Origin of the sequence: Paenibacillus pinihumi DSM 23905 = JCM 16419 (assembly GCF_000422505.1) — a bacterium.
Classification (GTDB): domain Bacteria; phylum Bacillota; class Bacilli; order Paenibacillales; family Paenibacillaceae; genus Paenibacillus_D; species Paenibacillus_D pinihumi.
Genome location: NZ_KE383868.1, coordinates 72,202 through 129,872 on the forward strand (window position 1 = coordinate 72,202; position 57,671 = coordinate 129,872).

A 57,671-nucleotide genomic window follows, 5' to 3' on the forward strand; every position below is an offset into this window, starting at 1 on the left:
ACAGGTCCAACTGGCCCGACAGGAGCGACGGGAGCAACAGGTCCGACTGGCCCGACAGGAGCGACAGGTCCGACTGGCCCGGCAGGAGCGACGGGAGCAACAGGTCTAACTGGCCCGACAGGAGCGACGGGAGTAACAGGTCTAACTGGCCCGGCAGGAGCAACAGGAGTAACGGGCCCGACAGGTCCGACAGGTACTGTGGGGGCCACAGGAGTTACTGGCCCAACCGGTCCAACCGGAACTGCGGGAGCGACTGGTGCTACAGGTGTGACTGGGTCGACAGGAGCAACTGGGCGAACCGGGGCCACCGGAGCGACAGGCCCAACGGGTCCAACTGGCCCAACCGGCACACTGGGGTCAGCAGCCAATACGAGCGGGGCCACCATATTGCTTACTCTGCTGAATCCAACAGGAAATATTACGTTTCCGAATGCGCAAAATCTTCCGGCCGATATTACAGTGAATAATCCCACAGCCGATACGTTTACACTGAATACTGCTGGCAGATACTTGATCACTTATGTCGTATACCCGACACTGACCCTGCTTACCAACTTTCAACTTTTCCGCAACGGCGTTGCCGTTCCCGGCACACTCGTTGCGGCAGCACTCGGGATCGGCCTGGTGCATAACCAGGTTGTAGTGACCGTTAACGCAGGCGACACCTTTCGTGTCACCGTAACTACAGCACTTGCTGCAACCGTAACGCTTTCCGGTTCATCGACGTCAGCTACCATTTCCTTTGTCAGAGTTGGCTGATCAACTACAGCACCTGCTGCCTTCAGCCTTCATCTGCATAAGTCTTCTTCCAAACGAATACATTACTATACCTGCTTTGTCGAATTGAGAGCTTGTCGAACGGAGGAAGATGATCGCAGATTGGAGGCCGAACAGGTGAATTTGGCAGGATGCAAGGCATTGGTAACGGGAGCTGACGGATTCATCGGCTCGCATCTGGTTGAGGAATTGGTCAGAAATGGCTGTGAGGTAAAAGCGCTTGTCTACTATAATGCATTTGGCTACACTGGCTGGCTTTCCCGGCTTCCGGACGAGATAAAGTCCCAAATCGAGCTGATATCCGGAGATATTCGGGATGCCTCAGCTGTCAAGCAGGCGATGCGCGGCTGCGGGCTGGTCATGCATCTGGCTGCGCTAGTCGGTATTCCTTACTCCTACCAGGCGCCTGAGAGCTATATCGACACGAATGTAAAAGGCACGCTGAACATTCTTCAGGCAGCGAGGGAGATTGGAATTGCAAAGCTTGTTCATACCTCTACCAGTGAAGTATACGGGACGGCGAGATTTGTCCCGATTACAGAAGAGCATCCGCTGCTCGGGCAATCTCCCTATGCGGCATCAAAAATCGGAGCGGATCAGCTTGCGCTGTCCTTCTATCACTCCTACGATACGCCGGTATCCGTCATTCGGCCGTTCAATACGTACGGCCCGCGCCAGTCTCTTCGCGCCGTAATACCAACTGTTATCTCACAAATCGCCAGCGGCACAAGGCATATCCGGCTCGGATCGCTGCATCCGACCAGAGATTTCACCTTTGTCAAGGATACGGTACGCGGGTTTGCTGCTGTGGCTGCCTCTCCGGAATCAGCCGGGCAGGTCATTCAAATCGGCAGCGGTTATGAGATCTCAATCGGCCGGACGGCAGCGCTTATTGCTGAGGTGATGGGCGCCGAAATTGAAATTGAAGCGGATGAGGCCCGCTTCCGCCCGGCCAAAAGCGAGGTGGGGCGCTTATGGGCTGACACATCAAAAGCTCATACCCTGCTGGGCTGGCAGCCGGGTTATACAGGGGAAGAAGGGTTCAAAAGAGGTCTGGCTGAGACGGTCCGATGGTTTGCAGCAGATCAGTCCGCCAGGCACGCGAACCCACAAGCCTATACGATATGATCAATAGTCTTTTTGTCAGTGATGTACTCGAACGTTTGCGTAAGGTACTCCCCTCAGGAGATGGCTTGTATGCCCTGCATGCGCCTCATTTTTCAGGAAATGAGTGGCGGTATGTCAAGGAATGTCTCGATACCGGATGGGTATCGTCAGCGGGTTCATTTGTGAACCGGCTGGAGCAAGAGCTGGCTTCATACACAGGCATCAAACATGCCGTTGCAGTCGTCAATGGCTCTGCGGCGCTTCATGCAGCCCTCCTGTTGAGCGGAGTTGAAGCGGGCGACGAAGTGCTGATTCCGTCCTTGACGTTCATAGCGACTGCCAATGCGGTGTCCTATTGCGGGGCGGTTCCGCATCTGGCCGACAGCTCGGAGCATACGCTCGGCCTTGACCCCGTGAAACTGGAGCAGTATCTCAAGGAAACCGCCGATCTTCGCGGAGGCTTCTGCTACAACCGCAATACCGGCAAAAGAATAAAGGCGATTGTGCCGATGCACACGCTGGGTCACCCTGTTGATCTTGAGCCGCTGGCGGAGATTTGCGCGCATTACCGGCTGGAGATGATTGAAGATGCCGCCGAATCACTGGGTTCCTTGTATAAGGGACGCCATACCGGAAGCTGGGGAAGCTTGGCGGCAATCAGTCTGAACGGCAATAAAATTATTACTGCCGGAGGCGGCGGCGCAATCCTCACCAATAATGAAAAGCTGGCCCGGCAGGCCAGACATATCACGACGACGGCCAAGCTGCCGCATCGATGGAAATTTGTTCATGACCAGACGGGCTACAATTACCGGCTCCCTAACCTGAATGCGGCGCTGGCTGTAGCCCAGCTTGAACAGCTCCCTGAAATGCTGAACCGCAAGCGCGCTCTTGCGTCCGCTTATGAAGAAGCGTTCCGGCAGGCGAAGGGGATTCGTTTCTTTCACGAGCCATCCTTTGCCTCCAGCAATTACTGGCTGAATGCGCTTCTGCTGGACGAATCTCATGCCATACATTTGGAAGCGTTGCTGGAGCAGACGAATCAGACGGACATCATGACGCGTCCGCTATGGACTCCGCTGCACCAGTTGCCGATGCTGGAACACTGTCCGAGAATGGATTTGTCCACGGCTGAAAGCCTTGCGAGACGGATTATTAACATTCCAAGCAGCGCATTTTTGCTGGAGCCGGATGGGAGGGAAGCATGAACATACCGGACAAAAAGCACACGATTGCTGTCGTAACCGGAAGCCGCGCAGAGTATGATCTGCTCTATAGTGTCATGAAGCTTATTGAAGCATCGGATTCATTGGAGTTGCAGCTTATTGCGACTGGCATGCATTTGTCTCCCGAGTTTGGAATGACGGTCCAGGCGATTGAGAAGGACGGCTTTCGGATTGATGACCAGGTGGAAATGCTGCTGTCCAGCGATACGGCTGCCGGGGCGTCAAAGTCGGTCGGACTTGGAATTATCGGGTTCGCCGATGTCTTTCGGCGGCTCCAGCCGGATTGGGTTGTCGTGCTCGGAGACCGTTATGAAATATGGGCGGCGGCGCTGGCGGCATTTATGGCCCGTATTCCCATTGCCCATATCGGGGGAGGAGATGTAACGGAAGGAGCTTTGGACGAAGCAATCCGGCATGGCATTAGCAAGATGGCCCAGCTTCACTTTGTAACGAATGAACGCTCTGCATACCGGGTCAGGCAGCTTGGAGAAGCGCCCCATACGATATTTAACGTCGGGCATCCGGGAATTGACCGCATTAAACAGCTTTCACTGCTTTCCCGCGAGGAGCTGGAGCGCGAGCTAAGTTTTTCCTTTCGTACCCGCAATGTACTGGTGACATACCACCCGGTGACTTTGGGAAACAAGGATGCTGAAGCTGAGCTGGAGGAGCTGATGAATGCGCTTGAAGGACTTGGCGGGGATACAGGCATTTTATTTACCAAGCCGAATGCGGACCCCGGCGGACGGCTGTACGCCGAACGGATTGACCGCTTCATAGCGAGGAATTCCAATGCCGCAGCCTATACATCATTAGGCCAGCTCCGGTATTTCAGCGCAGCGAGTATTGCAGATGCTGTGGTCGGCAATTCCTCCAGCGGCATATGTGAGGTTCCGTCCCTGGGCAAACCCAGCATCGATGTTGGCATCCGCCAAAAAGGCCGCCTTCGCGGCCCGACTGTGCTGCACTGTGAGGCGCAGTCCATGGCTATTCAGGCGGCGATTCATCATGCGTATCGAATGGACTGCAAAGGACTGGAAAATCCGTACGGTACCGGAGACAGCGGCGAGCGCATTGTGACAGAGCTGATTCGTCAGGCCGGACAGGGGCACAGTGGCTCGAAGCCTTTCTATGGCTTGCAGGGGGAGAGATAATACATGCGTAAAGTCACCATTATTGCGGAGATCGGGGTCAATCATAACGGCTCCTTGGAGCTTGCGCGACGGCTAATTGATGCCGCTGCCCAAGCCGGGGCCGATGCGGTGAAGCTGCAAACGTTCCAGGCATCCAACCTTGTCAGCCGGCAGGCACCCAAGGCACACTATCAGCAACAGACAACGGATGCTGCGGAATCCCAGTACGATATGCTGCGCAGGCTGGAGCTCTCGCTTTCCGATCATGAGGAGCTGTTGAGACAATGCAAGCAATTGGACATTGAATTGCTCTCCACACCTTTTGATCCGGAAAGCTTGGATATGCTGGTGCAGCGGCTTGAGCTGGCCACACTAAAGGTATCGTCCGGTGACGCAACGAATGCTCCATTGCTTGTCAAGCTCGCCCGTTCCGGCAAGCCGGTCCTATTATCCACCGGCATGTGCACGCTGGCTGATATCGAGCAGGCGCTGGCCGCTCTTGCATTCGGCTATATACAACCGGCAGGCCAGCCGTCTCGGGAGGCATTTCGCAATGCGTATCTGTCCGTCGAGGGGCAGCAGGCGCTGGCCGGACGGGTGACGCTCCTGCATGCGACGACAGAATATCCTGCTCCATACGAATCTGTCAATCTGCAAGCTATGGATACGCTGGCTGCAGCTTTTGGGCTGCCTGTCGGGTTATCCGACCATACCAAGGGAATTGCCATAGCCATTGCGGCTGCCGCCAGAGGAGCATCTGTTATTGAGAAGCATTTGACGCTTGATTGCAACATGGAGGGGCCGGATCATAGAGCCTCACTTGCTCCGGGCCCGTTCTGCGAGCTGGTCCGGTCCGTACGCCAGGTTGAGGCGGCACTTGGCTCTGCCTTGAAAATTCCCGCGGTGCAGGAGGCGGACAATGCGAGGCTCGTCCGGCGAAGTCTGGTTGCTGCCAGAGATATTGAAGAAGGTGAGGTGCTGACTGAAGAACATCTCGCGGTCAAGCGGCCCGGAGGGGGATTATCTCCCTTTGCTTATTGGGACCTGCTGGGACAGCGGGCAAGGCGAGCATACAGGAAGGATGAGTTGATGGAATGAAGCTGGCGATTTTTGGCGCATCCGGGCTTGCCGGGGAGACAGCCGACCTCGCATGGGAGCTTGGATACAGAGAGCTGTTGTTCGTAGATAAAGAACCGTTACCGGCTGCTAATCAACAGCATCAAGGAGTTAATATTGTAGGCGAAGAGCGGGTAAATACGCTTCACGCAGGGGGCTTCGCTTTCGTCATTGCAATTGGGAATTCGGAGCTTCGGCGCAAGCTGTTCCGTCAATTCCCTTGGCTCAACTATGTCAACCTGATTCACCCGGCAACGACACTGGCTGCAAGAGAAGAACCTGATTTGCTGAGGAGAAAAGGGAATCTTGTTTTTGCAGGCAGCCGGATGACGACAGGCATCCAATGCGGGAATTTCGGGTTGTATAATTTAAATTGTACGATTGCCCATGATTGCCAAATTGAAGATTTTGTTACAGTCGGACCCGGTGCGAATATCTCCGGCAATGTTCATCTAAAGGAAGGGTGCAGCATCGGTACAGGGGCTGTGGTGCTCCAGGGACGTTCAACTGATGACAAGCTTGTCATCGGAAGCGATGCAGTTATTGGCGCCGGAGCGGTGGTGACGCGCCAGGTGGGGGACGGATTAACCGTCAAAGGCGTGCCTGCGCGATAGACATCCCTTCAATAAGGCAGCCCGCAACAGCGAAAAAGACAGCCGTCCTGCGCACACGTACTTACCATGCATGAAGGCCGCCATCTACATACAGGTTATGTCCGGTCACATAGCTGGAAGCATCTGATGCCAGATAAATAGCCGCCCCTACCAGTTCATCCGGCTGCCCCATCCGGCCCAGCGGCACACGGGCGCTGTACCGCTCAATGAACCGGCTGTTCTGACCGCTCTCAATACCTCCGGGAGTGAGTGTGTTAACCCGAATGCCGTAAGGAGCCCAACGGGCGGCCAAATGGCTGGTCAGTCCGACGACGGCTGCCTTGGAGGCGGAGTAAACAGCCGGGGTATTAATTGTGGTTCCCAAATAGCGGGAGCCTTCATAAATTCGCTCATCCGGCCCAAGAAGCCCGTAAATAGAAGAGGTCTGTATGATGGAGCCGCCGCGGTTTTGCTTCAGCATGTGGTTCCCGACAGCCTGTGCTACAAGGAACATGCCATCCACATTGACAGCCGTCACTTGTCTCCACTGCTCCAGCGAATAGGACTCGAACGGGGCAAAAAACTGCTCCAAATCGTCTGATTTGGAGGCTGCATTGTTGAGCAGGATATCGATTCCGCCGAGCCTCTGTGCAATTTTATCCGTCATACGCACAACAGAGTCCGGATCGGATACATCACAGCCTGCTCCCATACAGGCAGTGCCGTAATCTTGGTGGAGCTGTTCAGCAAAGGCCGCGGCTTTATGATCATCCAGATCTGCAACTGCAACTTGGGCGCCATGCGCAGCCAACCCTGCGCAAAATCTCCTTCCCAGAATGCCAAGCCCTCCGGTCACGACCGCTGTTTTTCCGCTTAAATCGAATAGTGCCGAATACCGTTCAGCACCGCTTCCAGTATTATTTTCCTTCATTCTCTGAACACCTCCTCCGCATAAGCTCCTCAACGAGCAGAAAATCCAACTCCGAATCAATGTCCGCCGAGTTCGCCGCATCCATCACGTAGAGCAGGGTCCGTCCCGTAAACAGCGGGGAATCCGCCCGCAGCGAATCCCGGCGCCATACATAGACCGATGCATTCATATCATACGTTTGGGGGGCGTCCTGCCGCCGCACGACAGGCATTTCAGGGGCTTTAACCAGCTTTACGCTCCCGTCGGAACGGTGCTCCACCATGTTGAAATAGGGAGAACGGCGGGAAGGATGGCCCGTAATGATATTGCGGGCATCCGAGGTTTCCAGCAGCTCTACAGCTCCAGCGATATCCGCTATGCTGCGCAGCGGGGAGGTGGCGTCCAAATCCGTTACGCTATCATATCTGACCCCTGTCAGCCGTTCTGCCTCATTGGCGCAGTGAGCGACGGCCGGGATTTTTGCGGCTTCATCGCCGGCAAGCTCAACGGGCCTTGCAATCAGCAAATCCGCCCCGTACACTGAGGCAATCTGTAAAATATCCTCCGAGTCACTGCTGACCGCAATCGTCACGAATAAACCGGATTTTTTGGCTTGAAGCAGCGTGTGAGCCAGAAGCGGCTTGCCAAGCAGGGGCCGGATGTTTTTACCCGGAACGCCCTTGGAGCCGCCACGCGCACATATCGTACATAGCCTCTTCATCGGCTGATCCACCTCCCAAGGCGGGCTGACTGTTCTGCCGCTTCAATGAGTTCCACTGAAGCCAGGCCCTCCTGTAGTGAACAAAGGCTGCCTGTATTGCCTTCAATCAGGGCTTGCAATTGGAGGCGATAGGTGTCGTCAGAAGAGCATTTGAAGCTCTCCAGCTGATCGCCATAAGCAAGCGTTCCCTGAATCAAATCTGCAGTATAGGTGCAATCCGTTGTATTTACAACCAGCTGGCGCCGGGCAGTGCGGTCCACATAATTGAGCTGAATGGTCATCACCGGGCATCGCTCATTAACCAGCAGCAGCGCAAACACATCATCACTGTCCAGTTCCAGATCACTGTACGTTCCCCCGGAGGCGGCGACCCGCTGCCACTGTCCGAACAGCCATCCTGCGTAGTCCAGCTCGTGGCTCAAGTCACGCAGAACGCCACCTCCCTCGGCGCGGGACACCGAATAGCACTCGCGGTAATCGCGAGAGCGCCATTGCGGGAGATATTGCCCGGCATAGATTTGGACAGACAATGCCGGACTTGTGCCCAGCAGCTCCTTCAGGCGGGTGAGCACCGGATGAAATCTAAGGTTATAGGCTGTAAATACGGAGAGCCTGTCATTGATCGCCGTCAGTCTTCTGTATGATTCCGGCATCCGGTGGAACAGCGGCTTCTCTATCAGCACTTGCCCGCCATACCCGCTGTCAAGCAATGCAGCCAGTGTTCCCATATGTTCATATGTCCGGTTGGCAATGATGATCTGCCGCGGCGATTCATGAAGCAGCGCTGCCTCCAGCGAGTCATATGCCCGCGCACCACCAGTCCTGGCTTCATCAACCCCGTGTCGGCTTACAACAGCCGTTTCATGATTCAACTCTTGAAGGACCCTTGCGTGGCGACGGCCGATAGACCCGTAACCCACAACAAGCGCGCTCAAGGGAACACCTCGCCATACTCCCGGTTGGCGCGCTCGTAATCGTCCATTCTGCCGATATCCAGCCAATATTCCTGTACCGGGAATACAGATACACGCTCGCCGCGGGAGGCAAGCTGCTCAAACAGGACGGTCATATTTGTAAATGTGGAGGGCGGGATAGCAGCGATCAGGCGCGACTCCAGCACGTAGATTCCGGCATTCACAAATGTCCGGTGGACCGGTTTCTCCCGGATTCCGCGAAATCGGTGCTGATCGGTATCGACTACGCCGTACGGAATCGAATACGCATACTCCCGGATACACATAGTAGCTGAGCTGCCGTGCTCCTCATGATACTGCAGCAGATGGGCGAAATTCAGGCTAGTCAGCAGATCGCCGTTAATGACGATCATCGGTTTGTCCGGGACAGGGGGCAGGAGGGATAGTGCTCCTGCTGTGCCGAGCGGCTCCTCCTCGCGCAAATAGCGGATACTTACGCCCCATTTGCTGCCGTTCCCGAAATAAGATTCGATCATGTCCGCCCTGTAATTGACTGAGAAGAAAAAGCTGCGGAATGAGCAGGAAATGAGCGATTCCAGAATGGTCTCCAAAATCGGCTTGCTGCCCACCTTCAGCAGCGGCTTTGGGCAATCCTTCGTGAGCGGCGCGAGGCGGGTTCCAAGCCCCCCCGCCATAATGACAACGGCGTTATCCCTTGGGGCAGGCTTGAGAAAATCCTCCAGCGCCTCCATGCCTGTAACCGTCCCGTCTGGAGATACGACAGGAATCCGCCGCAGCCCTTTGCCGAGCATAAGCTCATACGCGGATTTCCACGGTGTCCCCTGCAATACCGTACTGGGCTCAGGGTTCATAACCAGTTCTACCGGCTGATCCAATGACAGCCCGTCAAGCATGCCGCGCCGGACATCCCCGTCGGTCACAGTACCGAGCAGCCTGCCCGCAGGGTCCGCTACAAGCGCGATCTGGGCGGCTTCCTTCTCTATAACTGCAATGGCCTCGCGGATTGTCGCATACGGTCCGATCATCAGTCTGGCACATTCTCTCATTGCAGGTCCTCCTTGATTGCTGAAGCAAACTATGTACCCCCGCCCCAAGGCAGAGGCTTCAGGCGGGTACCCTTGCGGATTATACGGAAGGTCTGAAAAATTCGGTCATACACAAATCTGCTATCGCGCTAGCTACCGTCCCTGTGGCGCTAATGGAAGTAAAGCCGGAAACGGCGAAAGCTCTGGATTGTCCGGGAGCTACAGCCCCAATTGTCGCTACAACCCTTGATCCTCTGCGGAATGTAAATGTAATGGATGCGGAGTTGGATGAATTATTGCTAATAACGCCGGAGGCGGCTACAGGAGTCGGGTTGGGTCCGAAGATCAGGGAACCGAGTACGGAACCTGTTCCAATCAGATAATTCTGGTTAGCCAGACAGACGCTGACAATCGGCTGCTGACAGCAGTTTTGTGAAGATGAACAGCTCATTAAATGTTTCCTCCTTGAATGGCAGAGTTTAGAAGAAAGATGCAAGATATCATATGGTCGACTGCTATGATTGGTATAGGTGGATGACACTCTGGCTGCCCAAATATGCTTATAATTGTCTATTCAATCCGGTTCGCAGCGGTGCCAGGACGCGGTTTAACACGTGTGGCGGCCTGTTTAAGCTGCTGCGCAATGAGTGTGCAGGTTTGCCTGATCGCCTCCAGCATACGACTTTGCAGACTGTTCATCTGCCTGAGCAGATCGAGGGAATGAATTTCGCCCAGATCATTGATTTTTTTCTGATAGGCAAACAGCAGCGGCTGCATATAGGTGCTGATATCCGGGTCGGTATAATTATGGTAGATGTCGCTTTGCTCACGGATCAGCGCCTCAATGTAGGCAGGGATTTCTGTATCCGGATAGGATTGATGAAGCACACATGCCTTGTCAATAAGACGGCAGCTCCGTAAATCTTCATCAGTCCGTCCTGCAAACAAGAGGAATTTCCTCCGCAGCGCCTCGCAGCGCTGAAGCATCGTTTCCAGCCGCTCGTCAAGCCACAGCTCTTCCCCGGAGGCAGAAGGCGTACAGCGCAGCAGGTATTCGTGCAGGGTAATGTCCAGTGGTTCCGCACAGAAGGATGTTATGGCTTCCTCAAGCGTCATCAGCTTGGTGCCCTTAATATATGCGCCACCTTCCGTAGCATCAATAAAGCGGGTGGCCGGGTGAAGACTGATCTGCTGTTCGAACCAGGATTTGAACTCATACCATAACCGGGTCGTCTGTACCGTCCCGCCGTCTACACCCGGAACCTCGTAGGCTGGCTGGTTCTGCAGAGCACGAACCTGGTCCGAAAGACGTTCCTCAGAGTATATGGATTGTCTGCTGTGCGTCGTCTTGTCCCGGCCGAATGCCAGGTCCTGCCCGACAAATATAATCGGGTCCGCCCCTGTCCACAGTGCAAATTCAAATGCCAGGTGAGCAGAGGAGGAGCCGCCCTTGAGCGATTCACCGCTCTCCATGATGGCATGCTGGATCCAGCGTGCAGAATTCTCCAACCGGCGGAATACCGGAACCCAGGGGCCTTCTACAGATTCGGGAATCCGCGGGTCAATGAGCGTGAGCCCGATTAGGGCCAGGGATTTTGGCAGCTCCTGCCCCGAGAAGTGGTAATGGTACACATCTGGTGAACGCTCCGTAACACTCATCGCATCAGGCAGAATGCCCCGCTCCAGACAAGGGCGGAGAGCCGATTCCGCTGTAATGATCAACGCATTGCCGACGGCTTGCCGAAGGTGAACAATGTTATGGTCCAGCGATGGGCCGTTAGACACAATAAAAGCCGGCTTTCCCTTGAAGGCGCCCCGCAGGGAGGCAAGTCGGGGAGACTGGACAATTGCTTCGGCATTTTCCATCGTATTGTACAAGCCTGCAAGCGTATCATGAATGGAATTTCCGATACTGCCGATCATTAATTCCAATGTATTCAGGAACCATTCGTGGAGCCCCAAATATTTTTCCTTCTCATTGCGGTGTGCGAGCCATGTGAAATGGGCCGTGAGCCTGCTGCTCTGCATCAGGAAGTCTCCCGTCATTACATATTGAAGCTGGGATTGAATTTGGGGGATGGAGCCCACCAGAAACCGGCAGGTTCCGTCCTCAAGCAGCGGACGGATATCGACATGGCACAGCATCGTGTAAAATAGGCGGATGTCATGCTCAATAAAGAGAGTTTGGGTGTAGGGCTTTTTGCGCTTCACATATTCCAGGAGCGGGTAGCCGAAGCCTGAACCGTAGACAAGACTGATCCGTGTGTCCCTGTATTGGACGGAATCGGCCCAACGACTGGCTTCCGCTTGCGGATCAAGCAGACTATTGGTGTGGACGGCCCCGCTATCGGCTGCGAGTTTAGCAACCGGGGCACCATTTTTTGCCTTTACCACTTCAAGCGAATCACCCGCCTCTCCGGAAATGTAAGGCCCCAGAAGAACTTTTAGTTCATCTTGCAGATAATCCAGATTTTGCTCCAGCACCGAATGATCTACTGCCGTTCTATTCATTGCGCTCCGTCCTTTCTCCGGCAGAAGAATAACCGAGCAGGGGAAGCAGGCCTGCCTCCAGTCTGTCTGTAGCAAGCAAACTATCGCCTTGTTCCAGCAAGCTGACGGCTTGCCGCAGTTCGAAGGCAAGCTGCCTGTATTGCGATTCCATCAGCTCTTCGCCGTCAGGCGCTGCCTGATCCAGTTGATCCAGCCACAGCAGAGCTGCTTTCTGGAACCAGCCGAGTCCCTCGGCGTCATCTCCGCATCTCCAGGCAGCGCATCCCTGGGCGATACATACCGCAAAGTTCCGCTCATCATTGCTCATAAATATCGAAGTCTCCTTTCTCCAGACGTTCAAGCAGCAGCTTTGCACCATTCTGGACAAACCAATCATGCTTGACAAGAGCGCTCTCGCTGAGCCACTCCGAAGACTGGATGAAGCGGCTGACCGGCTCCGCCATCCTCGACATATCCGAGGGGTTGAACATTACGGAGGGGGAGGAGGACAACCATACATACCAATCTTCAATTGTCTTTATAAGTTCCTGCAGCTTGGGCGATAGCCCCGCCTGATCTTTATCAATCTCCAATACATCTCATCTCCTTGGAAAAATGGTTCGACCGGCTGCGGCCAATCCGTTTTCACTTGATATTTCAGCTTTCTGTGAGCGATTATTTGATTTCCCGCCGGATACGAATCGCGTAGCTGCCTTTGCAGATGCCGCCCTCGCCGGAGCCGATAATAGTTAACCTGCTGATAGCCGGGACATCAAAGCTTACCTGCTGTCCTTGCTCGATAACCCCTTCTACAGAGTCGCCCCGCTGCAGCTCGATGACCGCCCGCATTTTTCCTTTAGTATCATTTTCAATCAAGATCATACTGGAGGGAGCGCCATTGGCCGAAGTAAAATATACGCGTGGAATGCCGTCGCAGAGCTGAAAGATTTTTCCGTTCAGGCTATCGCAGGTGTATTGGCGGCTTGCTGGGGGAGGAGGAGTAACTGGAGGTTGGGGACTGCCAGGCGGACAGCTCCATGGCTTGGGAATTTTGCCGCCCCTGTACCGGTTTCCGCAAATGAATGGCCGCCGCCTGCGCTTTCGGATTTGTGTTCGCTTTTTTTTACCGCATCGGCGACAGTTTACATGCGGGCAATTTAATCGGACGACCGTAATTTGATTGTTGGCCTGAATGAACCTGGATTTTCTGATTCTCATGCTTCAGTGCCTCCTGTAAATTCGCCTCTTGTCTTAACATTTATATTGAACAGGCGGGCTAAATGCCCCGGGCATTCGTTTATTCCATGGCAAATAGGCCTTTGCCATGCGGTACAAACGCCTGTATTGACAACAAATAGACGAATATACGCGTTCAATTGTCCTGCCTGTTGATATACTAAACAGGAGAATGGGGAGGGATGAAGATGTCTGCGGATGGATGTTCAAGCTTTGATCTGCCTCAAGATCCAGTCGTAGGCCGCTGCGTGCAATGTCCGTGGTATGTCTATGACCTTGAATCGGCAGTGCTGTATACGACAAATGAAATCATCCGTGCTACAGGCACTATCAGCTCCAGCCCCGGTTCGTTCAAGCCTGTTCAGCTTCAATTTACGTACCGCAATATTGTGGTGGAAGCTATTACGCTTCCCGTTGGGCATACAACGGCTTTTACGATTGTAGGCTTTGACCAAATCAGGGTTCTGGGCACACAAGGGGGCAATGCAATGGGGGATTTAATTCTGAACACCGTTGAGGTAAATGCTTGATTTCTCTTTTTTTTACACTCTCATTTGCAGGCCAAGAAAAATCTATAAAAATTAAAAATAGCATATAGAGAATAAACCAATAAAATGATATAATACCAATTATTTGTATCGTTATATAAATTATTAAGAATGGGGAATGTCATAAAAAAATTTCGGATGTAAACTATCCGATTATTACCTCTTTCATGACACATGCGCCAGTTCTAGCTGTAATCTCACAGGATGACAAAAGCATCAATTGGGTGCTGAGCAATTATTTGCAGCTTTCTGTTACAAGCAGCGGAGGCGTCGACTTTTTTACCCCGAGCCCCCATTAAGTTATCCCTTCCTTAACCTTCAAGTGATTAACCGTGATTTCATGGCCAACTATAGTACAGACCCTATTGAATTAATTATGAATGCTATTATTGAGGTCGATCATGTCCAACAAGCGGGAGCGGGCTCCTGAAATCCAGGAACAGATACGGCAGTGGTTCGAAGATGAGAAGGAGCTGCTGCTTCAGGTTTTGCACCATTACAGCTGTGTTCCTCTTGGGGACAATCTCCCGTCCGCGCAATAGCTGCCAGCCAACGTCCATGCCATTTTTATTCTGGAAAGGGGGTGAGACTTATACAAAAGGTAGAGGTATATACGCAGGACGGCAACAAGGTAATTGCCCATGTCCAGAACTATGACGCTGAAGAGCTGAACCGAAGCATCAATGAGAAAAATTCCATTACGATCCGAATTGGAGATGTCATTGTGGACCCCCGCAATATATTAAAGATCGTCCCGGTCCGTGAAAGCTAATCGGCTGCGTGCAGATTCAAGCTTGCATGCAAGCTTGTAAAACCAGTTGCTGCCGTTGCCATGCAGGCTCCTGGACAAGCTGTACCCGGGACGTCCTGCAACGCGCTGCCGGACAATAAGCGTATTGGAGGTTAAATGGATAATGAACATCATCGGAATAAGCGGAGGGTTTGATTCCATTCTGGAAGGGAAGGCCGGCGCGTTCGATTTGACGGAGAACACCCGCAATGATTCGGCGGCCGTGCTGCTCCGGGATGGGGAAGTACTGTTTGCCGTTGAAGAAGAGCGTCTAAACCGTATTCCCCGTACGAATTACCGTCCGGTGCTTGCCATTGAGCGCTGTCTGCAGGCAGCGAACCTGTCTTTAAGAGAGATTGACAAGATCGTTGTCTACGGTGAGGAAAAGTTCTATAACTTCTTTCTCCAGCGTAATTACCTGGCCAATCCGAACCGCTATACTGTCTATGCGACCATCCGTGAATGGATACGCAACTATTTGAAGGAAACCTTCAATTATGCCTTCGATGCGAAAAGCATTGTTTTCGTCAAGCATCAATACGCCCATGCGATGAGCGCCTATGCATGTTCGGGCTTTGAGAGTGCTCTCGTGCTGTCGCTGGACAAGTCGGAGGACGGATTTTCCGGGCTTATTGCCAAGAGCAGCGGGCTGGATCTGGAAACGCTTCAATCCTTCCATGACACAGATTCGCTGGTCACCTTTTGCCGGGATATCGGGGAATGTCTGGAGCCGCCAATTTCGGATACAGGCCAATTATACCGGATTGCTGCTGCAGGCAACGCGGCTGTCTACCGTCCGTTTGTCGCTTCCTCCTACGAACTGCTGCCGGGTGGAGGCTACAAGCTGAAGTTTGACAGCGATGCACTGCGCGAGATATGGAGATTGGAAGGGATCGATGCAAGTCCGAAACAGCTTGCAAGACGCGCATCTGACCTTGCAGCTTCCTTGCAGGAAATGATAGAAGCCATCGTATTCCATATCGTCACTCATTACCGTCAAGCTACGGGAATGAAGCGTTTATGCTTTGCCGGGGAGCTTGCAGCCAATACGGTGTTGAACGGGAAATTGCTGCAAAGCGGCCTGTTCGATGAGGTGTTCGTTCAGCCGGTACATAGTGATGCGGGTGCCGCCCTTGGTGCCGCCATTAGTGTATTCCAGCGTGAAACGAAAAGACGCACCCCAGCTCCATGGCCTCACCTGTACTGGGGAAGCCCGATTGAATCGGAGTCCGAGGTGCTGGAGGCGATTGGACTATGGGATGGGATGATCAGCAGAGAGCCGGAGGATTACAATTTGTCCGATCTGCACAGCGCGGGTGAGAAAGCAGCGCGCCTGATTGCAGCAGGGGAGAAGGTAGCCTGGATACAAGGCCGCTCCGAATTCGGCCCGAATTCACTTGGCAACCGCTGTCTGCTGTCAGATCCAAGGGTGGCGCCGGGCAGCAGCTCTGGCAATGAAGCGGGAAGTGTCTGTATTTCAATTAAACAAAGCGCTGTCGCTCACTATTTTGACACCCCTTCAGGGGTTCAGCCGTCTCAATTCAGATTTGGCAACTATTCGCTGCGCTGGAAGGATGGGATCGAGCCGTCTGCTAAAGCAGGAATCGGGGGTGCATCCCCGGTTCAGGTGCATGCGGTAGCGGAATCAGATAATCCGGTGTTATGGGAGCTTCTGGATAAGTTCGAGAAGGAAACCGGGCTGCCTTATGTAGCGCAATCCAGCTTGAGCAGCCCGTTTGAGCCTTTGCCGGAAACTGCCCATGAAGCAATCGCGTCGATGATAACGGGTGATTTCAACTATATGGCAGTAGGCGGACTGCTTTTGTGCAAGCAGCACATCCTCCCTGGGGATATGTTGCGCCTGAAGCCGATGCTGCCGAAATACACGTATGTCCATCAGAAATGGACGTATAAGCTGCCGAATGAAAAGGCTCAAGCGACGGAACTGGCTTGTACCTACAGAAGCGGGCTGTCCGTTCCGCTCACTGAAGCGATGTACCGCGTGCTGATGAAAGCGGACGGTGAGCGGACGATTATGGAACTGCTATCGGAATCCGAAATTACTGCAGCTGAAGATGTAACGCAATGTTGCAATCAATTGATGGAGCTTTGGGCAAGACGGATGCTGCAGTTGCAGCCTGCCGGATGACCCGGACACAAGGAGGACAAGGGATGAACATTATAGGTATTAATGCAGGGCCGGATCTGGTATTCGAACAAGCCTCGGAATCCTCGCTCGCGTATTCCCATGATTCCGCAGCCGTCCTGGTACGGGATGGTGTCGTCGTTGCAGGCATGGAGGAAGAGCGGCTGAACCGGATCAAACATTCGCCGAAAGCGCCAATTGAGGCCATCCGCTTCTGCCTGGAGCAGGGAGGCATCGGCATCGAGGAAGTCGACTATTTCGCGTTCTATTTATCGTTCCACAAGGTGAAATTCGAGCTGGAGCTGACGAGAGCCGGGATTCAGCGCTATATTCGCCTGGCCTTCGGCTATGAGCTTCCGGCGGAGAAAATCCGTTTTGTACATCATCATATTGCTCATGCATTCAGCACCTACGCCATGTCCAGGTTCGACAAAAGCCTGATCTTTAGCGTCGACGGCAGCGGGGACGGCATTTCGGGCATGGTACTGACCGCCGAGAACCGGACGATGAAGCCCCTTCGCGATTTGACACGAAATGACTCGCTAGGCGATTTCTATGAGCGGATCATTCAGTTCCTCGGCTATCGGCGGTTTGATGAGTACAAGGTGATGGGGCTTGCTCCTTACGGGGACCCGTCCGTATACCGTTCGGTATTCAAGACTTTCTACAGCCTGCTGCCGAATGGAAACTACCGTACGCATATCAATATCCCGCTATTATTCGAGTTGTGCCCGCCCCGCAAGAAGGCCGAGCCGTTCACCCAGCAGCATAAGGATATTGCCGCAGCGCTCCAGGAGGCACTGGAGGATATCATCCTGCACATTGTGACGCATTTCAAAAAAGAAACGAATCACGACTACTTGTGTCTGGCAGGGGGGGTTGCCCATAACTGCACCATGAACGGCAAACTGCTGTACTCTGGACTGTTCAAAGATATTTTCATTCAGCCTGCCGCCCACGATGCGGGAGCAGCACTTGGAGCAGCACTGCATACGTACCACGAGGAAAATCCGGGCCAGCCGTATATCCCGCTGGAGCATCTGTACTGGGGCAAGGATATCGGCAGCAGCGAGGAAGTGCGCCAGGCCGTTCAAGCATGGGATGCCTTCGTCGAGTGGGAATATTTGGGTGGAAATACAGTAGAACGCACATCCCAACTGCTGGCGGAGGGCAATGTTATCGGCTGGGTGCAGGGACGTTCGGAATTTGGCCCTCGTGCGCTCGGCAACCGCAGCATCGTGGCAGACCCGCGTCCCGAGGAGAACAAGCATATCATTAATGCCATGGTGAAAATGCGGGAGGGCTACCGGCCGTTCGCACCTTCAGTCCTGGAAGAGGCGGCAGAGGAATACTATGAGATTCCGGGAGAGACCAAGCAACTGCCGTATATGATTTTTGTCGTTAAAGTAAAGGAAGCCAAGCGCAAAGCACTTGGCGCAGTTACCCATGTGGACGGTACAGCGCGTGTTCAGACTGTCTCCCGGTCAACCAATCCGAAATACTGGGATTTGATTCATTCCTTTGGCGAGAAGACCGGAGTTCCCATTCTTCTGAATACGTCATTTAACAATAATGTTGAGCCGATCGTTGATTCCGTCAAGGATTCAATTGTCTGCTACCTGACGACCAAGCTCAATTATTTGGTTGTTGGGGATTTCCTTGTTAAAAAGAAAGAAAACGCACAGACAGACTTTTTGAACCTGTATCCGCAGCTGCCGCAATATGCCCAGCTTCATTTGAAGCGCAAAACCACAGCCTCCGGCGAGCTGGCTGCGATTGCCGAGATCGGCATGAACTATTCAGAACGGCATCCATTCGGAATCTCTTTGAATATGTTCACCCTGTTGTCCAAGGCTGACGGACAGCGCACATTCCTGGAACATATGCAGGAGGAGGGCTGGATTGACGAGCCGCGGCAACAGGCACTGGCAGAAGAACTGCTGGAACTTTGGTCCCGCCGCATGGTAAATCTCGACCCTGCCGCCCATGAGCCTTTACACCAAATCTACGAAGCGAAAATGGAGGTTATTATTTGATGAACGAGCTGCAATCCTTATCTAGTGCCAAGATTGAACCCATATATTCCGGACACCGCCAGTTCATGATTCGTCCAGTTCATGAAGGTGAAGATTTATTGAATTGGGTGAAAGAGCATCAGGAGTGGATTCAGCAACATTTAACGACGACAGGAGGGTTCTTATTTCGGGATTTCCAAGTCCCTTCACTGGCTTATTTTGAGAGTGTCTCCCAGGCGATCACACCCCAGCTTGAGGAGTACAAGGAGCGTTCCACGCCAAGAAGTGAAGTGCAGGGCCGCATCTATACGTCAACAGAATATCCGGAGGATCAATTTATCCCGCTCCATAACGAGAATTCCTACACTCATGCATGGCCGCGCAAAATCTGGTTCCATTGTGTGCAAAATTCTCTGACCGGCGGAGAGACGCCGATTGCCGACAGCCGGGAGATATACAACCGGATCAGCCCAGCTATCCGCCAGAAGTTTGAGGAGAAGAAAGTCATGTACGTTCGCAATGTCGGCGGCAATATTGACTTGCCATGGCAGACGGTATTTCAGACGGATGACCGTGATGAGGTGGACGCTTATTGCTTGCGGTCAGGAATAGAAGCCGAATGGCTCGATAACGATCGCCTGCGCACACGCTCGATCCGCTCGGCTATCGCCAAACATCCGGTAACCGGGGAGATGCTCTGGTTCAACCAGGCGCATCTTTTCCATGTCTCCAGCCTCCAGCCGGAGATCAGAGATTATATGGTAAGCGCGATTGGCGAAGCGTATTTGCCGCGTAATGCCTATTACGGAGACGGATCGCCGATTGAAGAATCCGTGCTCGATGAGATCCGTGGCATTTATGATGAGGTATCGCTCGTATTCCCCTGGCAGCAGGGCGATATTCTGATGCTGGACAATATGCTGAACGCTCACGGACGCAATCCGTACACCGGCAAGCGCAAGGTCGTTGTAGCGATGGCTGAGCCCTGGAATCAATACGGAATTTAAGCGCAAATACAGGCCTATGAAAATCAGGGATAGGGGTGTACGGATGTATGTATAAATCGGTATTAAAGACCAGCCAGGCACAGTCTTCGGGCAACGCTTCGCTGGCGCTATTCGTCTGGCCATTCGACTATACCTCTGCTGCGGAATTTGAGACGACACGAATCGTTCAGGATATCCCGGCCAAGCTTGTCCAGGAGCTGCAAAGAGCCGCTCATTTTTCTGATCAGGAGTTGTATTTGATTTTAATCGGGGCAGTTCAGGCCTTCTTCACGACTTTAACGGGCAGTGAATCGATTACGATATGCTCGCTGCCGATCCAATCTTCTGATGCGGAGGCGGGAGACGGAGGGCCGTTACCCGTACAGACGGAGGCAAGCCGGGCGGATTCCTTCGCCAGTGTTGCGGCTGAAGTGAGAAAGACCGTGTCCCGGATGACATTGTCCAAGGAAACCTCCGGCCAGCAGCAGCTTCCAATGGCGCGTGGCGGCAAGCCGCTTCCGCTGCTGGTCAGCATGGAAGGGGCCAGCAGCGCTGCGGATAAGTGGCAGAGCCAGCTTTCCTTTATCTTTGCCAGCCGGCAGGATGAGACCATGGAGCTGCAGCTCCATTACAATACGCATGCCTATGCCCCGGAGACGATAACCCGTCTGGCGGCGCAATTTGTCCGGTTCTGCCAGCAAATCATGGCGGACCCGAACATCTGTCTCGACGATGTCGACCTGCTGACAGAGGAGGAGCGGCATGAACTCCTTCGAGTATTTAATGCGACAGGGGCCGTATATCCGCTCAAGCCCGTGCATCATCTGTTCGAGGAACAGGTGATGCAAACTCCGGATGAGCCGGCTGTATCCGGCAGCGAGGGCGTATGGACTTACGCAGAGCTCAATGCCAGAGCCAACCGGGTGGCTCATTTTCTGATTGCCACGGGTGTGCGGTCAGAGCATCGGATTGGCATCATGGCCGGGCATTCTCTGGAGGCTGTGGCGGCATTGCTGGGCGTACTGAAGGCGGGGGCTGCCTATGTGCCGCTCGACCCCTCATATCCGGCCGAGCGTATCCGTTTCATTGCCGCTGACAGCAAAATGAAGCTGCTGCTTACGCAGGAGACATTTACCGATCGTGTCCCGGAGACAACTGCCTGGTTCACAATCACTGAGACGATGACGGAAGTAAACGAAAGCAATCCGGAGCTGAATGTCCAGCCTCATCATCTGATGTACCTGATCTACACTTCCGGTTCCACCGGACAACCCAAGGGTGTCATGGTCGAGCATAGCGGAGCAGTGAACTATCTGTGGTGGGCGCGCAAGCACTACACGGGGAATCACCCGCGCAGTTTTGCACTCTATTCCTCGCTGGCCTTTGACCTGACGGTGACGTCGATCTATGTGCCGCTGCTCACGGGTGGGCGCATCGTCGTCTATGCAGGGGAGGACAAGGGACAGCTGATGCCGCAGCTGCTGGCGGAGGATCAGGTGGATGTGCTGAAACTGACACCTACCCATCTGCGCCTGCTGCTTCTGGCGGGCCATGTGCCGCAGCGCCTGCGGACGCTGATCGTCGGCGGAGAAGCGCTGGATACGGCGCTTGCCAGACAGGTTCACGACCACTTTGACGGGCAGGTCACGATCTATAATGAATACGGCCCGACAGAGACGGTCGTCGGATGCATGATCCACGCCTTTGATCCGGCCCGTGACCTGAATAGCTCCGTCCCCATCGGCAGGCCGGCAGATAATGTGCGCGTCTATGTGCTGGATGAGCGTCTGCAGCCTGTACCAGGCGGAGCGACGGGCGAGCTGTATATTGCTGGAGACGGGGTAGCGCGCGGATACTGGGGGCAGGAGGAACGGACAGCCGAGCGGTTTCTGGAGGAACCGTTCACTCCGGAAGGACGAATGTACCGGACAGGAGATATCGCCAGACGTCTGGGTGACGGCAGTCTGGTCTATTTGGGCCGGAGTGATGAGCAGGTGAAGGTGCGGGGCTACCGCATCGAGACCGGAGAGATTGAAGCCTGTCTGGCAGAGCATGAAAACGTGCGTGAAGCGGCTGTAGTGGCGAAGCCGGATGGTGAATCAGGTCTTGCGCTGTGGGCGTACATTGCGGCGGACGGACAGGTGGAGCAGGAAGAGCTTCGGCATTATCTGCAGGAAAGGCTGCCTTCGTACATGATGCCATCCCATTTTGTGCTTTTGGACGGTCTGCCGGTGACCGCGAACGGGAAGACAGACCGCCGGGCACTGCTTGAGGATGATACGCAGACAATGGGGCAGGCGCATGAGGAGCCTTCGGGCGAACTGGAGATCCGGCTTGCGGAGATGTGGCAGCAGGTGCTGGGGCGTGAGCAGATCGGACGCGGTGACAGCTTCTTCGATTTGGGCGGCCATTCACTGAAGGCCATCCTGCTGTTATCCAAGGTGCAAAAAGAATTCAGCATTACGGTTCCGCTGCAAACGCTGTTCGACAGACCGACCATTAAAGGATTGGCAGCCTTCCTGTCTGCCGGTAGCGAGACAGACCCGGGGCAAGGAGCAGAAGATTCGGCGCATCAGGTCTTCTACAAAATATACTCACCAATCGAGCCGATAGAGAAGCGGCTGCATTACCCGGCTTCTTATGTGCAAAAGCGGATGTATGCCTTGAGTGCGCTTAAAGGGGCCGAAGTAACCTACAATGTGCCGCATGCGATGATTATCGAAGGTCCGCTTGATGCTGATCGGCTGCAGCAGGCGGCAAACAAGCTGATTCAGCGGCATGAAACTTTGCGGACCTCATTCGGGTGGGTCGAGGGCGGCCTGGTTCAGCGGGTTCATGATGATGCTGATCTGACCATTCCTTGCTCTGATGCGGAAGAAGGCGAGATTGGCTCCAGGCTGGCTGGCTTTATCCGGCCATTCGACCTGCAGCTGGCGCCATTATGGCGTCTGGAGCTGATCCGCACCGGAGCTGACCGGTATGTCCTGTTGTTTGATATGCACCATATTATAACGGATGGCGTATCCGTTGGCATTTTGATGAGTGAGCTGTCAGCGCTGTACGAAGGGGCGGAACTGCAGCCGCTGCGCATTCAATATAAAGACTTCACAGTGTGGCAGCGGGAGCAGATGCTCTCTACCCGGGGGCATGAGGCTTATTGGGCCGATTTATACAACGAAGGGGTTCCGCTGCTGAATTTGCCGACCGATTATCCTCGTCCATCCATACAGAGCTTTGCCGGACGAACCGTAACGTTCGAGGTGCCTGAGGATGTAGTCACTGCTTTGCACCGGATCAACACCGAAACTGGTACAACCATGTATATGATCCTGCTGGCAGCCTTTGGCGTCCTGTTAGGAAAGTATGCAGGCCAGGAGGATGTTGTTATCGGTACAACCAGCGCCGGGCGCAATCATGCGGATACGGAACATTTGATCGGCGCTTTTATCAATACATTGGCGCTGCGGACCCGGCCAGGCAGTGAGAAGACGTTTTTGGCCTTTGTAGACGAAGTAAAGCGGCATACATTAAGCGCATTCGATCATCAGGACTTCGCGTTTGACGAACTGGTCGACAGGCTGAAAATTCCGCGTGATATCAGCCGCAATCCGCTGTTTGATACGATGTTTGTCCTGCATAATCATGGCGGGGGCACCTCCCGGCTCACGCTTGGCAAAGAGACGTTAATCCACGAATTTGATGATATCCGGCATGAGCCGGCGAAGGTGGATCTGACACTCGTTGCTACCCTGCTGGAGAATCAGAAGATGTTGTGGAGCATCGAGTACCGGACCGACCTGTTCCGTAAGGAGACGGTAGAGCGGATGACCGCCAATTTTGTCCGGCTTTTGACCAGCATTGCCCTGCGGCCGCAGCAGCGTATTGGCGAGATTGACCTGCTGACACAGGAAGAGCGGCATGAGTCGCTAATATTATTTAATGCGACAGGAGCCGCATATCCCCAGACACCTGTGCACCAGCTCTTCGAGGAGCAGGTGTCGCAGAAGCCGAATGAGCCGGCGGTTGTATCCGTCAGTGAAGGCACATGGACATATGCAGAGCTGAACGCAAAGGCCAATAAGGTAGCGCGCTTCCTGATTGCTTCGGGTGTGCAGGCAGAGGACCGGATCGGTGTGATGGCTGAGCATTCTCTGGCGGCGGTGGCGGTCCTGCTGGGTGTATTGAAGGCTGGCGCTGCGTATGTGCCTCTTGATCCAACATATCCGGCCGATCGCATCAGGCATATTGCGGCTGACAGCAAAATGAAACTGCTGCTTACACAGAAGCCTTTGGCTTCGCGGATTCCGGAGACGACCGCCTGGTTCTCCATTGATGGGGCGATGGCTGAAGGCGACGAGAGCAATCCGGAGCTGAATGTCCAGCCTCATCATCTGATGTATCTGATCTACACCTCCGGTTCCACTGGACAGCCCAAGGGTGTCATGGTTGAACACAGAGGAGCGGTAAACTATTTATGGTGGGCGCGCAAGCAGTATGCCCGGGAGCAGCCAAGCAGTTTTGCACTTTATTCCTCGCTGGCCTTTGACCTGACAGTGACGTCAATCTATGTTCCGCTGCTCACAGGCGGCCGCATCGTCGTCTGCGCGGGCGAGGACAAGGGGCAGTTGATGCCGCAGATGCTGGCGGAGGATCAGGTGGATGTGCTGAAGCTGACGCCAACTCATCTGCGCCTGCTGCTGCTGGCGGATCGTGTGCCGCAGCGCCTGCGGACGCTGATCGTCGGCGGAGAGGCGCTGGATACGGCGCTTGCCAGACAGGTTCACGACCACTTTGACGGGCAGGTCACAATCTACAATGAGTATGGTCCGACAGAGACAGTCGTCGGCTGTATGATTCATGCCTTTGATCCAAATTTGGACGTATCCAGCTCTGTTCCGATTGGGCGTCCGGCAGATAATGTGCGGATCTATGTGCTGGATGAACTTCTGCAGCCTGTGCCGAGCGGAGCTGCGGGCGAGCTGTACATCGCTGGAGATGGTGTGGCGCGAGGCTACTGGGGGCAGGAGGAACGGACAGCAGAGCGCTTTCTGAAGGAACCCTTCACACCGGAAGGGCGCATGTACCGGACAGGTGATATCGCCAGGCGTCTCGCAGACGGCAATCTGATCTATTTGGGACGGAGCGATGAGCAGGTGAAGGTGCGGGGATACCGCATCGAAATCGGCGAAATTGTGGCATGCCTGGCAGAGAATGATGCCGTTCGTGAAGCGGTTGTGCTGGCCAAGCCGGATGGCGATTCAGGCGTTGATCTGTGGGCATATATTGCCGTGGAGGACAGAGTAGGACAGGAGGCAATACGACACCATCTGCTGGAAAGGCTGCCGGAATATATGGTGCCATCCCATCTGGTGCTCCTGGATCGTCTGCCGGTGACCCCGAACGGAAAGACCGACCGCCGGGCATTGCTGGAAGACGAGAAATGGGCAGTCAACAATGCGCATGAGGACCCGGCAGGCGAGCTGGAAATCCGGCTGGCAGAGCTGTGGCAGCAGGTGCTGCTGAGTGAGCGGATAGGCCGCCATGACAGCTTCTTCAGCCTGGGCGGCCATTCATTGAAGGCGATCATGCTGCTATCCAAGGTGCAGAAGGAATTCGGCATTACGGTTCCGCTGCAGGTGCTGTTTGATACACCAACCATTCAAGGACTGGCTGCTTTCATGAGTGCAAGTGTGAAAACCGGGGAAGATCAGGCTGAAGCTCCGCTTGAGGAGGGCTCGGGAGCCAAGGGTGACAGCGCCTTCCAATGGATTGAACCAGCCGGGAAAAGAGCGTACTATCCGGCTTCCTATTCGCAAAAGCGGCTCTACGTATTAAACCATCTTGCGGAGGTCACTTACAATGTGCCTGATGTGATGCTTATTCGCGGGGCCCTGGACGTAGAGCGTCTGAAATGGGCGGTGCAGGAGCTGGTGAACCGGCATGAGACATTGCGGACCTCATTCGGATGGATCGACGGCGAACTGGTACAGCGGGTCCATGAGAATGTGACGTTGGACATTCCTTATTCCGAGCAGAGTGAAGATGAAATTGATGAGCAGATCAAGGCGTTTGTCCGGCCGTTTGATCTGAGTACGGCCCCTCTGCTGCGCATTGAACTGGTGAAGCTTGGCGAGGACCGCCATTTGATCTTCTCGGATATGCATCATATCATTACCGATGGTGTATCCGTCGAAATATTCTTTGAGGAGCTTATGGCGCTCTGTGCAGGCAAGCCGCTTGCTCCGCTGCGCATTCAATACAAGGATTTTTCTGTCTGGCAGACATCAGGTGAAGGAGCAGAGCGGAAGCAGGAGCATGAAAAGCACTGGCTGGACGTTTTCTCCGGAGGAACACCGCTGCTTAATCTTCCGACAGATTACAATCGCCCGTCCATTCAAAGCTTCAGAGGAGGCAGGGTCGATTTTGAGATTCCCAAGCCGGTAACGGAACAGTTGTTCAAAATAAGCAAGGAAAGCGGTACGACACTGTATATGATTTTGCTGGCGGTCTATAATGTGCTGCTGTCCAAGTATACAAGCCAGGATGATATTGTAGTCGGAACTACAATTGCCGGGCGGAATCACGCGGATACGGAGCAATTAATCGGCGCCTTCATCAATACGCTTGCCCTGCGCAACAGGCCGATGGGAGAGATGACCTTCTCGGCATTCATGAATGAGGTAAAGAGCAATGCGCTGAAAGCCTATGAGCATCAGGACTATGCCTTTGAAGAACTGGTAGACCGCCTCAAAACAAGGCGTGATGTCAGCCGCAATCCGTTATTTGATACGATGTTCGTCCTGCACAATCATGGCACAGGAGAATTGGTCAAGGAGCTGGGCCCCGGTGTCCGTTTGCTGCCTTACGGCGGATTCCAGCATCGGGTGGCCAAATTTGATTTGACGCTCGTTGTCACGCTGCGGGAAGATGAGCAGCTGTTTTGGAGCCTGGAATACTGCGCCGATTTATTCAAGCATGATACGATTCAGCGTATGGCGGATCATTTTATCCGGCTGCTGCGTATTGTGACGGAGGCTCCGGAGAGGACGATTCATGAGATTGACATGATGCTTGAGGATGAGCGTGAGCTGATTGTCCACAAGTTTAATGAAACGACGGCCAAGTTCTCTGAGCAGGATACGGTAGTTAGCCTGATCGATGAGCAGGCATGGATGTCTGCGGATTCTACTGCGGTCATCGCGCCGGACGGGGAATTGACCTATCAGCAGCTGATCGAGCAGTCGGAGAAGCTGGCGGTCAGACTGGCAGCAAGGGGAGTCCGTCCAGGAGACAAGGTAGTGCTCGCTGTCGAGCGGTCGAAGGATATGATCATCGGGCTGCTTGGAATTCTCAAAGCCGGTGCTGTCTATGTGCCTGTCGATCCGCATTTTCCGAAGAAGCGCATTGATTTCATCCTGGAGGACAGTGCGTGCACCCAGGTGCTGACCCATTCGCACTACGGGCTTGGAAGCGGTGAGCCGGACCGGATTTTGCTGATGGATCAGCTGGAGGTTGATGCTGCCGAAGTACCGGAGACAATCGTGAACATGGCCGAGCCGCAGGAACTGTGCTATATTCTGTATACTTCAGGGACAACCGGACTTCCAAAAGGGGTTGCGATTGAACACCGCTCACTTGTCAACCGGCTTCATTGGATGCAGAAGACTTATCCGGTCGGCCGGGGCGACACGCTGCTCCAGAAAACACCGTTTACCTTCGATGTCTCGATTTGGGAGCTGCTGTGGGGACTGATTCAGGGAGCCAAGGTTGTATTTCTGGAGCCGGGGCGCGAACGCGAGCCGAAGGCTATCATCGAGGCTGTGGAGACCCATCAGGTGTCGGTTATTCATTTTGTGCCGTCCATGCTGAATGCCTTCCTGGAATATGCGAATGTGCATACCCAGATTGAACGCCTGTCATCTCTGAATTATGTATTTTCCAGCGGGGAAGTGCTCAAGCCGTATTATGCGGATAAGTTTTATACCTATATGGAAGAGCTGCCCGCGAAGCTTGTGAATCTGTTCGGTCCTACGGAAACAACCATTGATTCCACATTCTATGAATGTCCGCGGGAGACCGCAGGACCGGTTGTTCCAATCGGCCGTCCCATCGATAATACGACGGCCTACGTCCTGCGGGACGGCAGACCTCAGCCGATTGGCGTCACAGGGGAACTGTATATCGGCGGCGTTGGCGTTGCCCGCGGCTATGTGGGCAGGGAGGATTTGAACGGGGAGAGCTTCATTCCCAATCCATTCATTCCAAATGACCGGATCTATAAGACAGGAGATCTGGCCCGCTGGCGCGCCGACGGATGTCTTGAATATATGGGACGCGCAGATGACCAGATCAAGGTACGGGGATACCGGATTGAGCCGGCTGAGATTGAGACAGGCTTGTGCAATATTCATTTTATTGAAGAGGCTGTTGTCCTGTCGAAGGATGAACGACTGATCGCTTATATTGTGGCAGATATGGAAAGGGATACGGCCATTATCAAAACCATTTTGTCTTTCCACCTGCCGGAGTTTATGATCCCGGATCAATTCGTATTCGTAGATTCAATCCCGCTTACCGCAAATGGAAAAGCGGATAAGCAGAGCCTGCTGCAGATGGGGCTTGCTGTCGAGCAAAGAAAGGAGTATGAGGCGCCGGAAACCGAGCTGGAAAAGACGCTTGTGCTGGTCTGGCAAAGTGTACTTGGCATCTCGCCGATCGGGGTAACCGATAACTTCTTTGAGGTTGGCGGTACATCCATACAGGCTGTGCTGCTGGAGGTAGAGCTGGAGCAGCAGAATATTTCCTCGGAGGATCTGATCGTATTCAGGTACAATACCATCCGGGAAATGGCCAACTATTTGAGCAGCCGTGCCGAGCTGCAGGATGAACCGGATTGAATTTAGCTTTCGGCCCCGCGCGCAAGGGCGGGGCCGGCATGCTTTGGGAAGCGGAAGAAGGGAGGCCGGTTCGTGCAAGAGAAAATAAAGCTTCGGGCGCAAAGACGCCAGGCTTTTCATGCATTAGGCCGTTTATGGCAGAAATCGAAAGCTTACTGGGGCTGGTATACCGGAATTGTGGCGCTGACTACTGTACTGTCGTTCGTCATCGTTGCCAACGCCGAACTGATGCGGCGCATTGTGAATGCCGTGATGGAGCGGGATACCGCTCTGTTAATGACATCAATTCTGTTCATGGTAGGGGTGCTTCTGGTAGAAACGGCAGGGAGTTTTGCCAGCACCTATCTGAATACCGGGCTACAGAACAGGTCAACGCTGGGACTTCAGAAGAGCCTGCTTGGAAAAATGCTCCGGCTTCGCTCCAAAGAATTGTCCAATTACCATACCGGGGACTTGCTCTCCCGGATTAACGATGCTTCCCCGGACGCCCAATCGGCCATTAATGGCAAATTAATTCAACTGCTCGGCAATGTGCTGCAGCTCGGATTTCTGCTGACCTATCTGTCGATTGTCAATATTGGACTTACGATTGGCTGCCTGCTGATTACGCTCGTCATTCCGCTGCTGGCAACACCGATGTCCCGGCCCATGCGCGCAACGTATACTTCACGTCAGGAAGCAAGGGCTATGCAGGACGCATTCCTGATGGACAGCATGCAGGGAATGGAGGTTATTAAGAGCTACGGGGCCGGTAAAAGAATGGCGGAACGCTTCAAGGCGAAATGGGAAGGTTATTTGAGGCATCACCTGAAGGCGCTTGCACTTGAAGCGGTGTTTTACAGGGTCAATATCTTCGTGTACGTGCTGGGCCTGATGTACATATTGGGCTATGGCGGCTATTTAATTACCCAGGGCAGGCTGGACGTGGGAGCGCTCGCCGCATTTCTGGTTGCCTTCGAGCGGCTGTCCGGGCCGATTTCAAACCTGTCCTCCATATGGCCGCAGCTTCAGGGGGCAGTATCCAGCGCCCTGCGCGTATTTGAAATTACGGATTTGCCGGAGGAACAGGAAGGCAAGAGTCCGGGGAGTGAAGCGAAGAAGCGCCCGGATGGCGACATCGAATTTAACCGCGTGACCTTCCGGTATCAGCAAGATAGCGAGCCAGCGTTGCGGGAGGCCGCCTTTATAATTAAATCCGGGCAGATGACAGCGATCGTCGGAGAAAGCGGATCTGGCAAAACGACTATCGCAAGCCTGCTTCTCGGACTTCAGACCCCTGAATCCGGAAGTGTCCGGATTGGCGGCCAGTCTCTGGCGGAAATGGATATGACAGCATGGCGGGAATCTGTATCGTATGTGTCCCAGGAGCCGTATTTGTTCTCCGGTACAATCGGTGACAATATCAGGCTTGGGAAGACGGATGCCCAAACGATGGATGTCATTGAAGCAGCGAAGCTGGCGAATTTGCATGACTGGATCTCACAGCTTCCTGAAGGCTATCATACCGCAATTGGAGAGCTGGGACTCACGCTGTCCGGCGGTGAACGCCAGCGGATCTCGATTGCCCGTGCCATGCTTCGAAAACCGAGGCTGCTAGTGCTGGACGAGCCAACGTCCGCCCTGGACAGTGAAAATGAACGGTTCGTGCAGGACGCGATAGAGAATGTAATGGCCGGCCGTACAGTCGTCGTCATTGCCCACCGGCTCTCCACAATACGAGGGGCGGATCATATTATCGTGATGCATGAGGGAAGCGTGGCCGAACAGGGCACCCATGATGAGCTGCTCTTGAGAGACAGCAGATACCGCAGCTTGTACACAGCGGCCAGTACGAGCCGAAAGGAGGAGACGGCATGAGCCTGCCGGGTGCGGAACGCAATATTTCTTCACGTTTCTGGGCTGTTATGAAATACGCCAAGCCTTATAAGGCGGCTTTCGTGCTGTCTGTCCTGCTGCTTGCTGCCGATATCGTCTATGATGTCGGGTACGCATGGGTACAGCAATGGTTTATCGATGCCGCGGGGGTGCGGGATACGGACAGGCTGCTCATGCTGACAGGCGTCTGCTTCGCCGCGGGCATTGCCATCATTATCTTTTTCATGCTGCAGTTCTACCTGCGCAATTCCGTCCAATCGTTCATGCAGCGGGATATGTCGGTTGATGTGTTCCGCAAAATAGCCTCTTTGCCATACCCGGCTGTGCTGAGATACCATTCAGGGGATCTCGTTTCGCGGGCAACCCGTGATGTTCAGCAGGCCAATGGCATGATCGCCAACATTGTCTATGAGTTGTCTTACAATGTGGCCCTCTTCGCCGTGGCCTTCGGCTATTTGGCTACAATCGATTGGAGGCTGGCATTGGTGGTCACCGCCTCTGCACCTGTCATATTCTTCATCGGGCGATTATTTGACAAGCGGCTGCGCACGATTGGACAAGTGCAGCAGCAGAAGGACGCGGAGGTTCGCGGACTGCTGCAGGAAACGATGCAGGGCATGTCCATTGTACGCTTGTTTCAGCTCGAAAACCTGTTCACCGGAAAATATGAACGCCGCCGGAAAGAGCAAAACAAGCTTCATATGCGTCAGGCGATGCTTCAGACGACGATGAATCAGTCTGTCTATGTGACTAATCAGCTGATTACGATTGCCTGTGCGTTCTTTACGGCTCATCTGGCTATTCAGGGCACATTGACCGCCGGACAAATTCTGGCGTTTCTCGTTCTGATCAACCGCGTACAGAGTCCGCTGCTCAGTGTCATTAATACCTGGGGCAATTTTCAGCAGGGACTTGGCGCGGGGGACCGATTGGCTGCGCTGGATGAGGAACCATCCGAAGCGGGCGGCAGAGTGCTGGCGGATGAGCAGACGACGCCTGGAAAATACCCAAATAGCAATATGGCTCAAAGGACAGAGGACCATGAAAGAGCAGAGGAGCCGATCCGGCTGCATAATGCGGCTGCTTCAGTCACGATTGATGGCAATGTCAGCAAGGTACTGATCTCTGATATCAGCTTGACGGTAAAGAAGGGGGAGTTCCTCGCCATTGTCGGGCCGAGCGGCGCCGGAAAGTCCAGCGCTCTACGTTTATGCAGCGGACTCATTGAGCCTTCATCAGGTGTTGTAGAAGTTCTGGGCTTGCCTGTTCAGGCTCATCTGGATGAAATTCGCCAGCGGACCAGTTATGTTCCGCAGACGCCATATTTGTTCACAGGTACAGTGCGCGAGAACTTGACCTTGGGCGTAGAAGATGCGACTGAGGAAGAGATGATCCAGGCGGCGCAAGCTGCGCTCGCGCATGAATTCATCCTGCAAATGGACGGCGGTTATGACGCGCTGATTGGCGAGCGGGGAGGAACACTGTCCGGTGGACAGAAGCAGCGGCTCGCACTTGCACGCGCCATTATACGGAGGCCGGAAATTCTGCTGCTGGATGAATCAACATCGGCACTGGATATGCGGACCGAACGCGAGGTGATTCATTCCCTGCTTGAAGCCCTCCCTGATGTGACGCTTATATTCGTCTCCCATCGGATGACTGCTATTGACCGGGCTGCCCGAATCATTGTTATGGAACAGGGCAGGCTTGTCGAGGAAGGAACACATGCGGAGCTAATGACAATGGACGGCTTATACTCCATGCTGTACCGGATACAGCAGGATCAGTCTGAGGCGGCAAGTACCGCAGAAAGCTAGATTCGTAGAGTAAGGTAAAGGCCGCATGTGGGTGATTCTTCTAATCGCTGTGTTGTTCTCGGATTTGCAACAAACCGCCCTTTCGCAGCCGGATACACCGGTTTAGCCAAAGGGCGGTTTTGAGTAGGAGAATTTTGTTTCATGGATTTGGCAGTTTTTAATCCCGCATTAAGCTCCACACGACTCCCGGATAATGAGCCTGGGCGTATGGTTGATCCGGATCATCTCCTCGGAGCCGTTGATCGCGCTAATAAGCTGGAGCACAGCCATCCGTCCCAGATATTCGTTATGCTGATCCAGAGAGGTGATGCGGGGAATGGCATACTCGGATTGCGGGAATTGATCGCAGCTTGCAATCGCAATATGCTCCGGGCATTGCAGGCCGCGGTCCTTCATCGCCCGGATTGCGCCGATGGCAACCATGTCATTCATGGCAATGATGGCGGTTGGCAGAGTATCTTGGGGCTCATCAAGCAATTGCCGCATCGCCTCGTAGCCGTCCGGTGCATAGTAATCTGATGGAATAATATGATTGTCCAAGGCTGTTCTCCCCAGTGCGCGCAGCTCCTGCTTGAACGCTTCGATCCGTGCAGTCGTAATGCGTATGCCCGGTTCGCCGCCGATGAATCCGATCCGTTCATGACCGAGCGCGATGAAATGATGGACAATAGAGGCGACGCCCTGCTTGAGGTCCCGCTCGACCACCAGACAATTACAGCCTTCAATCCGGGTGCCGACGATGACAACGGGAATCTGGCGGTGCAACTGATTAAGCGCCTGAATGTAGGAATCCGGGATATCCTCCTTGTCGATATGTCCGCCGAGGACAAGAACGCCGTCCACCTGCTTCTCCTGAATAATCCGGAAGTAATCCTCCTCCGACATCTTGCTCTGCTGCTTGCGGTTGCGTACAAACATCGTATTAAAAAGAAGGGTTGCATAGCCGCTCTGCATGGCAAAGCTCTGAACCTCCATAAATAATGAAGCAAAATAAGGATTCGTAATATCCGGCAGAATGACCCCGATATTCTGGCTTGTATGATTAACCATCCCTCTGGCAAATACACTGGGCGTGTAGTTATGCTCTGCGATGATTTGCTGAATTTTCTCCCGCTTCCCGGGAGAGACCGAAGGGCTGTTATTCAAAACCCGGGATACCGTGGAAACGGACACACCGCTTTTTCGGGCAATTTCAGAGATTGTAATTTTATTTTTCAATGTGACACATCCTTATTCGGATACTTGCATATGATCGATTTTGATTTTAACCGAAACCAGTGCATTATTCAACTATTTTTGGTATCGTTACCAAGCTTGATTGATCTTTTTCGATGGCAATCCCGATTCTATTAAAAGTATCATTTCCCCTCATTGACACAGGCATTATTTTTTGTTACCCTCATCTCAAAAGCGGTTTCATTATCCGAACATTTGGTATCGCTACCAAATGAAAGCGAAAGTTCTCACTATGCTTCAACAGCATAGCACAAATGCCGTCTTGCTCCATACATGCAATGATTCTACCGAAAATTTCATAGAAAGAGGTTATATGCATGAATGATGAAATATGGAAGGATATAAGACTTTCAGGTTATATTCATCGCCCGCTGCCATTGCTGGAGGACCGGTCGCTTGAACGTGCCCAGCAGCAATATGAGGTTCTGAATTCCAGCCAGTGGTTCGAGGGCAGCAAGGAGGAGGCTGGCTCTTGGGCTCATGCAGGGGTCGGAACATTGGGGACAGGAGAACAAGAGACAGTGCTGCTCAGCTCTCCGGCAATTATGCCGCATTGGCCTGAAGGGGCTCCTGCAGACGGGGATTATGTCAACTTCGGCAGCTCATGGATGATCCGGAAGCCTGACCGGGAAAATTGGGAGTCTTTTAACCGGATGGCTATTGAATTGAAGGCTGACTTCCATGGTGTGCCTAATGCCTATGTGATGATCAAGTTCCGCAATGAAGGGGTCATCCCGATTCCGGACATTTATGAGCGTGAAGGCGTACATGGCGTCAATCTGAAAAATCATGAATGGAATACGATTCATCTTAATATAGAAGAACTCCCGCGGGATGCGATTACAGAGATCGCCATCGGTTATTTTCTGAACGGAAAGGAGCGCGCCACCGGGGATGAAATGTCACTGCAACTTCGCAGCATCAAGCTGGAGCGTGTGGCTGAGCAGGAGGTATCCAAGGGCTGGCTGCCCAGACAAAAGGAGATTGTGTTCTCCCACAGCGGATACCGTCTCAACTCCTCCAAGAAGGCATTTGCTACCGGGCTGTCTGAGCAGAAATTTCAATTGAAAGGCGCGGAACGTGGCGACACAGTGTTCACGGGCGAGATTCGCCAGGCGGATACGAGTCTGGGCCGCTTTGAGATTATGGATTTTTCTCCTTTCAATCAGAGTGGACGCTACTATTTGCAGGTGGGGGATGCGATATCAGAGAGCTTTAATATCGGGCGTGCATCCAGTGTGTGGCAGTCATCGGTATGGAAATCATTGAATTTTATTTTTTGCGAGCGCTGCGGTTATCCGGTTCCGGGCATTCACGGCAGCTGTCATGCGGATATTGTTGCGGAGCACAAGGGAACGATCATTTCCTTTAACGGCGGATGGCATGATGCGGGTGATGTCTCGCAGCAGCTTATCCAGACGGCTGAGGTTGCCTGGGCGCTGTTCGAAATGGCGGAGCAGGTAAAAAATCAGGATGTCGATTTGTATCTCCGGTTGCTGGAGGAAGGGGAATGGGGACTGGATTTTATGCTCAAAACCCGCTTCGGCGACGGGTACAGGGCGACTAGCGCAGGCATTACCCGCTGGACGGACGGCAGAATCGGCAATATGGACGACGCGGCGGCCCGTGTTCATAATCAGGCGTATGAGAACTTCTACTGTGCAGGAATTGAAGCGTATATTCATGGAAGGCTCCCGAATGCCGCTTTGTCACGGAAGCTGCTGGAGGCGGCCAGGGAGGATTTCCAATATGCGATGGAGGAATTCGCCAAGCACGGGTTCGACCAGAAGCCGATCTTTTGGGAGCATACCTACCAGTCCTCCGAGAGCCTGTATATGGCGACCGCTTCCTGGGCGGCCTCAATGCTGTATGAGGCGACGGGGGATGAATGGTACGCGGAGAAAGCAGCCGAGTTTATCACGTATGTAACGAGATGTCAGGAGCTGGAAGGAATCCGGCTTGAAGATGGTTCGTCGCTGCGCGGATTTTTCTACCGTCACCCTGACAAACGTGTGGTCCAGCACTTCAATCATCAGTCGCGCGAGCATCTGTACCTGCTGGCTCTGACGGCTGCCCACCAGACGCAGAGCGGGCACCCGAAGGCCGAAAGCTGGCTGGAGTCAATCAAGGCATATGGTGAATATATCAAGAAGCTGGCTGCTTATACAGAGCCCTACCCGATGATTTCGAGCGGGGTCTACCATAAAGATGAGCATTTGGACGACCGCAGCTTCAATTACCAGCATCTGCTGACGGATGACCAGGCCAAGCAGGAATATGTCCAGCAGTTGGAGCAGGGCGTCAAGCTAAATGGGGACTTCTACCTGAAGCGTTTCCCGGTATGGTTCTCCTTCCGTGGCAATAATGCCATTGTGCTGTCTACGGGCAAGGCATCCTCGATTGCCGGCATATATTTGAAGGATCGCACCCTGATTGATATTGCGGAAGGGCAGCTCCAGTGGATTGTGGGCAAAAATCCGTTTGGCCAATCGCTCATGTATGGCGAGGGCTACCGTTATGCGCAGCAATATTCTGTGCTGTCCGGGGAAATGACCGGGGAAATTCCGGTCGGTATCCAGACGTTCCTGAATGAAGATGAGCCGTACTGGCCGCAGTTCAATAATGCCACTTACAAGGAAGTATGGACCGGCAACGCAGGGAAATGGCTGTCCATTGTAGCCGATTTGTATGCGATCGAAGCAAAGAGGTAAATGACCGCAATTGCGAGGGGAGCAAACAATGATGAAACCGACGATGATGACGTATATTCATGAAGAAGAAGCGATGTCGAACGAAATCTTATCGAGGTATCCAGAGCAGGTTCATGCATTTGCCGGGCTGGCACAGGACAAAAGCGATTGGCTTGTGCTGGCAACCGGGTCCAGCTACAATGCGGCCCTCAGCGCCAAATATTTCATTGAAAAATGGGCAGATGTGCGAATGGATGTGAGAGAGCCGTTTCACTTTACCTACTATGATAAAATCAGCCCGCATACCGACCTGGCGATCGGAATTTCCCAGAGCGGGCAAAGCACCTCCACAATCGGTGCGCTGAACCGGGTTCGCCAGCAGAGCGGCATCCGGACAGTCGCTATGTCCAGTGATCCGAACAGCGCCATATCAGAAGCAGCCGATATCACCATCGATATCGGATGCGGCAAAGAGCGGGTAGGCTACGTTACCAAGGGTTTTCTGGCGACTGTTCTGACCTTTATGCTGGCGGGCCTTCACCTTGCTGAGCTGAAGGGGAGGGCAACCAAGGACGAGGTCAGCCGTGTATTGAAGGAGTTTCAGTCGGCCATTGATGCAATTCCTCGCATTATCGCCAGGACAGAAACCTTTTACGAGCTTCATAAGGAAGCTTTTATCCATGCGCCCCGGTTTACGGCTGTTGGCTACGGTCCTGCTGTCGGTACCATCAAGGAAATGGAAACCAAGTTCTGTGAGACGATCCGTATGCCTACCCAAGGGATTGAGCTGGAGGCATTCATGCATGGCCCATACTTGGAAGTAAATCCGAACCATCGCATCTTTTTTGTGGAGACGGGCGGAGCGGTTAATGAACGACTGGAGCTGCTGCGTGATTACGAAAGCCGGATAACGGACTATACGTATACCGTGTCATTAGGCGCTGGGGCAAATGACCGAACTCTGGGGCTGGAGCTGGAAGTAGACGAGTATTTGGCGCCATTCAGCCTCATTATTCCGTTTCAAATATTGGCGCATCATATCGCCGGGGGCAGGGGGATTGACCTGACCAACCGGATTTACACGGATTTCGGTGTCTCCATGAAGAGCAAGACTCAGCCGGGCGATTACGCGTAAACATCGGATAAATAAACAGATGCAAGGAGCGGCGCATGTACAGGTGCGCTGCTTTTTGCTTAGAGCATTAGAATCATTCACTTTTCAAGTTCATCGACCTGAGTGAATGTATCAATTATTTAATCGGGAAGATCAAGAAAACAGTCCTGCTATGAAGCCTCACATAAATTAGTGATGTAAGTCATTCAGCTTTAATTTGATAGAATAAAAGTCGCTTTTATATCGTTCAAAGGAAATATGTCAGAGGGAGTGGAATATGCTTAGTTTACTATATTTGTTGTCATCACAATCCTATTGTGGCAATTTGGGAGCAATCACACGAAAAAGACTGAACACCTTTTTTCTAAGTATCCAGTCTTGGGGCATTAATTTACGGTGATGGCCTTTTCCCTAATTCAGTATCACGCTCTGAACTCTCATCCCACCGGTATCACATATCCTCTAATAACTCTCACGGGCTCTCTACTCCTCGCGGAACAAAAGTCGGACCATACTTTTCTCTCATTTTTTGTTGAGTATCGAGCGCCTCTTCATAAGAAGAACCAGAAACAATGAATAATGACAACTCCTTATTTTTACCCCAATTACTTACAATATTTATGTTTTTAAAAGAGTCATCAAACCAAAACATACTTAAAGTAACAAATTCTCCTTGATCTGAGGGTTTGTGGTAAACAAGATTCCCTAAATTGATCCCATTATTTTTATCAAGTACATAGGTATCGAGGGTATCATTCTCTTTAGTAAATTCTAAGCCATCAATCCTTACTGTGCCTTTGAATCTATGTTGTTTAAACAAAGGTCGCTTCAATGTTCCTGATACTCTTATTGAAGTATGCTTGATAGAAGAAGGGTCGTTCTCATAAAAACTTACAGCAGGGGAGACTAGATCCACCTTTTTAGGGAATGGATAGAAAAATAAAAAGAGTGTTGTTATTATTACTAAAAGAATTATCAAAGAAATTGTTACTTTAAATACATTGGATCTCATAAATTCACCTGTCTATCCTCTGGGAGTTTAATAAGATTTGTGCGAAGTCATAATTCACACTTCAACACAAATCTTATTATTTTACATTACAAATCTTTACTTTACATTAAGAGTCCTGGGTGTGAAGGTGTTTTTACAGGAATTGATTTAATTGTTTTATTTCCAACACCTAACAAATCAGCTTGTATTACATATGCATTTCTGGGTGCATAAGGGTCAAGATATGCCGCTACAGCAAATGAACCATTTCTATGTGCACTAGTATCGTAATATTCGTAGCTTTTTTGTCCATTTTGAAAGGTTATATTCTTGACTGCACCATTTGACTTGTATGTGAAAATAGGTATCGTCCAGTTAACGCCTCCAAATACTGAAGATGAAATAAAGGCCAACACTTGAGTATCATCATTTTTACTTGCCTCCTTTACATACATAAAGTCGATACTTTCCTTCCAAGCGTATGTATAATTCACTTGGATATCAGTGACTTCTGTTGTCTTGCTAAAATTAGCATCATTAATAAAATTTTTAACAGCATCATAGACCTGAAGTGTAATATCAACCGGTGCAGACAATTTCGAAACTCCTGTTTTGACAACGGTGGTTACGAAATTCTGTGTTGCTGTCCCGATAGAATTAGTATTTCGTAGTATAATTCCTCCAGTATCCATAAGAGCTGAAGTCGAACCATTAGGTTCTGCAGTCAGATGTTGAACTTCATAAGTAACTCCGTTTTTTACCCAATTGCCTCTAAAACTTGACCAAATTATATTTTTCGCGTTAGGTGGTGTAGCTACATATGGTGTAATACCTAAGCCTTTATGCGCTGTAAGTTTCATTTTTTCGTGTACTTCTTGAGGTGTTAAAAATTCTACACCAAGAGACTCAAGTTTTTTGCCTAATTTATCAAACTCCAGAAGATAGCCTTCTTTTTGTTCTGTTAATACCTTTGCTCTCTCCGCATAAATTTGTTTAACTTGCTCTTCAATTGCATTGTTGACAAGATGAGGAGCAGCGTCTATTTCATTATTTGCGCTTACCACACCGGCTGAACCGAGTGCCAGTAAACAAATAATTAAGACACTCATCAACTGTCTCTTAGCGTTACACGTTCCTTTCAATAACCGATTTTTCATTAATCTAATCCTCCCTATAGTTTATTAGATGCCACTTCCTATTTAATTTGCAATATAGCAAAGGAAATGCTTAATTACTTGACTCTTGCGATTTCTAAAGACAAAGACTCGAAAAGGAACACGTGTAGCGTAGCAGGCGATCAAGCGGCATAGGCAGGGAGTTTGAGATGGGTGAGAATGTCGAATAAGGTTTAGAAAATTTCAAGGGCCAGATCATTTTTGCTCTTGAAGGACAGACGATGCTCCATGCAATAGGCTTCATAGAAGTAGGGATGGAAATCCCAAGAGTAGGAAGCGACTTCGCTGACTACATGAGCCGCTAAGACACAAAGATACCAACAGACTTGCCGACCTCGTGTGAATCAAGCTTCAGGGTGAATGGTTCAAGAAATTTGTCGTATTGCTCAGATGTCGTCTACCCCTGGCTGCTTGCTGGACTTGCGTAATATTTTTACGCCCGGCACAGAGAGTGATGCCGTGAACGAGGGTAAACATATGCCCGAATTGCGGTTTGGGTAATTCAAGTTTGAGGCTAGATGAACTTGACGATCCGCATTTAGAGGGATACCATGAGAATGGGACATCTCCGTTTGTTTTTCTGGAAATTGTTGATGAAAAACAATTTCTTCATCCAAGGTCGATGTCCTTCTTTATGTTATCCTCTCGACAAAGCTTCTAATTCCTTTGCCTTATCCAGATTTTGTCGACAGCGATTTTTTCTCAAAAATCAAGTTAATTATTACAAAATAGGATGAACATGTAACTTCTTAATAAATTCAATATAGAACTTAATACAACAAGCGACAACGAAAACTATATTGCGCTTTCCCGCAAAAATCGCAAATCATAAAAATAGCTTCAATATACAGGACTATACGTGTACAGTATCTTTGGGAGCCGCTGCAGATGAGCAGGCACTGGGGCTTGAGCTTGAGGTGGACGAATATGTCGCACCGTTCAGCATCATATTTCCGGAGACAGAGGAATCGACTTAACCAACCGTATCTATACAGATTTCGGCGTTGCGATGAAGAGCAAGACTCAGCCGGGCTATTACGCGTAAACAATCGGTAAATAAACAGATGCAAGGAGCGGCGCATGTACAGGTGCGCTGCTTTTTGCTTAGAGCATTAGAATCATTCACTTTTCAAGTTCATCGACCTGAGTGAATGTATCAATTATTTAATCGGGAAGATCAAGAAAACACTCATGCTATGAAGCCACACATATATTAGTGATGTAAGTCATTCAGCTTTAATTTGCTAAGAAGAGATGCCGAATTGTACTAAAACTAACAGAGACGATAGTTTTAAGAATGCCTTCGCACTACCATGGAAAAACCTGGACAATTGAGGTCTATTTTTTGTTTAACATAAGGAAACCCTACTATGCACCGATTGCATTATAAGTATATATATGGAATAATTCATTTTTGGTGGAAATTATATGCTGGAGGAGGTCGATTATAAGAACAAAAGTCGATTTTATCTTGTTCAAAGGAAATAAGTCAGAGGGAGTGGAATATGCTTAGGTTTACTATATTTGTTGTCATCTCACTCCTATTGTGGCTCTGTATTACCACTATGTATAATAGGATTGCATACATTGAACCTCCTAAATGGTATGAAACCACACATTTTAAAACAGCATGCTTATTTATTGTATATATTGTTACTTCATATTTTCTACTGGTGCACAAACGCAAATAAAAGAGTCATTATTCTTGAAACATGTTAATCTAAAATACAATCTGGAGGATGATACAAAAACTATTTATCCGCATTCGACTTCTTGCTTTATTATGTACGATAGTGACTATCCTAATCTTGCATTTTCTTCAGAAAAAATTGAAACCTATGATACATACGCTGGCCTTGCTATTAATGATTATAACTATAATGTAACGTTTAGAGAAATTAATAGCTTAGATATTTCTGGTGGAATTAAGGGAAGCTCCTGTAACGGGAACTTCCTTTGTTTGTTAGTGTGCCCAGAGATACGCGTTGTCTAGTTGGTGAAAGGCCAACCGAAGAAGGGGCCAAGCCATCTTCGAGCTAGGATACCTTCGTATGGCGAATTCTGTGCGTAGAAGCGTATCGACAAAAGTACATGTCAGAGACAGGGCGAGCAACTTGTCAGGCCGTAACATGAAGTGAATCCTGCCGCGTCGCCAAAAAGGCTTCGCAAGAAGGAAAAAGGTAGCAGAGTCCTGTGAAATTGAACGAAGGCCAAGGAAAGATAAAGGAGAACTTGGAATAATAGTGAAGAATTCTCCGGCGTAGAGGGAGCGGCATGGTAAGAAAGAGAACTGGAGAGACCCCCTGATTGTTTTGGATCATAGTCATGAAGGAAGTATATATGCAAGTGAAGCGATTTTATTATTACGATATGGATATTCTGGAAATTCTGATATAATCAATTTAACTGATTTTTAATTGGAGACTAATCATTGGGGGAGTTCTGCATTGAGGAATGGCGTATCCTACTTTAAAAATGTAAATGCATTTATTGAAGGTAATATTTCATTAAGAGACCCACAAAGAATCGCTCATAGAAAATTAAAAGAAAGTTTTGAGTCTGACCCAGATAATCATAAAATAATTGTACTTCCTACGGGTACTGGAAAAACAGGTACAATGGGATTGGCACCGTATGAAATCAGTGATGGGAGAGTTCTAATCATTACTCCAGGAAAAGTCATCCGCGAGGGGGTTTCTGATGAATTTGATACCAGAACACCATTTAATTTTTGGACAAAAAGAAAAGTAATCTTGGACGATACAAAGTTGCCTAATGTATACAGATATGCGGGCTACCAGACTGCTGCAGACAAAAGAAGAATTATGGGATACTTAAATAAATCAGATGTTGTTATAGCAAACATTCATAAAGTCTATAGTTCAACGTCCCGCAAAGCATTAGTAAATATTTTGGATTCAAATCATTTTGACATGATTATAATAGACGAAGCGCATCATTCGGCGGCAGACTCATGGTTAAAAACTTTGAAGCATTTTAATGCAAAAAAAATCGTGAAATTAACTGCTACACCTATTAGAGGCGACGACAAAGAAATAGATGGAGAAATTATATATAAGTATGAGCTTGCCGATGCTATTAAAGATGGATTAGTCAAAAATATTGTTGCAGAAGACTATACGACTGAGAAGTTAGAGTTTTTGGTTGATGGTCAGCTCGTTGATAAAGAAGCTGCATTAGAAGCTATGGATAAGAAATGGGTTACAAGATCTGTGGCCTATTCAGCTGCATGTAACAGAACTATTGTTCAAATGAGTATTAAAAGACTTAATGAAAAGCGACTTCAGGGACTCGCTCATCATCAAATTATTGCTGTTACTTGTGACATTGAACATGCCAAAGAAGTAAAGGCATTGTATGAGGAGTATGGTCTTAACTCCGCTGTTGTATCGAGCGATGACCCTGAAAATGCTGAAGATGTTATTATTGAGTATAAAAAGGGTCAACTGGATGTGGTAGTGAACGTTAATATGCTAGGGGAAGGTTTTGACCATCCTAATATAAGTATTGCGGCTATTTTTAGGCCTTTCAGGACTCTTGCCCCATATGCTCAATTTATTGGGAGGGCGTTAAGAAAGATTCATGAAGGTAATGATGCTATAGATAACATTTCCCATGTCGTATACCATAAGGAACTCGGTCTGGATAATTTGTGGTCTTTTTATACCGGACAACGGACAAAAGCAGAGAGAAAAAAAGTATTGGAATTAGAATATTATAGAGAACAGGGTACGAAACAAAATAGGGAAGTAGGAGAAGTAAATGCTCATGGAGAAGTAGTTATAAATACAAAGGAATTCCTTGCAGATGGAATTGCTAGTATATATCAAGATGAAATTCGTGAGAGCATAAGGTTGCAAGAAATGAAGATTCAGAATGTCGCTGATATGATGAAGGCAGCGGGACATTCGGAAAATGAAATAAATGAATACAAAGCTTCTCAAAATCGTAATTTAGACAGTGAAATTACTGAAAAAAGAAATAAACTTCGTGAAGAACTTATCCGTGAAGAATTGCATAAAATCCATAAAGAGGATATCATTACTCAAGTTGAAGAACTCTTTGGTGAAACAGGAGTTGACCCCAAAGGTAATGAATTACCTGGTAGAACAACCAGTGTATTCTTAAAAAGTGCTGGCACAAATGATGCTTATGTGATTAAATTCATTAATTCTTCACTTAAAAATAGGATTAAGCGTGGCATTGACGAGTGGGAAGCCTATGATTTTGAACAAGCTAGAATACTATTACCACAAATCATTAAAGCTATTCATGACAAAATTAGAAATCTGGAGGAATAGGCGATGATGGATGAAATTCATCAAGTTGCAAAGTTGTTAATGTATGATGGGCCTACAGTCACAGAACTAATGCAAAAAGCTATAGACCAAAATCATGAGTTTTCTATTTTAAAGAATGGAGATATAACGATTCTAACCATTGAGTCTACTGTAGCTTACAGCCTTAAAGTTACAGATAGGTATCATTTTAATTTTGAAGGCCAATTAATTATGCAAACCATTAATATGAATGGCAAAGAGCAAATTGTGTTTGATAAATATAAAGAGGCAACGCAGATATTGACGAAGCTGGAAAAGAAGAAAAGAAAGATATCTTAATTTGGAAATAGGGCGTCCAGAAGTCAGTTTTCACTGACTTTCTGGACATTTCTTTATACAATGCTCACATTTTACCGGGCAGTTAAACTACCAACTGCGTTATACTATAAATTGCTGTGTTTTTTTAGGCTTCAACAATCAGGAGGTTTCAAGTGTAACATGCCGTTCATTTATCAGTTTAAAAAAGGATGGAACGATCTGTCCTTGACAATCAAGTTGTTCTTTCTGGCCACGCTGTTATTTCAAATCGGAGGCGGGATGTTTTCCGTCTTATATAATCTGTACATTCAGGATTTAGGATACGATGATTCAATGAACGGGAGAATTATTAGCATCCAGTCATTCGCCACGGCATTAATGTTCATCCCGATCGGGATGCTCGGAGACCGGACAAGCCGCAAGCGACTGCTTATTATTGGCGCTTTGTTTAGCGGACTGGCCCTGGTTGGCCGGTCTTTTCTTGATTCATCCGCAAGCCTGATTTCATTGGCTGTGATGTCCGGTTTGTTCATGTCTATCTTTCAGGTGCTTGCGATTCCGTTTCTCGCGGCAGGAATACCTGTCCATCAGAGATTGCAGGTATTCAGCTATTATTCCTCGCTGGTGCTCGCATCCCAGGTGCTGGGCAGTATGGGCGGGGGCATGCTCGCAGACCTGTTTCAGGTATTTGGTTTGAGTTCTGTCACCAGTCTGCGGATTGTACTGGCAGCAGGAGGTGTAACAGCATTTGCGGCTTTCATCCCATTGCTCATGATTGTAGAGACTCCGAGAGAGAAAGTTCCTGAGCCCAAGCGGACTGTCCCGGCTCCAGCACAGCCGGCAGCAAAGGGCAACCGTTCAGACTTCAAGCTGATCGCCCAGTTCGGGCTCATTCAGCTCATTATCGGGACCGGGTCGGGGCTGGTCATTCCATATTTGAACCTGTATTTTACCAACCGGTTCTCGATTTCACTGAGCGCTGTCGGGCTCCTAATCTCGCTAGGGCAGATCATGACAATTGTCTCGATGCTCATCGGACCGTATTTGGCAGAGCGGGTTGGTTCTGTAAAGGCGGTTGTGTCGTTCCAGCTGCTGTCGCTGCCGTTCCTGTTGTTAACCGGGTCCACGAATGTTTTTGCAGTCGCGGCCATGGGCTTTCTGTTCCGTCAGGCTTTGATGAATGCGGCCAATCCTATCCAATCTGCGGTGCTGGTTGAACGTGTCTCGGAGAAGAGAAGGGGCATAGCCAATTCTGTCACCCAGACGGCCTTTATGCTGGGATGGGCATTTATGGGTCCCGTGCAGTCCAGTCTCGTAACCTCCAATGGTTATTATTGGGGTTACGCAATTACGTTCAGTATCACCGGGGTGTTATATGTCGGAGCTGCTGCCCTCTATTACATGATGTTCAGAAAGCCGAAGCAGCAAGCAGAGGAAAATTCGGTTTTGAGTGCATGAGGCAAATAGAAAATGCGCGAAATCCAGATTCGTAGACCAGTTGGAATCATCCCGCTGGTCTTTTTTCTATTTGAGGATTCGTTCGAGGGTTAGAAATTTGATTAATCATGCATAACATCTATTGTAATCATAGAAATGATAATATTGATCAATGATCTTTTCGCAGTATACAATCAAGGTGCTTAAGAAAATGAACTGCCAAGGAGGATGAAATCATGAGTCAGATGATCGCAGATATTAAGATTCCGGACAGCAAGCTGGCATTGGGGGCAGCCGAATTGCTCCGCGAGCATGGCAATGATCTATTGTGGAACCACTCTCACCGCGTATTTTTGTTTGGCGCCTTGCAAGGGAAAAATGCCGGGGTCAAATTCGACTCCGAACTGTTGTACATCAGCGCCTTGTTCCACGATTTGGGCTTGACCCGGCATTACAGCAGCCCGGATAAGCGCTTTGAGGTGGACGGTGCCAATGCCGCGCGCAACTATCTCCAGTCGAATGGCGTTCCGGCTGAATCGATCCAATTGGTATGGGATGCGGTAGCCCTTCATACGACGATCGGGATTGCCCAGCATAAAGAGGCAGAGGTTGCGCTCATTTATTCGGGTGTCGGTTATGATGTAATGGGAGAGAATTTTGACAGTCTCACCGAGGACATTCGGGGACAGGTTGTTAAGGCGTACCCGCGAGACAATTTCAAGCAAAAGATTTTGCCAGCTTTCCTTGAGGGCTTCAAGCATAAACCAGAGACGACCTTCGGCAATATTAAAGCCGATGTCTGCGCCATGCTGCTGCCGGGATTCCAAAGAACGAACTTCTGCGATTGTGTCCTGCATTCTCCCTGGAACGAATAGTGACGGGGGCAGAAATAACATCCAAAACAGTGGGTGTTTTTTCTGCTTTCATCATAGGGGCGGGAATAGATCAGAACTTATTGAAACAGCTCAATTTTGAGGGGGATGTCAAATGGAAATCAGACAACTGGAATATTTTATGGCGGTATGCAGGGAGCTCCATTTCACCCGTGCGTCCGAGCAGTTAGGGGTTACCCAGCCAACGCTCAGCCATCAGATCAAGGCATTGGAGACGGAGATCGGGATGCCTTTGTTTGACCGGATCGGCAAGAAGACGGCTTTGACAGAAGCGGGCAGCATTTTATTCAAGCACGGGACACATATTTTTCAGAGCATTCAGAGTGCCAAGGAGGAGATTCATGAATTGCGGGAGGTGAAGAGCGGCAAGCTGGCCATCGGCGTATTGAAAGGAGAGCTGGGGATGCTTGTTTCTGCTACACTGTTTGCCTTTCATCAGCAGTATCCGGACATTCAAATTACAGTCGTCGGCAAGGACGATATGGTAGAAGGCATCATTCAGAATGAAATCGATATCGCCCTGACGATTGTGCCCATTCATGACGACAGATTGACGATTGTTCCGTTGTACGAAGAAGATTTGTATTTGACGGTGTCACACCGGCACCCGCTGGGAGCCAAGAACACGATTGATTTGGAGCAGGTCAAGGATGAGCCGTTCATTATTTTTCCGAAAAATTATCAATGCCGCCAGCAGATCGATGCAGCGTTTAAGCAGATTGAAGCACCTCTGCAGCCAATCATTGAAACGGATGCGACGGAGTCTATTTTGAAGTTAGTACAAGCGGAGGCCGGAGTATCGATATTATCCAAAACGCTGCTCCATATGTGGGGGAATGAGCAGATCCGCATGATCAAGATTGAGAATCCGCCCGTACGCAGGCAGATCGGGCTTGTCTACCATAAGGAAAAATATATCGGCTTCGCGGCGCAGCAATTTATCCGCCTGCTCAAACGCACCATTGTGGATCAGGGCCTAAGCCAGGCTGATGCATAGATGCCATCTATTCTATGATAGAAATTTCATTATTGATTAGAAGGATTGAAATTGTATACTTTAGTAAACAGATCAAGCTTCAGGAAATAAGGGAGGCAAGCGAATGGCAGAGGACAAGTATATTGATTTAAGCCATATTATTGAAGACGGATTGGTCACGTACAAAGGGCTTCCTGCGCCAATTATTTGTGACTATTTAAGCCGCGAAGCATCCAAGGCGATGTATGAAGAAGGAACCGAGTTCCAGATCGGGAAGATTGAGATGGTCTCCAATACCGGGACTTATATTGATACGCCCTTCCACAGATATGCAGACGGGAAGGATCTGTCTGAGATGGAGCTGACGTCTTTCGCTGGTCTGGAAGCGATTGTTATCCGGGCTGAGGAGCATTCACCCCGGATTGATGAGCAGCTGTTCCACGGCCAGGATGTCCGGGGGAAAGCAGTACTGGTACATTCGGGATGGGACAAGCACTGGAATACCGAGCAGTATTATGTCCATGCGCCATACTTGACGGAAGCCGCCGCCGCTTACTTGCGTGATCAGGGAGCAGCACTCGTCGGTATTGATTCTTTTAATATTGATGATACTTCCGGCAAAGGAAGGCCGGTTCATACCATTCTGCTCGGAGAGGGCATTCCGATTGTGGAGCATCTTTGCAATTTGCAGCTTCTTCCGGATGCGGGCTTTACGTTCTACGCGGTTCCTCCAAAAATAAAAGGGATGGGGACCTTCCCGGTTCGGGCATTTGCAGCATTAAAAGTATAGATTGTATTTTATTTCCTTGTCACATATAATGGGAATATCTTAAAGAAATGGTGGGATCGATCGTTTTGATGAAAAATAGGTTTCAGACAACAGTTGCCATCTAAGGCTTAACTGAATAACGCTCTTCGCAAGTCCGCAGGAGTCTGGCGTTCATGGAACGCAGGCTTGATTTCACCTGCCATTGCCAGAGCTTGTCTGATAATGAAACCTATGGATCATCATAGCTGAGGATCGATTATTATCGCAGGCATCCGTCTGTGTATAGTTGTCTATGCCCAAGAAGCCATGAGTGAACATTGTTCATTCATGGCTTTTTTGCGTTCTCGTTTACTTTAAGCGACTAGTTTCATACATATCAGAGGGGGATATCAGCGTGGAATCGAATCAACTTAACAAGCAGTCCTGGAATACGGGAGCCTATCAGGCATGGATGAATCGTTTTGGACCGCCATGCGAAGCGGTAAAGAAAATTAAAGAAAACCCGGGTAAGAGAATCGGCAAAGCCCTCCAGTATATGGGGGATATCAAGGGCAAGAGAATTGTCAATTTGCTGGGTTCAAACGGCAATAAGGCTGTTGCGCTGGCACTAATGGGTGCCGAGGTTACGATTGTCGACTTTTCAGTTGAGAATAAAGCCTACGCAGATGAACTGGCGGCAGCGGCAGGAGTAAGAGTGGAGTATGTTGTAGCAGATGTCATGCAACTACCGGAGGAACAAGTGCCCAACTCCTATGATGTCGTGTTTATGGAATTCGGGATCTTGCATTATTTTCTCGATCTGAAGCCGCTGTTTGAGATTGTCAGCAAGCTTCTGCAGCCGCAGGGCGTGCTCATTCTTCAAGATTTTCACCCGGTCTCGACCAAGCTGATTTGTTCCAGGGGAACGACGGCCAACATCCGCAAGCATAAGGTAACTGGGAATTATTTTGATACGGCGCTTCAGGAGAAGGAAGTCGCATTCTCCAAGTTCCTGCAGGCAGCACAACAACCTGTCCAAAAGGTACAGCTTCGCAACTGGACGATGGGCGAAATTATAACGGCGGTTGCCCATAACAGCCTGTATATTCGGACACTGGAGGAACTTCCTAATGAATCGTCGGAAACCTTTGATGTGGGTATTCCGAAGACCTTCACCATCGTAGCGGAAAAAATCTGAATCCCGGAACAGAAAGTTATCGGCCCCCGTCTTGATTAAGGCGGGGGCTCTTACTCGTTATAAAATCAATTAATTAGATGAACAATTGGCTACGAAAGTCGAGGAAGAGTCATAGACTTGTGCTCATAGGAATGGGTCAATGAAAGAGTCCCATTACGACATAGATTAGGAGGGTAAGTCATACAGCTTGGCTACAGTATTATCCAATCTTCCTCGCAACAATGAAATATTCCTGAGAGCTTTTCTTCAAGCAGTCTGTCTCGACAATCGAAAAATCACCTTTTTCAATGGTATCGACCAAATGACGTATTTGAAATGATCGTATATGTGGCACTAAACCAGCTTTAGCTGCAAGGAATAACATGTTTCTAAGAAAGAACTTTTCTCCCACGCATGGTGTTGCAGAAATGAATAATCCACCTGGCTTCAGCAGTTCATTTATTCTTTGCAGAGCGGCAGGTTCATCTTCCAGCAAATGCAGAACATGAAAGGCGAGGATGACATCAAATGAGCCTTTCTTATGCCCCTCATCAAAAATGGTCGCATGAGCATAGTTGATATTTGCAATGTTTCGCTCCTTTGCCTTTTGATCTGCAATTGCGATCATATTAGAGGATATATCAATCCCATGAATCTCTTTCACATATTCTGCAATTACATTCGATATCAATCCAGTCCCGCAGCCGTAATCCAAGACGATGTCGCTTTCCTTGAGATGCGATGCCGTTCTTTTTATGATCTGGTTGTAAGTCTGTTCATCTTTCTTCTCTAATTGATCATATTTACTTGCTGTTTTGTCCCAGAAGCTTTCCGGGTTACTCATTCAGTTACACCTTCTTCCTGGAGCATTCATCTTAATGGGGGGATAGCATCCAGTTTCGCCTGGTCGAATCCTTTCAGGATGAGCCATATCGCCAAAACTAATTGTTGAGAGGCAATTAGAAGGTTTAATATCATGTAGGTTTCATCCAGTCCGATGAAGCGTATCATAAATAACAGGCTTGCTAAGATGGACAATATAGACCCGATAAGACCCGACACGGACAGCCAGCGCGGAACTAATTTGGTTTGGTAAAATTGGAAGTTAAACAGAAACATGGCCAAAGCAAATGCCAGTGTGGTGGCTACATGGTTGACTAAGTCACGTCCTTCCCGCAACAATCCGCCAACAGTCTGAAAATACGAACCATTCAAAGCCACAACCTTTGCGAATTCATGGCTTAATGCCAATAGCAACAGAAGAATGATGACTCCAATAATAATGAACACGCCCGCAATGATACCAAAAGCAACAGATCCAAGAGCTGCACCTTTTTGATGCTTGCTTAGAATCGGATACAGAAAAATAGGGATTCCAACATAGGAAACAACCATTAGTAACTGCGAGAACGCTCCTATTTGTATCTGATTCGTATTTGCAGAAGCGTTGGCAAGGTAGTCTGCTCCATCGATAACAGGAACAACACTAAATACGCCTGTAATCAACCCGGCTATGAATAACACCCCAATAATGAATGCTGACCTGTTCCTCTTCCTCACCATATGAACCTCCTTGCAATACATGCCCTTGGCGGTTGGTTGCGGGTTGCAAACCTCACCCAACTTTGTCCGCATGTTATTGTTTATCATCATATTGAAATACTTCTTCGATAGGCTTGCCGAACACACGCGCGATGCGAAAAGCCAACTCCAATGAAGGCGAATAATTTCCTTTCTCGATCGCTACAATTGTTTGTCTGGTGACCCCGGCCCTATCTGCTAATTGCTGCTGGGTCATCTCGTTATGATGAAAACGAAGAATCCGTATTTGATTGCTGATCGCATCCTTTCCCATGTCAAACTCCTTTTCTATAAAAGTATAATTGAGCGATCCGTCCCAGCAGGTCGGATAAAAAACCGAATACAATCAGTAAAAGAAATGTGAAGTAGGTTGGAAGATCGGTAACGAGCGGAATCATGGCTAATATAAACCCGATGAAAAACACATGAAGCGAAATCCGGTCAGCTCTCAACTCGATAATCTTATCCAGCTCATCTTCAAAAGAAGGCTCATCTTCGTTCGCGGCGATTTTATTGAAGATGACAAACCCGATATGAATGATAATCTTGGCTACAATGGACACCGGGAGCAGTACCAGAATGAAGGAGCCCCAAAAACTAAAGTCGCTGGCTGAAGTGATGCTGCCTTCCTCGGCATTATTTACCGCGTATATAGTGTAGAGGGTGAAGATGAGTAAACTGCTAATGATCGAAACAAAAACCTTTTTCTCTTGATAGGACATAGTAGCCTCCTTATTTAAATGTAATTTCCATAATGTAAAATAAACTATACATAATGTAATTAAAACTGGATTTCTTGTCAAGTTTATTTTACATTACACTTCTGCTGTCTTCATATAAAACGGTTCACGCACCAAGGACGGAGCGGGAGCTGATTTGACTTATCTTTTATTTATACCCAACGAGGTACATCGGCCGACATGCTGCCGATTCGGCCTAACGGCATAAAAGTGCAGGAGGCGGAGGCGGTGCCGGGTCCATGATTTGTGTGTGTACAGGCTGGCTCCAGGAATCGGAAAAGTTGACAACTCTAACAACTTCCACTATATTTAATACCCATAGGGGTATATGTATAATAAACTCCTTCAAAATTTGCGTCAATCAGCAGCATTTCGTAGCGCAACCTTGCTGTTGTACAAGTTACAATGAATCCATTTAAATGACGGAGGTACACAAAATGTCAACACAAACACATATTCAAGCGAACAAAACATTGGATTGCCAAGGGCTGGCTTGCCCGATGCCAATCGTCCGAACCAGGAAAGCGATGGATGAGCTGGAGCCGGGGCAGGTCATTGAAGTGCAAGCGACGGATAAAGGGTCACTGGCGGACCTGAAAGGCTGGGCTCAGCATACAGGCCACCACTATCTGGGGACTGTGCATAACGGAGAGTTAATGAGGCATTTTATTCGGAAATCAAGCCCGCAGGAGCTCAAAGCGGAACAGATGCATCCGCTCACAGTGACCGGGCAGCAACTGGAGCAAAAGCTGGCTGCCAATGTGGGGCTCACCGTTTTGGATGTCAGAGAGCCCGCAGAATATGCATTCAACCACATCTCTGGCGCACTATCCATCCCATTGAATGAATTGGAATTGCGCATCGGGGAATTAGCTTCGGATGAAGAAATCCATGTAGTATGCCGGACAGGGTATCGCAGCGATCTGGCCTGTCAGTTGCTTGCCGGCAAGGGATTCAAGCAGGTAATTAATGTGGAAGCAGGCATGAACGGATGGACAGGTTCAACCGAACAAGCTTAAGTAGAGGAGGAACACATAACTATGACGAGCACGAATTCAATCCTTCCAATGACAGCAGCAGAGCTGACCCGCAAGGTGCTCCAAAGGGAGAAGCTGCTTATTCTCGATGTCCGCAGCGAGAGTGACTTTCGCAAATGGAAAATCGAAGGGGAGCAAATCGATAGCATCAACATCCCTTACTTTGAGCTTATGGATGATGTGGAGCCAGCCCTGGAACAAATTCCGACCGAAGAACCCGTGCTTGTCGTTTGCGCCAAAGAAGGCTCCTCCATATTGGTTGCCGGACTATTAGCAGAAGCAGGCCGGGATAATGTGTACTATTTGCAGGGCGGAATGAAAGCGTGGAACGAGCATGTGGAGCCTGTGAAAGTTGGAGATTTGACGGGTGGAGGCGCAATCTACCAGTTCATCCGCATCGGCAAAGGCTGTCTGTCCTATATGATCATCTCGGGAAAAGAAGCTGCTGTTGTTGACGCTCCACGGATGACGGAGGTATTCGAGCAATTTGCCGGGAAGCAGGGAGTCATGATCAAACATACGGTGGATACGCATTTGCATGCGGATCATATTTCCGGAGGAAGGAAGCTGGCTGAGCCGTACAAGGGCACGTATTGGCTCCCTCCAAAGGATGCAGTTGAAGTTAACTTCGACTACACCCCGCTGGAGGAAGGGCAAACGATTCAGTTGGGCTCTGCGGTTATTCGCATGGAGGCGCTATACTCGCCGGGGCATACTATCGGCAGCACATCTCTTATTATCGATGACCACTACCTGCTGACCGGAGACAGCTTGTTCATCGAGTCTATCGGACGTCCCGATCTGGCCGGACAAGCGGAAGACTGGGTAGAGGATCTTAGAGAGACATTATACGGCCGCTTCAGGCAGTTGTCCTCCGAAATGGTCATCTTACCTGCACATTTCGGCCATCCATCTGAACTGGGGGATGAGGGCAAAGTTACTGCAACTCTTGGAGAGTTGTTCGAGAGTAACCGGGGACTAAACATTGTGGATGCTGCCGAATTCAGACGTCAGGTAACGGACTATCTGCCGGAGCAGCCCAACGCCTATCAGGAGATCCGGCAGACGAATATGGGCCTCAAATATCCGAGCGATGAAGAGCAGCGCGAAATGGAGACTGGCCCCAACCGCTGTGCGGTTCATGACCGCTAGCAGTTGCAAGGAGGCGGATATATGGATATCCCTCTGATCATGCTTATGCTGCTGCTCGGCGCAATCGGCTCGTTCTTCTCCGGGCTGCTTGGGATCGGCGGGGCCATTATCAATTATCCGCTGCTGCTCCTGGTTCCCGCGGGCCTTGGCCTCGCACAGTTTTCCGCACAGGAGGTATCGGCAATCAGCATGTATCAAGTATTCTTCTCCTCATTAGCCGGTATCGTGGCGATGCGAAAGCAAGACGGGCATAAGGTTTTTCATCAGGGACTGATTCTCTATATGGGCAGCAGTATCTTGCTCGGCAGTCTTACTGGGGGTATGGCCTCACGTTTTCTGAATGAAGAAGTGATACACATGGTGTACGGAGTATTGGCAGCAATCGCCGTCCTATTAATGCTGATTCCAGTGAAAGGGCAGCAGGAAGAGGCAGGAGGCACGGTTGTCTTTCACATTCCGCTTGCTGTAGCAGTTGCCTTTGCAGTGGGCATCGTATCCGGTGTAGCAGGTGCCGGCGGCGCATTTATTTTAATCCCGGTCATGCTGGCCGTGCTTAAGATCCCGGCTCGCATGGCGATTTCATCATCCCTTGCAATTGTTCTTATTTCCTCATTTGGCGGTGTCATCGGCAAGCTGGCGGCAGGCCCAATCCCCTTATGGCCGACTGTATTCGTTGTTGCAGGCAGTCTTCTCGGGGCAACAATGGGCTCCAGAGTCAGCTCTATATTAGACGTGCGGTACTTGCGTTATGCACTCCTGATATTAATTGCGGCTTCAGCCGTGAAGATATGGGCATCCATTGTATAACGCCATTGCAAAGACGCATCAGTCGATGACTATTTTGCAGTTCTTATATATAAAAAAAACAGGAGGGACAGCAGATGGAAGGAACGGGGAATAAAACAACCATCATATTATTTAGCGGAGACCTGGATAAAGCGATCGCTGCATTCATTATAGCAAATGGAGCAGCTGCTTATGATCATGAAGTGACGATTTTCTTTACCTTCTGGGGGCTGAATACATTGCGGAAGGATGAAGCGGTCCGAACAAACAAAGGGCTGCTGGAAAAGGTATTCGGATGGATGATGCCGCGTGGGGCACAGCGCCTGGGATTATCCAAGATGAACATGGCCGGAATGGGGCCCCGGATGATCAAGCATGTCATGAAGAAGCATAAGGCATTGTCATTGCCTCAGCTCATTGAACTGGCACAGGAACAGGGGGTACGTCTCGTTGCATGTACAATGACGATGGATTTGCTTGGACTTAAGCAGGAAGAACTGCTGGACAGTATGGAATACGGGGGTGTGGCTGCTTATCTGGGCGATGCCGCAGACGGCAGAGTGAATTTGTTTATTTAATGGTGTACCTTTTTATTTTTTGCCTTATAATATACCCATACCTGTATAAGTGAATTGGGAGGGGAAATAGATGGCGTATCAATATACAACTGAAATGAAAACGAGACTGAGGAGAATCGAAGGTCAGGTGCGCGGCGTGCTGCGGCTCATGGAGGAGGAAAGCTCCTGCAAGGATGTCATCAGCCAGCTATCCGCGGTTCGGAATGCGTCAGACAAGGCCATTGCACAAATCGTAGCCGAAAATTTGAAGCAATGTGTGCTGGAAGAGCAGCAATCCGGAGGCGATATGGATAAAGTCGTGCAGCAGGCAATTGAATTGCTGGTGAAGAGCCGCTGATCTCTGCATGCATATCTGAGTGATAAGCAGTGAATGGCAAGGCATCCTTGCGAGATAAAACAGGCTGTTCCATGAATGGAATGGCCTGTTTGCTGTGTCCATGATTGAACATCCAATGTAAAATTAGACAATTTCATTCTTTTAGGCATATTAGGAGTGGTATTCCGCGTACAAATTTCAAGGTACTGGACTTCGCCATCAACCAAGTTGATGAGAAACCAATTTAACAATCCAAGCCTGGATTATAAAATCAAGGTGAGCACAAACGGAGATCGTATAGGTGCTGCAGCATTAAGAATATATTCAACATAAATTCAATAACTTCAATCATGCCGAGAGGCTAATATCCTGACCTTTCAAATACTCCCCTTTAGTGGGCGGTGTGAAAGTTGTTCATCCAGTCCTTCCCTCACATGCTGGGATTAGGCGGCTTTTGCAACAACAGCCGGGCTATTCATCTGATGGGAACGGCCTGTTGGACAGATTCCGTCCTTCCTTCTTCTGTGCTTCACTGGATAATTTACCTTTCGCTGGCGCACAGTAAGGACCAGAAGGAGATGGCGAAATGGACAATACGGCAAAAAATCTGCCCTGGTGGCAGCTTTCTTTATTTGGTGTCGGCTGTACGATCGGCAGCGGATTTTTCCTTGGCTCCAGTCTGGCAATCCGCAAGAGCGGGTTGTTTGTGCTGCTGCTTTTTTTGCTGGCTGCCGTTGCGACGCTTTTTGTCTATGAGGCTCTCGCCCAAATGACGATGAATAGTCCCCAAAAGGGCTCCTTCCGCACCTATGCCAAAGAAGCCTATGGGCGCTGGGCAGGCTTTGGGATGGGGTGGACCTACTGGTGCTCGGAAATTCTTATAATCGGCAGCACACTGACTGCGCTTGGGCTGTTCTCCCGGTTCTGGTTTCCCGGCCTTCCGCTATGGATGTTCACAGCCGGATATGCTGTACTGGGCCTCGGTGTTGTTATATTGGGGAGCAAGGGTGTCAATAAGGCGGAGAATTTCTTTGCCATAATCAAAATTGCCGCCATCTTGATGTTCATTGTAGTGGCTGTCTTCGGATTAGTAAGGGGTACAGGCAAATGGAGCACGCTCTACAGTTCTTCGGCATGGCTGGGCGAAGGCTGGCTTGGCTCGTGGAAGGGGCTGCTGTATGCGTTCTATGCCTTTGGCGGGATTGAGGTCATGGGCTTCATGGCAGCAGATTTGCGGGAGCCAAAGGATGCGCTGAAGGCTGGGAGGTTTATGCTGCTGGGTGTAACCGTACTTTATGTGCTGACCACCGGACTTTGCCTGCTGTTTGTCAGCCATGAGAAGGTTGTTCATTCTAAAAGCCCGATTGTGGCTGCCCTGGAAGTAATGGGCCTTCCGGTTATCGTACATATCATCAATGCCGTCATGATTATTGCCGGATTTTCTATACTGGTTGCCTCCCTATACGCCGTATCAACAATGCTGGTGACGCTGGCAAAGGACAAGGATGCCCCGCAATGGCTTGCCGTAACCAAAGGAAAACGGGAGCTCCCCCTGTATGCGCTCGCCATCAATTCATTGGGATTATGCGTCTCCATCGTCCTGGCGCTGCTGCTGCCCAAGCAAATCTTTGAGCATATGACGACTGCCGCCGGACTGGTCATTTTATATACGTGGCTGTTTATTCTGGCTTCGTATCTGAAGCTGCTGAAGCCGGGAGCCGGCGGCTGGGTTAAATCGTGCACCGCCATGCTGTTCATTGCCGCAGCAGTTGGGGGCATACTGCTGGAGAGCTCGGGTCGCCCGGGTTTTTGGTCCAGCCTTCTGATTATCCTTGTGATCGGCCTGATTACATTGTTCATGCAGCATATATGGAAACGCCAAGAGGCGCAATAACAGCAGCTCTTGGCGTTTTTTGTGCTTTGGGACAAGTGGTGCCAAAATGGCTTGACATACAGTTTAAATAATCTTACTTATGAAACATGCTGCTTAGCACCTTAAACTTGTTTTTCATCCGGGTAAACGGACACTTGGACGGAATGCTCTCATCGTCCCTCAGAAAGTATTGCTTCCATTCCTGGTTG

At 50.3% G+C, this 57,671-nt stretch carries 48 protein-coding genes (1 of these 48 running past the window's edge); 31 read left to right on the plus strand and 17 right to left on the minus strand.

Annotated elements, in window-relative coordinates:
• From H583_RS0127935 to H583_RS0127960, 6 genes are all read left to right on the plus strand, one after another.
• A partial coding sequence (locus tag H583_RS0127935) for a BclA C-terminal domain-containing protein (RefSeq protein WP_028563364.1) occupies positions 1-759 on the plus strand: 759 nt, incomplete at its 5' end.
• 135 nt (positions 760-894) lie between these two features.
• Complete coding sequence (locus H583_RS0127940) at positions 895-1,905, plus strand: NAD-dependent 4,6-dehydratase LegB (protein ID WP_028563365.1); 1,011 nt, start codon at positions 895-897, stop codon at positions 1,903-1,905.
• Positions 1,902-3,092, plus strand: coding sequence for a LegC family aminotransferase (locus H583_RS0127945; RefSeq protein WP_028563366.1), 1,191 nt, complete (start codon positions 1,902-1,904; stop codon positions 3,090-3,092). Before H583_RS0127940 ends, H583_RS0127945 begins: the two co-directional genes overlap by 4 nt.
• A complete protein-coding gene (neuC, locus tag H583_RS34565) occupies positions 3,089-4,264 on the plus strand; it encodes a UDP-N-acetylglucosamine 2-epimerase (RefSeq protein ID WP_036711343.1) in 1,176 nt (391 codons plus the stop codon). The genes H583_RS0127945 and neuC overlap by 4 nt, the downstream gene beginning before the upstream one ends.
• Positions 4,265-4,267: 3 nt before the next feature.
• Positions 4,268-5,341 (plus strand): N-acetylneuraminate synthase, encoded by a 1,074-nt coding sequence (gene neuB, locus H583_RS0127955; protein ID WP_028563367.1) that lies wholly within the window; start codon positions 4,268-4,270, stop codon positions 5,339-5,341.
• Positions 5,338-5,973, plus strand: coding sequence for a PglD-related sugar-binding protein (locus H583_RS0127960; protein WP_028563368.1), 636 nt, complete (start codon positions 5,338-5,340; stop codon positions 5,971-5,973). The genes neuB and H583_RS0127960 overlap by 4 nt, the downstream gene beginning before the upstream one ends.
• Positions 5,974-6,034: 61 nt before the next feature.
• Here the strand turns inward: H583_RS0127960 and H583_RS0127965 are convergent, their stop codons facing one another.
• From H583_RS0127965 to H583_RS36915, 9 genes are all read right to left on the minus strand, one after another.
• Positions 6,035-6,883: an SDR family oxidoreductase gene (locus H583_RS0127965; RefSeq protein WP_028563369.1), complete on the minus strand. Its 849-nt coding sequence runs from the start codon at positions 6,881-6,883 to the stop codon at positions 6,035-6,037.
• On the minus strand, positions 6,870-7,583 hold the full coding sequence (locus H583_RS0127970) for an acylneuraminate cytidylyltransferase family protein (protein ID WP_028563370.1): 714 nt from the start codon (positions 7,581-7,583) through the stop codon (positions 6,870-6,872). Before H583_RS0127970 ends, H583_RS0127965 begins: the two co-directional genes overlap by 14 nt.
• Positions 7,580-8,518 carry a Gfo/Idh/MocA family protein gene (locus H583_RS0127975; RefSeq protein WP_028563371.1) on the minus strand — a complete coding sequence of 313 codons (939 nt, stop codon included), beginning with the start codon at positions 8,516-8,518 and terminating at the stop codon, positions 7,580-7,582. Before H583_RS0127975 ends, H583_RS0127970 begins: the two co-directional genes overlap by 4 nt.
• Positions 8,515-9,564, minus strand: coding sequence for a nucleotidyltransferase family protein (locus tag H583_RS0127980; RefSeq protein ID WP_028563372.1), 1,050 nt, complete (start codon positions 9,562-9,564; stop codon positions 8,515-8,517). Before H583_RS0127980 ends, H583_RS0127975 begins: the two co-directional genes overlap by 4 nt.
• Positions 9,565-9,643: 79 nt before the next feature.
• A complete protein-coding gene (locus H583_RS0127985; protein WP_028563373.1) occupies positions 9,644-9,994 on the minus strand; it encodes an S-Ena type endospore appendage in 351 nt (116 codons plus the stop codon).
• Positions 9,995-10,113: 119 nt separating this feature from the next.
• Positions 10,114-12,054 (minus strand): motility associated factor glycosyltransferase family protein, encoded by a 1,941-nt coding sequence (locus H583_RS0127990; RefSeq protein ID WP_028563374.1) that lies wholly within the window; start codon positions 12,052-12,054, stop codon positions 10,114-10,116.
• Positions 12,047-12,361, minus strand: a complete 315-nt coding sequence (locus H583_RS0127995) for a hypothetical protein (RefSeq protein ID WP_028563375.1) — start codon at positions 12,359-12,361, stop codon at positions 12,047-12,049. Before H583_RS0127995 ends, H583_RS0127990 begins: the two co-directional genes overlap by 8 nt.
• Positions 12,351-12,626, minus strand: coding sequence for a hypothetical protein (locus tag H583_RS0128000; protein WP_028563376.1), 276 nt, complete (start codon positions 12,624-12,626; stop codon positions 12,351-12,353). Before H583_RS0128000 ends, H583_RS0127995 begins: the two co-directional genes overlap by 11 nt.
• 82 nt (positions 12,627-12,708) lie before the next feature.
• Positions 12,709-13,251: an S-Ena type endospore appendage gene (locus H583_RS36915; protein WP_154666020.1), complete on the minus strand. Its 543-nt coding sequence runs from the start codon at positions 13,249-13,251 to the stop codon at positions 12,709-12,711.
• Positions 13,252-13,457: 206 nt separating this feature from the next.
• Between H583_RS36915 and H583_RS0128015 the strand changes: the two genes are divergently transcribed.
• The 9 genes from H583_RS0128015 (at position 13,458) to H583_RS0128060 (ending at position 32,343) form a co-directional block, all read left to right on the plus strand.
• Positions 13,458-13,799 carry an S-Ena type endospore appendage gene (locus H583_RS0128015; protein WP_161631229.1) on the plus strand — a complete coding sequence of 114 codons (342 nt, stop codon included), beginning with the start codon at positions 13,458-13,460 and terminating at the stop codon, positions 13,797-13,799.
• Between the two features lie 419 nt (positions 13,800-14,218).
• Positions 14,219-14,359 carry a S1 domain-containing protein gene (locus H583_RS36920; protein ID WP_154666021.1) on the plus strand — a complete coding sequence of 47 codons (141 nt, stop codon included), beginning with the start codon at positions 14,219-14,221 and terminating at the stop codon, positions 14,357-14,359.
• Positions 14,360-14,400: 41 nt separating this feature from the next.
• Entirely contained in the window at positions 14,401-14,589 is a 189-nt protein-coding gene (locus H583_RS0128030) for a hypothetical protein (protein WP_028563379.1), read from the plus strand.
• A 142-nt stretch (positions 14,590-14,731) separates the two neighbouring features.
• Complete coding sequence (locus tag H583_RS35745) at positions 14,732-16,756, plus strand: carbamoyltransferase N-terminal domain-containing protein (protein ID WP_051237154.1); 2,025 nt, start codon at positions 14,732-14,734, stop codon at positions 16,754-16,756.
• Complete coding sequence (locus H583_RS0128040) at positions 16,693-18,789, plus strand: carbamoyltransferase family protein (RefSeq protein WP_245586016.1); 2,097 nt, start codon at positions 16,693-16,695, stop codon at positions 18,787-18,789. The genes H583_RS35745 and H583_RS0128040 overlap by 64 nt, the downstream gene beginning before the upstream one ends.
• Positions 18,789-19,775, plus strand: coding sequence for a TauD/TfdA family dioxygenase (locus H583_RS34575; RefSeq protein WP_036711347.1), 987 nt, complete (start codon positions 18,789-18,791; stop codon positions 19,773-19,775). The genes H583_RS0128040 and H583_RS34575 overlap by 1 nt, the downstream gene beginning before the upstream one ends.
• A gap of 47 nt (positions 19,776-19,822) precedes the next feature.
• Positions 19,823-28,651: a non-ribosomal peptide synthetase gene (locus H583_RS34580; protein WP_051237157.1), complete on the plus strand. Its 8,829-nt coding sequence runs from the start codon at positions 19,823-19,825 to the stop codon at positions 28,649-28,651.
• Between the two features lie 72 nt (positions 28,652-28,723).
• Complete coding sequence (locus H583_RS0128055) at positions 28,724-30,508, plus strand: ABC transporter ATP-binding protein (protein ID WP_028563381.1); 1,785 nt, start codon at positions 28,724-28,726, stop codon at positions 30,506-30,508.
• Positions 30,505-32,343, plus strand: coding sequence for an ABC transporter ATP-binding protein (locus H583_RS0128060; protein ID WP_028563382.1), 1,839 nt, complete (start codon positions 30,505-30,507; stop codon positions 32,341-32,343). Before H583_RS0128055 ends, H583_RS0128060 begins: the two co-directional genes overlap by 4 nt.
• A 168-nt stretch (positions 32,344-32,511) precedes the next feature.
• Here H583_RS0128060 and H583_RS0128065 read toward each other — a convergent pair whose 3' ends face one another.
• A complete protein-coding gene (locus tag H583_RS0128065) occupies positions 32,512-33,561 on the minus strand; it encodes a LacI family DNA-binding transcriptional regulator (protein WP_028563383.1) in 1,050 nt (349 codons plus the stop codon).
• A 335-nt stretch (positions 33,562-33,896) separates the two neighbouring features.
• On the opposite strand from H583_RS0128065, the gene H583_RS0128070 reads away from it, so the two are divergent.
• Positions 33,897-36,290 (plus strand): glycoside hydrolase family 9 protein, encoded by a 2,394-nt coding sequence (locus H583_RS0128070; protein WP_028563384.1) that lies wholly within the window; start codon positions 33,897-33,899, stop codon positions 36,288-36,290.
• Positions 36,291-36,321: 31 nt separating this feature from the next.
• Complete coding sequence (locus tag H583_RS0128075; RefSeq protein ID WP_028563385.1) at positions 36,322-37,404, plus strand: SIS domain-containing protein; 1,083 nt, start codon at positions 36,322-36,324, stop codon at positions 37,402-37,404.
• Positions 37,405-37,855: 451 nt separating this feature from the next.
• Here H583_RS0128075 and H583_RS0128080 read toward each other — a convergent pair whose 3' ends face one another.
• Both H583_RS0128080 and H583_RS0128085 read right to left on the minus strand, forming a co-directional pair.
• Positions 37,856-38,395 (minus strand): hypothetical protein, encoded by a 540-nt coding sequence (locus H583_RS0128080; RefSeq protein ID WP_028563386.1) that lies wholly within the window; start codon positions 38,393-38,395, stop codon positions 37,856-37,858.
• A gap of 101 nt (positions 38,396-38,496) precedes the next feature.
• Positions 38,497-39,531 carry a hypothetical protein gene (locus tag H583_RS0128085; RefSeq protein ID WP_028563387.1) on the minus strand — a complete coding sequence of 345 codons (1,035 nt, stop codon included), beginning with the start codon at positions 39,529-39,531 and terminating at the stop codon, positions 38,497-38,499.
• Between the two features lie 1,723 nt (positions 39,532-41,254).
• Here H583_RS0128085 and H583_RS36925 point away from each other — a divergent pair.
• From H583_RS36925 to H583_RS0128130, 8 genes are all read left to right on the plus strand, one after another.
• Positions 41,255-41,542: a hypothetical protein gene (locus H583_RS36925; RefSeq protein ID WP_154666022.1), complete on the plus strand. Its 288-nt coding sequence runs from the start codon at positions 41,255-41,257 to the stop codon at positions 41,540-41,542.
• Positions 41,543-41,996: 454 nt separating this feature from the next.
• Positions 41,997-43,871 carry a DEAD/DEAH box helicase gene (locus H583_RS34585; RefSeq protein ID WP_051237159.1) on the plus strand — a complete coding sequence of 625 codons (1,875 nt, stop codon included), beginning with the start codon at positions 41,997-41,999 and terminating at the stop codon, positions 43,869-43,871.
• A 3-nt stretch (positions 43,872-43,874) separates the two neighbouring features.
• Positions 43,875-44,189: a hypothetical protein gene (locus H583_RS0128105; RefSeq protein WP_028563388.1), complete on the plus strand. Its 315-nt coding sequence runs from the start codon at positions 43,875-43,877 to the stop codon at positions 44,187-44,189.
• A 159-nt stretch (positions 44,190-44,348) separates the two neighbouring features.
• Positions 44,349-45,626 carry an MFS transporter gene (locus tag H583_RS34590; RefSeq protein WP_036711351.1) on the plus strand — a complete coding sequence of 426 codons (1,278 nt, stop codon included), beginning with the start codon at positions 44,349-44,351 and terminating at the stop codon, positions 45,624-45,626.
• Between the two features lie 215 nt (positions 45,627-45,841).
• Positions 45,842-46,480, plus strand: coding sequence for an HD domain-containing protein (locus tag H583_RS0128115; RefSeq protein WP_028563389.1), 639 nt, complete (start codon positions 45,842-45,844; stop codon positions 46,478-46,480).
• Between the two features lie 112 nt (positions 46,481-46,592).
• Positions 46,593-47,495: a LysR family transcriptional regulator gene (locus H583_RS0128120; RefSeq protein ID WP_028563390.1), complete on the plus strand. Its 903-nt coding sequence runs from the start codon at positions 46,593-46,595 to the stop codon at positions 47,493-47,495.
• A 103-nt stretch (positions 47,496-47,598) separates the two neighbouring features.
• Entirely contained in the window at positions 47,599-48,264 is a 666-nt protein-coding gene (locus H583_RS0128125) for a cyclase family protein (RefSeq protein ID WP_028563391.1), read from the plus strand.
• A 373-nt stretch (positions 48,265-48,637) separates the two neighbouring features.
• Positions 48,638-49,420 carry a class I SAM-dependent methyltransferase gene (locus H583_RS0128130; RefSeq protein ID WP_028563392.1) on the plus strand — a complete coding sequence of 261 codons (783 nt, stop codon included), beginning with the start codon at positions 48,638-48,640 and terminating at the stop codon, positions 49,418-49,420.
• Positions 49,421-49,619: 199 nt separating this feature from the next.
• Here the strand turns inward: H583_RS0128130 and H583_RS0128135 are convergent, their stop codons facing one another.
• From H583_RS0128135 to H583_RS0128150, 4 genes are all read right to left on the minus strand, one after another.
• Positions 49,620-50,243, minus strand: coding sequence for a class I SAM-dependent methyltransferase (locus H583_RS0128135; RefSeq protein ID WP_028563393.1), 624 nt, complete (start codon positions 50,241-50,243; stop codon positions 49,620-49,622).
• A 26-nt stretch (positions 50,244-50,269) separates the two neighbouring features.
• Positions 50,270-50,962, minus strand: coding sequence for a DUF4386 domain-containing protein (locus H583_RS0128140; protein ID WP_028563394.1), 693 nt, complete (start codon positions 50,960-50,962; stop codon positions 50,270-50,272).
• Between the two features lie 73 nt (positions 50,963-51,035).
• The gene (locus tag H583_RS0128145; RefSeq protein ID WP_028563395.1) at positions 51,036-51,254 is read right to left on the minus strand and encodes a helix-turn-helix transcriptional regulator; all 219 of its coding nucleotides are present in this window, start codon (positions 51,252-51,254) and stop codon (positions 51,036-51,038) included.
• A 1-nt stretch (position 51,255) separates the two neighbouring features.
• A complete protein-coding gene (locus tag H583_RS0128150; RefSeq protein ID WP_028563396.1) occupies positions 51,256-51,702 on the minus strand; it encodes a hypothetical protein in 447 nt (148 codons plus the stop codon).
• Between the two features lie 455 nt (positions 51,703-52,157).
• Between H583_RS0128150 and H583_RS0128155 the strand changes: the two genes are divergently transcribed.
• From H583_RS0128155 to H583_RS0128180, 6 genes are all read left to right on the plus strand, one after another.
• On the plus strand, positions 52,158-52,739 hold the full coding sequence (locus H583_RS0128155) for a sulfurtransferase TusA family protein (RefSeq protein ID WP_028563397.1): 582 nt from the start codon (positions 52,158-52,160) through the stop codon (positions 52,737-52,739).
• A 21-nt stretch (positions 52,740-52,760) separates the two neighbouring features.
• Positions 52,761-53,909: an MBL fold metallo-hydrolase gene (locus H583_RS0128160; RefSeq protein WP_028563398.1), complete on the plus strand. Its 1,149-nt coding sequence runs from the start codon at positions 52,761-52,763 to the stop codon at positions 53,907-53,909.
• Between the two features lie 21 nt (positions 53,910-53,930).
• Positions 53,931-54,716, plus strand: coding sequence for a sulfite exporter TauE/SafE family protein (locus tag H583_RS0128165; RefSeq protein WP_028563399.1), 786 nt, complete (start codon positions 53,931-53,933; stop codon positions 54,714-54,716).
• 74 nt (positions 54,717-54,790) lie between these two features.
• Positions 54,791-55,273, plus strand: coding sequence for a DsrE/DsrF/DrsH-like family protein (locus tag H583_RS0128170; RefSeq protein WP_028563400.1), 483 nt, complete (start codon positions 54,791-54,793; stop codon positions 55,271-55,273).
• Positions 55,274-55,343: 70 nt separating this feature from the next.
• Entirely contained in the window at positions 55,344-55,610 is a 267-nt protein-coding gene (locus tag H583_RS0128175) for a metal-sensitive transcriptional regulator (RefSeq protein ID WP_028563401.1), read from the plus strand.
• A gap of 565 nt (positions 55,611-56,175) precedes the next feature.
• Positions 56,176-57,483, plus strand: coding sequence for an amino acid permease (locus tag H583_RS0128180; RefSeq protein ID WP_028563402.1), 1,308 nt, complete (start codon positions 56,176-56,178; stop codon positions 57,481-57,483).
• Positions 57,484-57,556: 73 nt separating this feature from the next.
• On the opposite strand, the gene H583_RS0128185 is transcribed toward H583_RS0128180, so the two are convergent.
• A protein-coding gene (locus tag H583_RS0128185) for a YqcI/YcgG family protein (protein WP_028563403.1) crosses the window boundary here: on the minus strand, positions 57,557-57,671 show its end. It continues 656 nt past the right edge of the window; only the last 115 of its 771 coding nucleotides appear in the window; its start codon lies beyond the right edge, outside the window — the gene reads right to left on this strand; the stop codon is at positions 57,557-57,559.

What these genes read in the sequence shown, in the direction of transcription:
- H583_RS34580 (WP_051237157.1), top strand. Translation starts at nt 19,823, where the DNA reads ATGTATAAATCGGTATTAAAGACCAGCCAGGCACAGTCTTCGGGCAAC.
- H583_RS34575 (WP_036711347.1), top strand. Translation starts at nt 18,789, where the DNA reads ATGAACGAGCTGCAATCCTTATCTAGTGCCAAGATTGAACCCATATAT.
- H583_RS36915 (WP_154666020.1), bottom strand. Translation starts at nt 13,251, where the DNA reads ATGAGAATCAGAAAATCCAGGTTCATTCAGGCCAACAATCAAATTACG.
- H583_RS0128075 (WP_028563385.1), top strand. Translation starts at nt 36,322, where the DNA reads ATGAAACCGACGATGATGACGTATATTCATGAAGAAGAAGCGATGTCG.
- H583_RS0128145 (WP_028563395.1), bottom strand. Translation starts at nt 51,254, where the DNA reads ATGGGAAAGGATGCGATCAGCAATCAAATACGGATTCTTCGTTTTCAT.
- H583_RS0128180 (WP_028563402.1), top strand. Translation starts at nt 56,176, where the DNA reads ATGGACAATACGGCAAAAAATCTGCCCTGGTGGCAGCTTTCTTTATTT.
- H583_RS0128170 (WP_028563400.1), top strand. Translation starts at nt 54,791, where the DNA reads ATGGAAGGAACGGGGAATAAAACAACCATCATATTATTTAGCGGAGAC.
- H583_RS0128160 (WP_028563398.1), top strand. Translation starts at nt 52,761, where the DNA reads ATGACGAGCACGAATTCAATCCTTCCAATGACAGCAGCAGAGCTGACC.
- H583_RS0127965 (WP_028563369.1), bottom strand. Translation starts at nt 6,883, where the DNA reads ATGAAGGAAAATAATACTGGAAGCGGTGCTGAACGGTATTCGGCACTA.
- H583_RS0128070 (WP_028563384.1), top strand. Translation starts at nt 33,897, where the DNA reads ATGAATGATGAAATATGGAAGGATATAAGACTTTCAGGTTATATTCAT.
- H583_RS0128115 (WP_028563389.1), top strand. Translation starts at nt 45,842, where the DNA reads ATGAGTCAGATGATCGCAGATATTAAGATTCCGGACAGCAAGCTGGCA.
- neuC (WP_036711343.1), top strand. Translation starts at nt 3,089, where the DNA reads ATGAACATACCGGACAAAAAGCACACGATTGCTGTCGTAACCGGAAGC.
- neuB (WP_028563367.1), top strand. Translation starts at nt 4,268, where the DNA reads ATGCGTAAAGTCACCATTATTGCGGAGATCGGGGTCAATCATAACGGC.
- H583_RS0128085 (WP_028563387.1), bottom strand. Translation starts at nt 39,531, where the DNA reads ATGAAAAATCGGTTATTGAAAGGAACGTGTAACGCTAAGAGACAGTTG.
- H583_RS0127970 (WP_028563370.1), bottom strand. Translation starts at nt 7,583, where the DNA reads ATGAAGAGGCTATGTACGATATGTGCGCGTGGCGGCTCCAAGGGCGTT.
- H583_RS0127945 (WP_028563366.1), top strand. Translation starts at nt 1,902, where the DNA reads ATGATCAATAGTCTTTTTGTCAGTGATGTACTCGAACGTTTGCGTAAG.
- H583_RS0128165 (WP_028563399.1), top strand. Translation starts at nt 53,931, where the DNA reads ATGGATATCCCTCTGATCATGCTTATGCTGCTGCTCGGCGCAATCGGC.
- H583_RS0128060 (WP_028563382.1), top strand. Translation starts at nt 30,505, where the DNA reads ATGAGCCTGCCGGGTGCGGAACGCAATATTTCTTCACGTTTCTGGGCT.
- H583_RS36920 (WP_154666021.1), top strand. Translation starts at nt 14,219, where the DNA reads ATGTCCAACAAGCGGGAGCGGGCTCCTGAAATCCAGGAACAGATACGG.
- H583_RS0128080 (WP_028563386.1), bottom strand. Translation starts at nt 38,395, where the DNA reads ATGAGATCCAATGTATTTAAAGTAACAATTTCTTTGATAATTCTTTTA.
- H583_RS0127980 (WP_028563372.1), bottom strand. Translation starts at nt 9,564, where the DNA reads ATGAGAGAATGTGCCAGACTGATGATCGGACCGTATGCGACAATCCGC.
- H583_RS0127990 (WP_028563374.1), bottom strand. Translation starts at nt 12,054, where the DNA reads ATGAATAGAACGGCAGTAGATCATTCGGTGCTGGAGCAAAATCTGGAT.
- H583_RS0128125 (WP_028563391.1), top strand. Translation starts at nt 47,599, where the DNA reads ATGGCAGAGGACAAGTATATTGATTTAAGCCATATTATTGAAGACGGA.
- H583_RS0128155 (WP_028563397.1), top strand. Translation starts at nt 52,158, where the DNA reads ATGTCAACACAAACACATATTCAAGCGAACAAAACATTGGATTGCCAA.
- H583_RS35745 (WP_051237154.1), top strand. Translation starts at nt 14,732, where the DNA reads ATGAACATCATCGGAATAAGCGGAGGGTTTGATTCCATTCTGGAAGGG.
- H583_RS0128150 (WP_028563396.1), bottom strand. Translation starts at nt 51,702, where the DNA reads ATGTCCTATCAAGAGAAAAAGGTTTTTGTTTCGATCATTAGCAGTTTA.
- H583_RS0128140 (WP_028563394.1), bottom strand. Translation starts at nt 50,962, where the DNA reads ATGGTGAGGAAGAGGAACAGGTCAGCATTCATTATTGGGGTGTTATTC.
- H583_RS0127960 (WP_028563368.1), top strand. Translation starts at nt 5,338, where the DNA reads ATGAAGCTGGCGATTTTTGGCGCATCCGGGCTTGCCGGGGAGACAGCC.
- H583_RS0128015 (WP_161631229.1), top strand. Translation starts at nt 13,458, where the DNA reads ATGTCTGCGGATGGATGTTCAAGCTTTGATCTGCCTCAAGATCCAGTC.
- H583_RS0128120 (WP_028563390.1), top strand. Translation starts at nt 46,593, where the DNA reads ATGGAAATCAGACAACTGGAATATTTTATGGCGGTATGCAGGGAGCTC.
- H583_RS0127985 (WP_028563373.1), bottom strand. Translation starts at nt 9,994, where the DNA reads ATGAGCTGTTCATCTTCACAAAACTGCTGTCAGCAGCCGATTGTCAGC.
- H583_RS0127995 (WP_028563375.1), bottom strand. Translation starts at nt 12,361, where the DNA reads ATGAGCAATGATGAGCGGAACTTTGCGGTATGTATCGCCCAGGGATGC.
- H583_RS34590 (WP_036711351.1), top strand. Translation starts at nt 44,349, where the DNA reads ATGCCGTTCATTTATCAGTTTAAAAAAGGATGGAACGATCTGTCCTTG.
- H583_RS0128040 (WP_245586016.1), top strand. Translation starts at nt 16,693, where the DNA reads ATGTTGCAATCAATTGATGGAGCTTTGGGCAAGACGGATGCTGCAGTT.
- H583_RS0128105 (WP_028563388.1), top strand. Translation starts at nt 43,875, where the DNA reads ATGATGGATGAAATTCATCAAGTTGCAAAGTTGTTAATGTATGATGGG.
- H583_RS0128135 (WP_028563393.1), bottom strand. Translation starts at nt 50,243, where the DNA reads ATGAGTAACCCGGAAAGCTTCTGGGACAAAACAGCAAGTAAATATGAT.
- H583_RS0128175 (WP_028563401.1), top strand. Translation starts at nt 55,344, where the DNA reads ATGGCGTATCAATATACAACTGAAATGAAAACGAGACTGAGGAGAATC.